The sequence below is a fragment of the Methylobacterium ajmalii genome (assembly GCF_016613415.1).
Classification (GTDB): Bacteria; Pseudomonadota; Alphaproteobacteria; order Rhizobiales; family Beijerinckiaceae; genus Methylobacterium; species Methylobacterium ajmalii.
In genome coordinates, this window is the sequence record NZ_JACWCT010000124.1 from 1 (window position 1) to 55,581 (window position 55,581).

Sequence of the window (55,581 nt, forward strand, 5' to 3'; positions counted from 1 at the left end):
CCCGGTGCCGATGGCGTTCCACTCGTTCGGCGGCTGGAAGGCGTCGCTGTTTGGCGACCATCACATGCACGGGCCGGAGGGGGTGCGGTTCTACACCCGGTTGAAGACCATCACGACCCGCTGGCCCACCGGCATCCGCGCCGGCGCCGAGTTCGTGATGCCGACGATGAAGTGACCGCGGCGGCGAAGGAGGCGGGGCCGAGCCGAGCTTCCTTCGCCTTATCCCGGCCAAGCAGATTTTGCCTAAGTGGTCGCCGATTCGGTGCCGGAAGTCTGCGACGAAACAAGAACCTGAGCGGGCGAAGCGTTGGCCTGCCCACGGTACACGACAGGGGCGTGAAGCCTCTCTGCGTCAAGGCTTTCCCATACACCACCTCATCCTGAGGTGTTGGCGATCAAAGATCGCACGTGATCGACGATCGCTGAGCCTCGAAGGACGCCTCCAGAAATCGCAGCGACATCCGGAGGCCTCCTTCGAGGTCAGTCGATCTTCGATCGACTAACGCCTCAGGATGAGGTCGCGGGTGGGAGAGGTAATCATCGCGGATTCACGTCGCTGCCGTGTGCCGTGAGGCCTGCCAACGCAAGTCTGCTTAAGCGCTTCGGGCGCTTGGGGACACACCGACGATGAGAGATCCCGTGACGAGCGATCCGGCCGCGGCCCGGCCTCTGCGCATCGCGATCAATCTCGCCAACGCGGCGCTCGTGCGGATCGGGGAGCACGACGGCGAGCCGCACGGGATCGCCGTCGACCTGGGCCGCGCGCTCGGCGAGTGGCTCGATCGCCCGGTCCGCCTCGTGACCTTCCCGTCGGCCGGCGCCCTCATGGCGTCCGTCGGCGACGCCGGATGGGACGTCGCGTTCATCGCCGTCGATCCGGCGCGCGCCGACCGCGTGGCGTATAGCCGCCCTTATACGCGCATCGAGGCCGTTTTCGCCGTCCGGGAGACGAGTCCGCTCCGGAACGGCGACGACGTCGACCGGCCGCAGGTCCGGGTCGCATCGGCGGCCGGGGCCGCCTACCACGGCCATCTCGCCCGGTCCCTCCGGCACGCCGAGCTGTCGATGGTGCCGACGCCGGGCGACGCTCTGCGGCTCCTCTGCGAGGGCGGATGCGACGTCGCGGCGGGCGTCAGGCAGGCCGTCGAGGCGTTCGCGGCGCAGCGCACGGATCTCCGCCTCCTGCCGGGCCGGTTCATGGCGATCGAGCAGGCGCTCGCCGTGCCGCGGCAAGGGACGCTCGGCGCCAGCGTGCTTGATGAGTTTCTCGCGCACGCAGCAGCGAAGGGCATGATCGATGACGGTGCGATCTAACGCTCTATTTCAAATATAACTGCAGAATATAACTTATTTATACAATATATTTATCGGATCTGTCTCGATCGAACTTGAAAATCCTGGCTCATCGCTTGCTGGATGCAGTACCGGCGCCGTCGCCCGCCCGCGGCGACGGGCCTGCCGGGCAGGACGACGGCCCCGGAAGAAGCCGTCGATGGGGATCGCGGCGGCCCGCTCGCCTTCTCGTCGCGAGCGCTGGCCGACGAAAAGGCGGTTTCAGGCGGCCCGCACGGTGGCGAGGAATCGGGCGACCTCGGCGCCGAGATGCTCGGATTGCCGCGACAGCTCGGAAGCTGCGGACAGGACCTGTCCGGCCGCCGCCCCCGTCTCCTCCGATGCCTGCGCCACCCCGGCGATGTTGCCCGTCACCTCGGTCGTCCCCACCGAGGCCTGGGCGACGTTGCGCACGATCTCCTGCGTGGCCGCGCCCTGCTGCTCCACCGCCGCCGCGATCGACGTCGCCACGCTGTCGATCTCCCGGATGCGGCTTGTGATCGCGCCGATCGCCGTCACCGCCTGCGCGGTCACCCCCTGCACCTCGCCGATCTGGCGCGCGATCTCCTCGGTCGCCTTGGCGGTCTGCTCGGCCAGCGCCTTCACCTCCGTGGCCACCACCGCGAAGCCGCGCCCCGCCGCGCCGGCGCGCGCCGCCTCGATCGTGGCGTTGAGCGCCAGCAGGTTGGTCTGGCCGGCGATGCCCGAGATCATCCCGACCATGTCGCCGATCCGGCCGGCGTTCTGGCTGAGCGCCTGGACGAGCTGCGCGGTCTGGCTCGCCTCGCCCACCGCCGCCTGGGCGAGATGGGCCGAGCCGGTCACCTGGCGGCCGATCTCCTGCACCGAGGCGCCGAGCTCCTCGGCCGCCACCGCGACCGTGTTGACGTTGGTGGCGGCTTCTTCCGCGGCGGCGGCCACGGTGGTCGACTGGGACGCGGTCTCCTGGGCGGTGTCGGTCATCTGCTGGGCGGTAGCTTGGAGCTCGGTGGCCGAGGACGAGACCATGCCGACGATGCCGCCGACGGCGCGCTCGAAGCCGTCTGCGAGCTCGATCATGGTGCGCTTGCGCTCGGCGGCCGCCGCCGCGTCGGCGCGGCGCTTGATCTCGGCCTCCTCGGCGGCCTTGCGGGCGACCATCGCCTTGATGCCCTCGACCGCCTTGCCGACGGCGCCGATCTCGTCGCCGCGGCCGGCCTCCCGGATCTCGGCGTCGATCTCGCCGCGGGCCATGCGCTGCAGCACCCCGACGAGGCCGGCGAGCGGACGGGTGATGCCGAAGACCACGATGAGGACCGAAAGCGCGATCGCTCCGATCAGCCCGGCCGCCGCCGCGGCGGTCAGCATCCACACGGCCTTCGAGACGGATTGCTCCGCCTCGTCCCGGGCCTGGCGCAGCTCGGCGTTCAGGCGATCGACGCGCTCCTCGACGAAGGTCCGCATCTTCTCGCGGGCGGCGCCGGCGTCGACCAGCAGGGCTTTGACCGCCGCCTCGTTGTCGTTCCTGAGGCCGAGGGCGGCCGCCCTGTCGGTGGCGGCGAAAAAGGCCTGCAGCAGGCTTTGAAGCGTCTGGTTAATGGCCTGGCGCTGCGGCGTATCGGCCATTGCGATCAGGGTGTTCGCGGCGTCGAGCGAGGCCCTCACGGCGGCGTCGTAGCGGAGCTTGTACCCCGCCAACTCCCGCTCGCGGGTCTCGAGGATGAGGTTGCGGGCCGCGATGGCAACCTCGTTGGTGTTGATCCTGATGCTCAGGATCCGCTCGAGCCGGACGGTTTGCTGGTCGACGATGCCGCGCATCTGCTTGGCAAGGCCATCGAGGCTGCCGACGGCATAGACGACCAGCCCGCAGGACACGGCCGCCATGAGCAGCAGCGGCACGACCGATTTCAGCATGATTTTGGTATTGCGAAGCATGACAGATTCCCCCGTCCGGTAATTTTTATGCAAACAGCATCTCCCAAATATAATTTACAATCTACTAATGTACGCAATTTTGAAATCGTTTTCACGAATAAAAACTCCAGAATATATCTTATGAAAATCATCGAAAATCGATAGAATTTTTATGTGCTCTAGGTCATAACAAGAATATATCATTTTTTCCCTACAGGCTACAGGGAGGTAGAATGGGTTCCGTTAGGGCGGAACGACCGGACTGTCATCTGCTGAACATTCGATGCCGATCAAATCGCCCTGCAATCCAATCGCGCACGTCAGGGCGGCCGGGCGATGTGCCGCCGACGGCCTCGATCCCTGCCGCCGCTCCGCCCGCATCGACCGACGCCCCGTGCCCGTGCCCGCACCGCGCGGACGATCCGGTCGGATATCGGCCCGCTCGGGGTGGTCTCGTCCCGGGCGCGGCCATGCTCGCCCGGTCCGGCATGACGCTCCAAGTTGGAGTGCCAAGCTTGACGGTTGCATGGGTTGTTTCTACCCTGCGGCGTGATCCGTGATGATGTCGATCGTATAAGTATCTCTCACAAAACTCCCGATCACCGCCTCGGCTCGCTGTGGTGGCGACATCGCGGCGGGAGTTTTGTGAGGTGCACTAAGACGGGGTCGGGTGAATGGGTGCCGCTTCGTCACGGTACGATGTGCAAGAGCATGCCGGATCGAACTACAGGGAAGTCCTGGCGAAGATCCACGCGACGCTGCAGCCGCGCAATTACTTCGAGATCGGCACCCGGGAAGGCGGCACGCTCGCTTTGGCGAAGTGCGACGCGATCGCCGTCGATCCCACCTTCGTCATCGCCGATCCCGCCATCTTTTCGACGCGTCGGATGTCGCTGCTGTACCAGATGACGTCCGACGACTTCTTCGCACGGTTCGACCCCAGGGACCTGTTCGGCGAGCCCGTCCAGTTCGCCTTCCTGGACGGCATGCACCGGTGCGAGTTCCTGCTCAGGGATTTCTACAACACGGAGGCGGTGTCCGCCCCGAACTCGGTGATCGCCCTGCACGATTGCCTGCCGCCGGAACTGCCGATGACGGCGCGCACCGAGGCGGGCATCGTCCCGGTCAAGCCGTCGCGCACCGGGTGGTGGACCGGCGACGTCTGGCGCACGGCGCTCCTCCTCAGGCAGGTCCGGCCCGACCTGGAGATCCTGGCGCTCGATTCCTTCCCGACCGGGCTCGTGCTGGTCACCAACCTCGATCCCGGGTCGTCGTACCTGAAGGACAACTACAACACCCTCCTCAAGAGGATGATGTCGTACGACCTGGCGACGATCGGCATCGAGCGCTTCTTCGAGGAGATCCGGGTCGTCAGCACGTCCGAGATCGACAGCGACGAGAAGCTGACGGCGCGGTTCTGGCTCTGAGGGTCCGTCGCGGCACGGTCGCCGCGCCCCGTCCCGGGCACGCTCGCTGCAACACGCGAGGGGGCCTTCAGCCCTCCGCGGCCCGCAGCGAGCGGGCGCAGGCCGAGAGGATCGCCCGCGCGGTCTCCGGGTAGTCGCCGTCCAGGACGGCCTCGAGGGTGCCGACGGTCTCGGCCAGCAGCGCCTCGCCGTCGGCGACGCCCTGCTTGTGCAGCGCGACCGCGAGCGCGGTCGTCAGGGTGGCGAAGGCGACACCCACATCCTGGTCGGTCATGAGAGGATTCCGTTCCGTCGCGGAGCCGGCTGCCGGGCGATCCTGCCGGGCTGCGAGCCTCTCCGGGGGGAAGGACCGGGGTACGATGGTGGGCGCGACAGGGATCGAACCTGTGACCCCTACGATGTCAACGTAGTGCTCTCCCGCTGAGCTACGCGCCCATCGCCCCGTGCAAGCCGTAGCTCGCCGTGCGGTCCGTCTTCGGGCGGTCCCGTCGCCGGGGCGCCCTGGTCTGGTACAAGCGACCGAGCGGTCTCGGTCTCGTCGCGCTCCGGGGGGATGACCCCTGACATCCGAAGTGCGATGGTGGGCGCGACAGGGATCGAACCTGTGACCCCTACGATGTCAACGTAGTGCTCTCCCGCTGAGCTACGCGCCCTCGAGGCCGTGTGGGCGGCCCCGGTGTGAGAGGGCGTATAGAGGCAGTCGCGGCGGGTGACAAGACGGTTCCGCGGGCCGGCACGGTTTTCCGTCGCCGGCTCCAGATGGCGGCTCGGGCCGGGCGCCGGCCGGGCGGTCCCGCCCGCCGGGCGCCGCGGCCGTACGAGCCTCGATCGCGCCTGTCCCGGGCTCTGGCCGGGCCTTGCCAGCCGCTCCCGCCGCCTGCTACACGGTCGGCCGCCTGACTTGGCGTAACCAATTGATTTCGTTGAGAATGACGAGGCCCGGCTCCGCTCGCCGGCCCCGCGGCGGCGATAGAGGCGCGAGCACAGGTGACGGCCCAGACCCCTTCCGCGTCCCTCCCCGCCTCCCGGCCCGCCGCCCTGCAGGCGTCGCTCCGCCTCGGGCGCGGCCGCGTCGTCCGGCGCGATTTCGCCCGCCTCGCGCTCGAGTTCGGGGCCGAGGGGCTGAGTCTCGACGTGGCGGATCTCGGGCTCGGGGCGCGCTGGGTCTCGATCGCCTTCAAGGACGAGAACCACGGCGCCTTCAGCCGGGTCGAGCTCACCGCCATCGTGGACGGGCCGGAGGGGCCGCAGGGCACCAGCCTCGACGAGCGCGCCTTCGGCCACGGGCGCTTCACCTGGCTCGGGCGGCTGCCCGCCGGCACCACGTCCCTGCGGCTGACCCCGACGCTCGGCGAGCCGGCGCTGGCCATCGCCGAGTTCACCGTCACGGTGCGCAGCCGCCTCGCCCTCGTCGGCCGGGCGGCCCTGCGCCGGCCGGTCCTCACCGCCCAGGCCCTCTTCTGGCGCTCCGTCGGCAAGCGGGTGCGCTCGCAGCACCGTCTCGCCCGCGCCCTCGTGCCGCCGGGGCTCACCGGCTACGACACCTGGGTCCGTCACTTCGACACCCTGAGCGAGGCCGACCGCGGCCGCATCACCGCCGAGGTGGCGCAGTGGCGCGAGCCGCCGCTGATCTCGGTGGTGATGCCGGTCTACGACCCGGGTTCCAAGGTCCTGGAGGAGGCCCTGCGCTCGGTGCGCGGGCAGCTCTACCCGCATTGGGAGCTCTGCATCGCCGACGACGCCTCGACCGACCCGGCGGTGCCGCGGCTGCTCGCCCGGGCGGCGGCCGAGGATCCGCGCATCCGCGTCGAGCGCCGGCCCGAGAACGGCCACATCGCGGCGGCCACCAACACCGCGCTGGCGCTCGCCCGCGGCGCCTACGTCGCCTTCATGGACCACGACGACGTGCTGCCGGCCCACGCCCTCTATGAAGTGGCGAAGGCGATCCGGCGCGAGCCCGACCTCGACCTGATCTACAGCGACGAGGACAAGATCGACGCCGACGGCCGGCGCTTCGAGCCGCACTTCAAGGGCGACTGGAACCCCGAGCTCCTCTACGGCCAGAACTACCTCAACCACCTGACGGTAGTGCGCCGCAGCCTCGTCGCGGCGGTGGGGGGGCTGCGCCCGGGCTTCGAGGGCAGCCAGGACCACGACCTGCTCCTGCGCCTGAGCGACCGGCTCGACCCGGCCCGGGTGCGCCACCTGCCGGCGATCCTGTACCACTGGCGCACCGCGATCGGCTCCGGCACCTTCTCGGACGCGTTCCTGGCGCGGGCCGAGGCGGCGCGCCTCCAGGCCCTGGAGGAGCTGGTGGCGCGGCGCGGCTGGCCGCACCGGGTCGAGCGGGGCCCGCTCGGCTTCAACCGGCTGGTGCGCGCCCTGCCCCACCCGGCCCCGCTCGTCTCGGTGGTGATTCCGACAAAGGACCGGGCCGAGCTGCTGCGCGTCGTCCTCGACGGGCTCCTGACCGGGACCGACTATCCGGCGATCGAGGTCGTGGTGGTCGACAACGGCAGCACCGAGCCCGCGGCCCTGGCGCTCCTGGAGCAGGCCGCCGCCGATCCGCGGGTGCGGGTGCTGTCGCGCCCCGGCCCGTTCAACTTCTCGGGGCTCTCGAACGACGGTGCTGCGGCCGCGCGCGGGCCGCTGCTCCTGTTCCTCAACAACGACATCGAGGTGGTCGCGCCGGGCTGGCTCACGGAACTGGCCTCGATCGCGGTCGAGGACGGGGTCGGTGCCGTCGGCGCCAAGCTGTCCTATCCGGACGGCACGCTCCAGCACGGCGGCGTGGTGCTGGGGGTCGGCGGCGTCGCCGGCCACAGCCACCCGGATATCGGGCCCGACGACCCGGGCTATTTCGGCCGCATGGTGATCTCGCAGGAGGTCTCGGCGGTTACCGGCGCCTGCCTGATGATGCGGCGCGCGGTGTTCGAGGAGGTCGGCCGGTTCGACGCCGCGCATCTGGCGGTCGCCTTCAACGACATCGACCTGTGCCTGCGGGTGCGCAAGGCCGGCTACCGGGTGATCTGGACGCCGCACGCCGCCCTGACGCACCACGAATCGAAGAGCCGCGGCAAGGAGGACACCCCCGAGAAGCGCGCCCGCTTCGAGGCCGAGGTCGCCACCATGACCGAGCGCTGGGGGCCGGAGCTGCGCAACGACCCCTACTACAACCCGAACCTCGCCCGGGCGAAGGCGCTGTTCCGCCTCTGGTGACGGGGCGGACGTTGCCCGTTTTGCACTGCAACGCTACAGCGGTGCCCGCGGGCGCCGCGCCGCGCCGCTGCCGGGAGGACGTGAGATGCGCGTTGCGATGGTGGGGGCGGGGTATGTCGGCCTGGTCTCCGGAGCCTGCTTCGCCGATTTCGGCCACACCGTCACCTGCGTCGACACGGCGCCGGAGAAGATTACCGCCCTCAAGGAGGGCCGCATCCCGATCTACGAGCCCGGCCTCGACGCGCTGGTGGCCGAGAACGTGCGCCAGGAGCGCCTGACCTTCACCACGAACCTCGCCCAGGCGGTCGCCGGGGCCGACGCGGTGTTCATCGCGGTCGGCACGCCCTCGCGTCGGGGCGACGGCTTCGCCGACCTCTCCTACGTCTACCAGGCAGCGCGCGACATCGCCGCCGCCGTCACCGGGCCCACCGTCGTCGTCACCAAGTCCACGGTGCCGGTCGGCACCGGCGACGAGGTCGAGCGGATCGTCCGCGAGGCGCGGCCGGACATCGCCATCGCGGTCGCCTCGAACCCCGAATTCCTGCGCGAGGGCGCGGCGATCTCCGACTTCAAGCGGCCCGACCGCATCGTCGTCGGTGCCGACGATCCCGCCGCGGCCGCCGTGGTGAGCGAGCTCTACCGCCCGCTCTACCTCAACCACGCGCCGATCCTGGTGACGAGCCGGCGCACCGCCGAGCTGACCAAGTACGCGGCCAACGCCTTCCTGGCCACCAAGATCACCTTCATCAACGAGATCGCCGACCTGTGCGAGCAGGTCGGCGCCGACGTGCAGGAGGTCGCCCGCGGCATCGGCCTCGACAACCGCATCGGGCGCAAGTTCCTGCATGCCGGGCCGGGTTACGGCGGCTCGTGCTTTCCCAAGGACACGCTGGCGCTGGTCAAGACCGCCCAGGATGCGGGCTCGCCGGTGCGCCTCGTCGAGACGGTGGTGGCGGTCAACGACAGCCGCAAGCGCGCCATGGCCCGCAAGGTGATCGCCGCCTGCGGCGGGTCGGTCCGCGGCAAGCGGATCGCCGTGCTGGGGCTGACCTTCAAGCCCAACACCGACGACATGCGCGACGCGCCCTCGCTGTCGATCATCACCGGGCTGCAGGATGCCGGCGCCGCGGTGACGGCCTACGACCCGGAGGGCATCGAGCAGGCCCGCCCGCTCCTGCCCGACGTGGCCTATGCCACCGATGCCTATGCCTGCGCGGAGGGCGCGCACGCTCTCGTGATCGTGACCGAGTGGGACGCCTTCCGGGCGCTCGACCTCAAGCGCCTGCGCGAGGCGATGGCCGAGCCGGTTCTCGTCGACCTGCGCAACGTCTACCGGCCCGAGGATGCCCGCAAGCACGGCTTCGCCTATGCCAGCGTCGGGCGGCCCTGACCGATCCGCCGGATCCCGATCGTCGATCGGGATCCGTTCCCTGTCATGAATCCAGACGATCGCCGGGAGCGAGCCGATGCAGACCTTCTTCGTCGAGATCAAGTGCCGCCTGGGAAAGACCTACACCGTGGCGAGTGCTCTGGCCGATCGGGAGATCGCCTCCGAGATCTACTCGACGGCCGGCCACTACGATGTCCTGGCGAAGTTTCACGTCGATGACGGGGTGGATATCGGACATTTCGTGGCCGAGCACGTCCAAACCATCGCGGATATCCAGGATACCCGCACCATCATCACCTTCAAGGCGTTCTGAGCGCGATCGGCCCGCCTCGCCGCTCCGCCCCATTGCCACCCGATTCGTCGGGTCTAAGGCGGGGCGGGCGCGACCGGCCCGGCTCGGGGTGCCTTCGAGCTTGGCAGCATTACCTGTGAGTTCTGGTATTTCTACCGGATGACAGTGTTGTGGCGCCTATGCGGGCCTTGTGCCTCGCTATGCCGCAGGACTTCGACTGATGAAGGCATGTCACAGGTGGGCCAAGTCTTGCCCTATCGGTGCGGATGGCTCCGTTCCGGGGTTGGCGCGGTGCCGGCCTCATACTATGGGTTAGGGTGAATGCCCGGGTGCGGCGCCGCCGCGTCCCGTCCTCCGTAAATGAGCGTGTGCGAAGCGAACGTGATACAGCGTCCTGACATCGCGATCATCGGTCGGTCCTGCCGGCTGCCGGGCGCCTCTGGCGTCGACAGCCTGTGGCAGATGCTCGTCGAGGGACGGTGCGCCGTCTCGCGCATCCCGGAGGACCGGTGGTCCCTGGAGCGCATGGGCCACCCCCGGGCGCAGGAGCGCGGCAAGAGCTACACCTGGGCGGCCGGCGTCATCGACGATCCGTGGTCGTTCGATCCGTCGGTCTTCGGCATCTCGCCCCGCGAGGCCGAGCAGATGGACCCGCAGCAGCGCCTGCTGCTGGAGCTGACCTGGGAGGCCCTGGAGAATGCGGGCCTGCGGCCGTCGGCGGTCGCCGGCAGCCCGATCGGCGTGTTCGTGGGCGCCTCCTCGCTCGATTACGGCAACCTGCGGGTGCTCGACACCGCCTCGGGCGACGCCTACGCGGCGACCGGCAACACCCTGTCGATCCTCTCGAACCGCATCTCCTACATCTTCGACCTGAAGGGGCCGAGCTTCACCCTCGACACCGCCTGCTCGTCGTCCCTCGTCGCGCTGGACGCCGCGGTCTCGGCGATCGCCTCGGGGCGGATCGACACGGCGGTGGTGGCGGGCGTCAACCTGCTGGTCAGCCCGTTCAACTTCGTGTCGTTCTCGAACGCCTCGATGCTGTCGCGCACCGGCCTGTGCCAGGCCTTCTCGGCCAGCGCCGACGGCTACGTGCGGGCCGAGGGCGGCGTCGTCCTGGTGCTGCAATCGGCCGAGGCCGCCGCCCGCAACGGCGCGACCGTGCGCGGCGTGATCGCCGCCTCGAAGGTCAACTCGGACGGGCGCACCACCGGCATCTCCCTGCCGTCGGGCTACGCGCAGGGCGCGCTGCTGGAAGAGATCTACCGCGAGGCCGGGGTCGCCCTCGACGCGATCGCCTTCATGGAGGCCCACGGCACCGGCACCCCGGTCGGCGACCCGATCGAGGCCGGCGCCATCGGCGGCAAGCTCGGCCGCGGCCGCTCGACCCCGCTGCCGATCGGCTCGATCAAGACCAATATCGGCCATACCGAGCCGGTCTCCGGCCTCGCCGGCCTGCTCAAGGCGAGCCTGGCGCTGGAGCACGACCTGCTGCCGCCCTCGCTGCACAGCGCCGAGCTCAACCCGGCGATCCCGTTCGACGAGCTGAACCTCGCGGTCAACCGCACCCTGCGCCCCCTGCCCCGCACCGGCGCGGAGCGCTTCGCGGGCGTCAACTCGTTCGGCTTCGGCGGCACCAACGCCCACGTCATCCTGACCGACCCGGCTCCCGTCGCGCCGTCGGCGTCCGCGTCGGACCCCGCCCCCGAGGTGCTGCTGGTCTCGGCCCAGACCAAGGCGGCGCTCGCCGATCTCGCCCAGGACTACGCCGCCCGCCTCGACGGGGCTGACGCGGCCGAGGTGTCGCGCGTCGCCGCCGCCGCCGCGCATCGCCGCGAGCGCCTGCCGGTGCGCGCCGCGATCCCGCTGCGCGACCTCGACGCCGAGGCCGTGACCGAGGCGCTGCGGGCCATCGCCGAGGGCGAGGAGACGCCCGCGGCCTCTCTCGCCACCGCGGTCGAGCGTGCCGGCGGCGTCGCCTTCGTGTATTCGGGCAACGGCAGCCAGTGGGCCGGGATGGGCCGGGACGCCTACGCCCTCAACCCGGTCTTCCGCGCCCGCTTCGACGAGACCGACGCCCTGTTCCGGCCGCTCGCCGGCTGGTCGCTCAAGGAGGCGCTGTTCGCCGACGACCTGGAGGCGCGACTCGCGCTCACCAGCGTGTCGCAGCCGCTGATCTTCGCCATCGAGGCCGCCTCCACGGCCGCCCTGAAGGCCGTCGGCCTCACCCCGACGGCGATCGTCGGCCATTCGGTCGGCGAGATCGGCGCCGCGGAGGCCGCCGGCATCCTGACGCTCGAGCAGGCGGTGAAGGTCATCTTCTACCGCTCGAAGCACCAGGAGGCGACCCGCGGGCTCGGCACCATGGCGGTGCTGCTCGCCCCCGTGGAGGAGGTCGAGGCCTTCCTCGTCGACTATCCCGCGCTCGACATCGCCGCCCTCAACAGCCCGAAGGCCGTGACGGTGGCGGGCCCCGTCGCGATGATCGACGCCGCCATGAAGGCGCTGGCGCGCAAGCGCCGCCGCGGCCGCAAGCTCGACCTCGACTACGCCTTCCACGGCCGCCTGATGGACCCGATCGAGGCGCCGCTGCGCCGCGACCTCGCCGGCCTCGCGCCCTCCCCCGGCACCGTGCCGCTGGCCTCGACGGTGACCGGCGACGTGCTCGACGGCACCGCTTTCGACGCCGGCTACTGGTGGCGCAACATCCGCGAGCCGGTGCGCTTCAGCGCGGCGGTCCAGGCCGCGGCGCAGGCCGGCGCCCGGATCTTCGTCGAGGTCGGCCCGCGCCCGACCCTGCTGCCGCATATCGGCGACTGCCTCGAGCCCCTCGGCCTCGACGGCGCCACCGTCGGCGTGCTGCCGAAGAAGACGCTCGCCGCCGACCCGTTCCGGCGCGCGCTGGCCGCGGCGCTCGCCGCGGGCGCGGCGGTCGACGAGGCCGTGGCCTTCGGGGCCGACCCGGCCGGGGCCGTGGCGCTGCCGCACTACCCCTGGCAGCGCAAGGTCTTCCGCCTGCCGGAGACCACCGAGGCGGTGAACCCCGCGAGCGCCCGGCCCTACCATCCGCTGATCGGCGCCCGCCAGGGCGCGGACGGCCTGGAATGGCTGGCCCATCTCGACGTCGCGACGGTGCCCGAGCTCGACGACCACCGCATCGACGGCCAGGCGATCCTGCCCGGCGCGGGCTTCGCCGAGATGGCGCTGGCGGTCGGCCGCGAGGTCGTGCGCTCCGAGGGCGTGACGCTCGCCGACCTCGAGATCCAGCAGCCGATGGTCTTCGCCGAGGAGGGCGTGCGCGAGGTGCTGTCCCGGTTCTCCCCGGGCGCCAACCTGGTGCAGATCCTCTCCCGGCCGCGCCTGAGCCAGGCGCCCTGGCAGCTCCACGCCGTCGCCAAGCTGGTCGAGGGCGAGACCCCGGCCCCGGCGCGCCTCGCGGTCGCGGCCCTGCCCTCCGAGACCACGGTCGAGGGCGAGGCGCTCTATGCCCGCGCCCGGGCGTCGGGCCTCGGCTTCGGCCCGTCCTTCCGCCAGGTCGCCCGCTCGGCCCGGCTCGACGAGGCCACCATCGTCTCCGAGCTGCAGCCGGCTCACGCCGAGGCCCGCTACGGCCTGGCGCCGGCGCGGCTCGATTCGTGCTTCCACGGCCTGATCCTGCTCTTCGCCGACCTCCTCGGCGAGGCGGCGACCCGGGCCTACGTGCCGATCCGCTTCGGCGAGATCCGGCTGGTGCGCCCCGGCGCGGCCATCGCCCGGGCGGTGATCCGCACCCGGCGCTGCAACGAGCGCAGCATCCTGGCCGACTTCACCCTGGTGGACGAGGCCGGCGAGGTCATCGCCACCTTGCGCGAGGGCCGGTTCCAGGCCCTGCGGATGAAGGCCGGGGGCGACCTCGACGCCTTCGCGATCCGCCAGTTCACCGAGCTCGCCACCGAGCCGACCGCGATCGCGCTGGAGCCGCAGCCGGCGGTCGCCGCCCTGGTGCGGCGCCAGGCCGGTGCGGTCACCGCCAAGGGCGATGCCGCGCTCGGCGCCGGCCACATGCTGCTCGAAGGCTGGGCGACCTCCCTCGCCGACCGGCTCGCCCGCGGCCTCGCCGTCGGCGGCATCGTCGACGTCGCGGCCTCGCGCCGGCTGCCGGCAGCCTTGCGTCCCTGGCTCGTCAACCAGCTCATGGCGCTCGAGGTCAGCGGGCTGGCCGAGTCCGCGGGCGACGACCGCTGGCGCCTGCGCGCCGACGTGACGCTGCCGGCGACCGACGAGATCATGCGCTGGATCGCGGCCGACCATCCCGAATTGTCGGCCGAGCTCCTGCTCTGCGCCGATCTCGGCGCCGTAATGTCGCGCATCCTCGCCGGGACCCTCTCCGACGCTCCCTCCCTGCCGCAGGCGGCGCTCGACGCCTTCTGCTTGCGCGGCGCCACCGTGCGGGCCTCGGCCGACGCAGTGATGCGGCTCCTCGACGACAGCGCCGCCGCGCTGCCGCGCGACCGGGCGCTGCGCCTGCTCCAGGTCGGGTTCGGGCCGCTCTCGGCCCAGGTCGCGACCTTCGCCGGCCTGCATGAGGCGCGCCTCACGGTGTTCGAGGCCGACCGGCGCCTCGCCGAGCGCGCCCGCCTCGCCCTGCCGTCGGGCGTCACGATCGTCGAGGATCCGGCGCAGCTCGGTCTCGCCGCCTTCGACGCCGTGTTGGCGAGCGACGTGCTCCACCGCGCCTCCCGCGACCTCCTCACCCCGCTCGCGGCGTCGCTGGCGGCCGGCGGATTGTTCGCGGCGGTCGAGCCCGGCGCCTCGCTGTTCCGCGACATGGTGTTCGGCCTTGATGCCGGCTGGTTCGAGGTCGCCGGCAACCTGCCGGTCGGGCGCCTCGACGACGTGGCGGGCTGGCAGCGCTCGTTGAGCGCCGTCGGCCTCGTCAAGGTCGCGGCCGACCGGGCGGTCACCCGCAACGGCAACGACCTGCTGCTGCTCGCCGAGGCCCCGCCCCGGCCGAAGGCCGCCGCCGGCCAGACCTTCGCCTTCGTCATCGGCTCCGAGGACGAGTTCGCGGCCGAGACCGCCTCCTCGCTGGCCACCCTCCTGGTCGCGGGCGGGGTCCACGTCTCGATCATCCTCGATTCCGAGGCGTCGCTGCGCGAATTGGAGCGCGAGACCCCCGACACGGTCGTCTACCTCGCCGGCGCCTTCAACCGCGGCGGCGAGGCGGCCGAGCGGCTGCGCGAGCGCTGCCTCGGGCTCAAGCGCTGCGTCGAGCATCTCGGCACCCGCCAGACCCGGCTCTGGGTCGTCTGCCCCGGCGCCACCCGCGACCGCGGCGGGCCGGCCTGCAGCGTCGAGGCCGGGGTGTGGGCCTTCACCCGCACGCTGGCCAACGAGGTCGCCTCCCTCGACGTGCGCCGCATCGACCTCTCGCCGTCGATCTCCTCGAAGCGCGCCGCCGAGCGCCTGCGCGACCTGATCCTGTCGGGCACGCACGAGACCGAGATCGTGGTCGACGACGCCGCCACCCGGGTGGTGCGCTTCGCGCAAGGGGCGCGGCCCGTCCGCCGCTCCGGCGCCGCAGCTCCCGCCGCGCGCCTCGAGCGCAGCACCACCGGCGGCCTCAACGAGATGCACTGGGGGCCGGCCGAGCGGGCCGCCCCGGGTGCCGGCCAGATCGAGATCGCGGTCGAGGCCACCGGCCTCAACTTCCGCGACGTGCTCTGGGCCCTGTCGATGCTGCCCGAGGAGATCCTGGAGGACGGCTTCGCCGGCCCGCGGCTCGGCCTCGAATGCGCCGGCCGCGTCGCGGCGGTCGGTGCGGGCGTGACCGCGTTCAAGCCCGGGGACCGGGTGGTGGCCTTCGCCCAGTCGGGCTTTGCCACCCACATCGTGGTGCCCGAGATGGTCGTGGCGGCCGCCCCCGAGGGGCTGTCGTCCGAGGCGGCCGCCACCACGCCGGTCGCCTTCCTCACGGCCTTCTACGGCCTGGTGACGCTCGCCCGCCTCAAGGCCGGCGAGTGGGTGCTGGTCCATGGCGGCGCCGGCGGCGTCGGCCTCGCGGCGCTCCAGATCGCCCGGATGCGCGGCGCCCGGGTCATCGCCACCGCGGGCTCGAACGAGAAGCGGGCGCTGGTCAAGGCGCTGGGCGCCGAGCACGTGCTCGATTCCCGCTCGCTCGCCTTCGTCGACGACATCCGCCGCATCACCGGCGACGGCGTCGACGTGGTGCTCAACAGCCTGTTCGGCGAGGCGATGGAGCGCAGCCTCAACTCGCTCAAGCCCTTCGGGCGCTTCGTCGAGCTGGGCAAGCGCGACTACGTCGCCAACACCCATATCGGCCTGCGGCCGTTCCGCCGGAACCTGTCCTACTTCGGCGTCGACCTCGACCAGCTGCTCCAGTTCCAGCCCGACGAGGGCAAGCGGCTGTTCCGCGAGGTGATGGCGCTCTTCACCGACGGCAGCCTGAAGGCGCTGCCCTACCAGCCCTTCGCGGCGGAAGAGGTCTCGGACGCCTTCCGGCTGATGCAGCAATCGGGTCACGTCGGTAAGATCGTGATCGCGCCGCCGAAGGCCGGCACGATCCCGGCCGAAACGGGCAAGCCCTTCGTGGTCGCCACCGACCGCGTCCACCTCGTCACCGGGGGGCTCGGGGGCTTCGGCATCGAGGCGGCACGCTGGCTCGCCGACCGGGGGGCGCGCCACATCGCGCTCGTCGGCCGCAAGGCGCCGTCCGGCGAGCCCGCGCTCTCGACGATCGCCGAGCTGAAGGCCCGCGGCGTGTCGGTTCAGGTCGAGTCCTGCGACATCGCCGACCGTGCCTCGGTCCAGCGCCTGCTGGATCGCGTCGAGGCCAAGGGGGTGAAGCTCGCCGGCATCATCCACGGCGCGATGGTGCTGCAGGACGGCCTGATCGCCAACCTCGATCCGGCCGCCCTCGAAGCGGTGATCGCCCCGAAGGTGATCGGCGCCGGTCACCTCGACGCGCTCACCCGCGACCGGGCGCTCGACTACTTCGTGCTGTTCTCCTCGGCCACGACCTTCATCGGCAATCCGGGCCAGGGCTCCTACGTCGCCGCCAACGGCTTCATGGAGGGGCTGGCCCGCCAGCGCCGCCGCCTCGGCCTTCCGGCCCTGGCGGTGGCCTGGGGCGCCATCGGCGACGTCGGCGTGCTCGCCCGCAACAAGGCGGTGATGGAGACGCTGGCCGGCCGCGTCGGCGTGACCCCGGTCGATGCCCGCAAGTCCCTCGACCTGATGGCCGAGGCGCTGGGCGTGCAGGGCGGCGCTTCCGACGACGGGGTGATCGCCATCGCGTCGATGCACTGGGGCAAGGCGCGCGAGCGCCTCGCCACCCTGCGCTCCCCGAGCTATGCCAGCCTCGGTTCCGAGCAGCAGGCGGAGGCCGGCGGCGCGGTCGCGATCAGCATCCCGGGCCTGTTGCGCGCCCACGACCTCGACGACGTCCGCAAAACGGTGGCGGACGCCATCGTGGAGGACATCGCCCGGATCCTGCGCCTGCCCAAGGACGACATCAGCCGGGTGCGCCAGCTCTCCGAGATCGGCCTCGACTCGCTGATGGGCGTCGAGCTCGGCGCGAGCCTGCAGGAGCGCTTCGGCCTCGACGCGCCGCCGTCGGGCGTGTCGAGCGGCCAGACCGTGACCGAACTCGCCGACACCCTGATCCAGTCGGTGGCGGCCCCGGTCGACGAGAGCGCGGCGGCGGTGGTCAGCCTGTCGCAGCGCCACGGCGGGGTCGAGTCGGCCGATGCCGAGGCGCTGCAATCCCTCCAGGCGCTGGTCGAGAAGAACAGCCAGGACATCAAGGTCATCACCCAATGAGCAGCGGATCCTCCCATGGCGCGGGCGGGCGCGAGGCCCTGGCGGGCTTCGTCGCCGCCCGCCTCGGCAAGGCTCCCGTCCGCCCCGCCCCGGCCCGGCCGGAGCCCAAGCCCGCGCTCGCGCAGGCCCAGAGCTTCGACAGCCTGCCGGCCTACAAGGAGCTGAAGCTCCAACGCTCCGCCGCCGACCTGATCGGCCTCGGCAATCCGTTCTTCCGCGTCCACGACGCCAAGGCCGGCGCGACGACGCAGATCGACGGGCGGACCTTCACCAACTTCTCGTCCTACGACTATCTCGGGCTCAACGGCCATCCGGAGGTGAACGCGGCGGCGCAGGCCGCGCTGTCGACCTACGGCACCTCGGCCTCGGCGAGCCGGATCGTCGCCGGCGAGCGCCCGGGCCACCTCGTCCTCGAGAAGGCGCTGGCCGCCCATTACGGCACCGAGGCCTGCGTGGTCATGGTGAGCGGGCACGCCACCAACGTCGCCACCATCGCGGCGCTGCTCGAGCCCGGCGACGTGATCTACCACGACACCCTGATCCACAATTCGGTGGTCACCGGCGCGCAGCTGTCGGGCGCCCAGCGCCGCAGCTTCGCCCATAACGACCTCCAGGCCCTCGAGTCGCTCCTGCACGCGACGCGCCACGAGCACCGCCGGGCGCTGATCGTGATCGAGGGCCTCTACAGCATGGACGGGGACGCCCCCGACCTCGCCGGCTTCGTCGCCCTCAAGGAGCGCTACGGCGCCTGGCTGATGGTCGACGACGCCCACGGCCTCGGCGTGCTCGGTAAGGACGGCCACGGCCTGCACGAGCATTGCGACGTGCCCCCCGGCAGCGTCGACATCTGGATGGGTACGCTGTCGAAGACGCTCTCGTCCTGCGGCGGCTACGTCGCGGGAGCCGGCGCGCTCATCGAGCTCCTGAAGTGCACCGCGGGCGGCTTCGTCTACTCGGTCGGCCTCTCGCCGCCGCTCGCCGCCGCCGCCACCGCCTCGCTGGCGCTGATGCGGCGCGAGCCGGAGCGGGTCGCGCGGCTGCGCCGCAACGGTTCCCTGTTCCTCGCCTGTGCCCGCGAGCGCGGCCTCGATGTCGGCACCAGCCTCGGCCTCGCCGTGGTGCCGGTGATCCTCGGCGACTCGCTCAAGGCCGTGACCCTGTCCGACCGGCTGTTCCAGCGCGGCATCAACGTGCAGCCGATCATCCACCCGGCGGTGCCGGAGCGCTCGTCGCGCCTGCGCTTCTTCATCACCTCCGAGCACACGCCCGAGCAGATCCGCGAGACCGTGACGGTGCTCGCCGACGAGCTCGACGAGCTGAACCAGGGCGGCTCGCTGGTCGAGCGGCTGATGGCGCGGCGGGCCTGACGGCCCCATCCCGGGTCCCGTCGCGGGGCCCGGGCGCTTCCCGGACGAGGCGACCGGCATTCGGCCACGGTCCGCACCATCCGCGGCTCTGGATCCCGGGCTCCGCCTCGGCGGCCCGGGACGCCCCGGGCCGTGTCGTGACCGGACGGCCCCGTCAGCCGCGCAGCTCGTCCACCAGGAACTCCCGCACCGCCCCGGCCTCGATGCCGGGGGCGATGAAGCTCTTGCCGATGCCGCGGGCCAGGATGAAGGTCAGGGCGCCGTCGCGGACCTTCTTATCCTGGCGCATCGCGTCGAGGAGCTGGTCGGCATCGCCGCTTCCGCCCGGAACCTGATCGAGCCGCGTCGGCAGGCCGGCGAGCGCCAGGTGGTTGGCGACGCGGCCGGCATCCTGGCCCGGGCACAGGCCGAGCCGGGCGGAGAACCGGAAGGCGAGGCACAGGCCGATCGCCACCGCCTCGCCGTGGACGAGGCGCGCCGCCTGGTAGCCGGTCAGGCGCTCGAGGGCGTGCGCGAAGGTGTGGCCGAGGTTGAGCAGCGCCCGCTCGCCGTCCTCGCGTTCGTCGCGCACTACCACACCGGCCTTGGCCCGGCAGCAGGAGGCCACCGCCGTCTCGCGCGCAGGCCCCCCGGCATAGATCTCGGCGAGGTTCGCCTCGCACCAGGCGAAGAACTCGGGGTCGTCGATCAGCCCGTACTTCGCCACCTCGGCGTAGCCGGCGCGCAGCTCGCGCAGCGGCAGGGTGTCGAGGGTCGCGGTGTCGGCGATGACGAGGCTCGGCTGGTGGAAGGCGCCGACGAGGTTCTTGCCATGGGGCGAGTTGATGCCGGTCTTGCCGCCGACCGAGGAATCGACCTGGGCGAGCAGGCTGGTCGGTGCCTGCACGAAGCGCACGCCCCGGCGCAGCGAGGCCGCCGCGAAGCCCGCGAGGTCGCCGACGACGCCGCCGCCGAGCGCCAGCACGAGGTCGCCGCGCTCGATCCGGTGGCCGATCAGCCCGTCGCAGACCTGGGCGAAGCCCGCGTAGCTCTTCGAGCCCTCGCCGGGCGTCACCGCGATGAGCGCCGTGCGCAAGCCCGCCTCGGCGAGCGCGTCGGTGACGGTCGCGCCGTACTCCGCCGCCACGGTCTCGTCGCTCACCACCGCGACGGCCCGGGCCTTGAGCGCGGCGACGCGGGCGCCGATCCCCGCGAGCAGGCCGCGTCCGACCAGGATGTCGTAGGCCCGGCCCCCGTCGAGGGGGACGTGAACGGTCTCAATCTGCGCGGTCACGGCGTCGTCCGTCGTCGAGCGGTTCAATGGGCGGCGAAGCTGTGCCCGGCGGTCTCGGGCTCCCCGCCGGTCTCGGGCGGCGAGCCCGTGGGATCGCCCGCCGCGCCGCCGGCATAGCCGTCCGCCGGGTCGCCCAGCATGTGGGCGTCGAGGGCTTCCAGCACGTCCTGCACCACCCGGTCGTGCGAGACCTCGCGGGAGACCACCATCACGTCGGCCCCGCCATAGACGGGATGGCGCAGGTCCATCAGCCGCCGCATCGTGCCCTCGGGGTCCTCGTTCTGGAGCAGCGGCCGGCCCGGCCGCTTGCGCACCCGGCGCATCAGCACGTCGAGCTCGGCCTTGAGCCAGACCGAGACCCCGGACTCGCCGATGCGCTGGCGGGTCTCGGGCCGCATGAAGGCGCCGCCGCCGGTGGCGAGCACCATCGGCCCCTCGCGCAGCAGGCGGGCGATCACCCGCTCCTCTCCGTCGCGGAAGCTCGGCTCGCCGTAGATGGCGAAGATGTCCGGGATGGTCAGGCCGGCCGCGGCCTCGATCTCGTGGTCGGCGTCCTTGAAGATCAGGCCGAGGCGGCCCGCCAAGCGCTTGCCGACGGTGCTCTTGCCCGCGCCCATGAGGCCGACCAGCACGATCGAGCGCAGGCCGAGGCCTCGGCGCACGCGCGACTCGATCGATGGCTCATGAGGGGGGCGCTGGCTCATGCGGCGTTCTTTAGCCTGTTTTTCGCGCAGGGCGAAACGGCGGATATCGGGGAAAAACCACGCGCTTCGCCGGTGCCTCTGCGCTGCCTCTGCGTCCGCTTCGGCACCCGCGCAACAGCCGCCGGCATTCCGCGCTGCAGCACGGGGCCCGGCCTTGCCTCGCGGGGCGGCGCGTGGTCGAACCGACGGCCAAGGTGGCGGCTGGCTCCGGTCCGCGCCGCTCGTTGCCACGCGTATCCCGGGGCCCGTCCGACGTGCCGACCCTCTTCCGCTTCCTCGTCGTGGTGGCCGTCCTGGCCGGGATCGCCTTCGCGGCGATGTTCGCCCTCGCCACCTTCGTCGAGCCGACCCCGCGCGAGATCTCCGTCACGATCCCCAACGCCAAGCTGCAGCCGAAATGAGCGGCGGGATATGAGCACCCTGGGCCCCCAGGGCCTGATGCACGCCTATCTCGACATGCTGGCCGCCGAGCGGGGGGCCGCCGCCAACACGCTCGCGGCCTACCGGCGCGATCTCGACGACTATCTCGGCCACCTGGCGGGCCTGCGCCTCGATCCCGGCGCCGTCGAGCCCGCGGGCATCCGGGCCTATCTCGCCGAGCTGGAGGCGCGCGGCCTCAAGAGCACCTCGGCGGCGCGCCGGCTGTCCTGCGTGCGCGGCTTCCACCGCTTCCTCTATGCGGAGGGCCTGACCGAGGGCGATCCCACCGCCCCGGTCTCGGGGCCCAAGCGCGGCCGCGGCCTGCCCAAGGTGCTCTCGGTGGCCGAGGTCGACCGGCTGCTCGCCGTCGCCAAGGAGGCCGCCGCCAAGGCGCCGAACCCCGCCGAGGCGGCCCGGGCCGGGCGGATGCACTGCCTGATCGAGCTTCTCTACGCCACGGGCCTGCGCGTCTCCGAGCTGGTCGCCCTGCCCCGCGCCGCGGGATCCACCAAGGAGCGGTTCCTGGTGGTGCGCGGCAAGGGCGGGCGCGAGCGCCTGGTGCCGCTGACCGAGGTGGCGCGCTCCGCCATGGCGGCCCACCTCGGCACCCTGACGGCCCCCGGCCCCTGGCTGTTTCCCGCCGACAGCGAGACCGGCCACATCACCCGCCAGGCCTTCGCCCGCGACCTGAAGGCGGTAGCCGCCGCCGCCGGCCTGCGCACCGACAAGATCAGCCCGCACGTCCTGCGCCACGCCTTCGCCAGCCACCTCCTGCAGAACGGCGCCGACCTCCGGGTGGTGCAGGAGCTGCTGGGCCACGCCGACATCTCGACGACGCAGATCTACACCCACGTCCTCGACGAGCGCCTGAAGCAGATGGTGCGCGACCTCCACCCGCTGGCGAGCGCCTGATCCTTGTCGCGCCCCCGGGTGACGCCGGAGCGGACGCGACCTATCTCGTCCCCCGGTGCGGCGGAAAACGCCGCGGGGGGGAAACGCACGCGTGCCGGTCTCGACCCTGTCCCTCGTCGCGCAGATCCTGGCGGCGCTCCTCGTCGCCGCGACGCTGCTGCCGTTCTGGCGCAGCCGCGCCGGGCTTGTGCGCACCTTCGACTTCCCGCGCTTCCAGATCGCGAGCGCGATCCTGCCGGTCCTGGTCCTGCTGATGGCGGCCGGGCACGATGCCGTCTCGCTCGCCCTCGGGGCCGGGCTCTTGGCCGCGCTCGGCCTGCAGCTGCGCCACATCCTGCCCTTCACGCGCCTGGCGCGGCCGACCGCCAAGGCCGCCCCGGCGGACGCCGCCCGGGAGCGCCGCGTCGCCATCCTGATCGTCAACGTGCTGCAGTCGAACCGGGCCTACGACCGGCTCCTGCGGGTGGTGGAGCGCCACGACCCCGACATGGTCCTGGCGCTCGAGACCGATGCCGGCTGGCGCGACGCGCTCTCGCCGCTCCGGGCGCGCTACCCACACGGGGTCGACCAGGCGCAGGACAACACCTACGGGCTGATGCTCTACTCGCGCCTGCCCCTCGACGACCTCCGGGTGCGGTTCCTGATCGAGGACGACGTGCCCTCGGTGCGCGCCGGGGTCACCCTGCCGTCGGGCGAGCGCTTCACCTTCCACGGCGTGCATCCGCGCCCGCCCCATCCGGGCAACAGCAGCGCGACCCGGGACGGCGAACTGGTGCTGGTCGCCCGCGAGGTCGCGCGCGAGGGCGGCGCCACGGTGGTGGCGGGCGACCTCAACGACGTCGCCTGGTCGCGCACCACGGGGCTGTTCCAGGCCATTGGCGGCCTCCTCGACCCGCGGGTCGGGCGCGGCGCCTATCCGACCTTTCACGCCGGCTGGCCGATCCTGCGCTGGCCCCTCGACCACGTCTTCTTCTCCGAGCACTTCCTGCTCGCCCGGCTGGAGCGGCTGGAGCATGTCGGCTCCGACCACTTCCCGATCCTGATCGAGCTGTGCCGCGACGCACGCGCCGAAGCGGTGCAGGAACCCCCGGCGGCCGATGCCGACGACCGGCGGGAGGCCGCCGAGGCGGTGTCGGAGGCGCGCGAGGCCGCCGGGTCGTGACCGTCGACGGAACGAAAAGTCAAACAGTATGACTTTTCAGCCGGTCGACCCCGTGCTGTAACGGGCCGGCCGGCGCCGCGGGGGCGCCGCCTCGCACGAGCCCGGCCACGGATGCGCGCACCCTTCGTCCTGTCCGGCGCCAACAAGCCCGGCGGCGTCCCCTCCGGTGCGGCGGGCGGGCTGGTGGTGATCCCGGCCGGGCGCGCCCGGTCGAACCACGCCGAGGTGGCGCGCCGCCTGGGCACCGCGATCATCGCCGGCCGCTACCCGGCGGGGGCCCGGCTGCCCGGGGACGGCGAGCTGCTCGCCGCCTTCGGGGTGTCGCGCCCGGTCCTGCGCGAGAGCGTCAAGACGCTCGCCGCCAAGGGGCTTTTGACCACCAAGGCCCGGGTCGGCACGGTGGTGCGCGAGCGCGCGGCCTGGAACATGTTCGACGCCGACGTGCTGGCCTGGCACCTGGAGGCCGGCATCGACCGGCGCTTCCTGCGCGATCTCGCGGAGATCCGCCTCGCCGTCGAGCCGGCGGCGGCGGCTTTGGCCGCCGAGCGCCGGGGCCCGACCGACCTCGCCGCCCTGGAGGCGGGCCTGGCGCGGATGCGCGACGAGGCCTCCGATTCCGCCGGCTTCGCCGAGGGCGACCTCGCGCTGCACGTCGCGATCGCGGTCGCCTCCGGCAACCCGTTCATGCGCTCGATCGGCGGGGTGATCGAGGTGGCGTTGCGCGCCTCGTTCCAGCTCAGCGCCCCCGTCGAGGCAGCGGAGCGCGAGGCCACGCTTACCGCCCACGCCGCCATCGTGGCGGCCATCGCCGACCGCGATCCCGCGGGCGCGGCCGAGGCCGTCCGCCGCGTCATCCACAACGGCCTGCGCCGCCACGGCGCCGCAGCCTGACCGAGCCCCGGAGGAAACGCCATGTCCACACGAGAAGCGACGTCCACCCGAGAGACGACCCCCGCACCGCGCCCCTATCGCGGCGTCTTCCCCGTCGCCCCGACGATCTTCCACGAGGACGGCACCCTCGACCTCGACGGCCAGCGCCGGGCGATCGACTTCATGATCGAGGCCGGCGCGCACGGCCTGTGCATCCTCGCCAACTTCTCCGAGCAGTTCGTCCTCACCGATGCCGAGCGCGACGCGGTGATGACGGCGGTGCTCGCGCACGTCGCCGGCCGGGTGCCGGTGATCGTCACGACGACCCATTTCGCGACCCATATCTGCGCCGAGCGCTCGCGCCGGGCGCAGGATCTGGGCGCCGCCATGGTAATGATCATGCCGCCCTATCACGGGGCGACGATCCGGGTGACCGAGGCGGGAATCGAGCGGTTCTTCCAGGCGGTCTCCGACGCGATCTCGATCCCGATCATGATCCAGGACGCGCCGGTCTCCGGCACCACGCTGTCCGCCGCCTTCCTGGCGCGGCTCGCCCGCGAGGTCGCCAACGTCTCGTACTTCAAGATCGAGACGGCGCAGGCCGCGGCCAAGCTGCGGACCCTGCTCGAACTCGGCGGCGACGCGATCGAGGGACCCTGGGACGGCGAGGAGGCGATCACGCTGCTGGCCGACCTCGATGCCGGCGCGACGGGTGCGATGACCGGCGGCGGCTACCCGGACGGCATCCGCCGGATCCTCGATCCCTACCTCGCCGGGCGGCGCGACGAGGCGGTGCAGGCCTACGGCCGCTGGCTGCCGCTCATCAACTACGAGAACCGCCAGACCGGGCTCGCCGCAGCCAAGATCCTGATGAAGGAGGGCGGCATCATCCGCTCGGACGCCGTGCGCGCTCCCCTGGAGCTGCCCCACCCGGCGACCCGGGCCGGGCTGATCGAGATCGCCCGCAGCCTCGACGCGGCGGTCCTGCGCTGGGGGCGCTGACGGCCCGTATCCCGGGGCCGCGCCCCGCGCGGGGCGGCGTCGCCCCCGCACGCGGACGCGCCGGCCCCTCCCGGGGCCGGCGCCTGGATGTCGGCCCCGAGGGGCCTTGGCCGTTCTGGAACTTTAGCCGTTCTTGGACGCGGACAGCCCGATCGCCACGAAGCGGGTGCCCTTGTCGTTCTTGATCCGCATCAGCACCGCCTTGCGGCCGTCGGTCTCCGCGGCGCGGATGCGGGAGGCGACGTCGGACAGGCTCGAGACCGGCTGGCCGCCGACGTCGAGGATGACGTCGCCCTCCTGGATGCCCTTGGCCGCCGCCGGGCCGTCGGGATCGACGCTCACCACCGCGACGCCCTCGCTGCCGGCGCCGACCTGGCCCGCCGGGGCGAGCTCGAGGCCGAGCCGCGGCTGGCTGTCGCCGCGGCGCCCGCCGCGGTCGTCGGCGCTCGCCACCTTGGTGTCGTTCGGCAGCGTGCCGAGGGTCACCTGGGCGGTCTCGGCCTTGCCGTTGCGGACATAGGCGAGATCCACCTTGGTGCCGGGCTTCAGCGAGGCGATCCTGCGGGACAGCTCGCGGGCGTCGCTCACCGGCTCGCCGTTGACCGACTGGACCACGTCGCCGGACTTCAGGCCCGCCTTGGCGGCGGGCGTGCCGTCCTGGGCGCTGTTGACCAGGGCGCCCTTGGCCTTGTCGAGGCCGAGGCTGTCGGCGATGTCCTTCGTCACCGGCTGGATCTGAAGGCCGAGATAGCCGCGGGCGACCTTGCCGTCGGCGCGCAGCTGGTCGACCACCGCCTGCACCGTCTCGGACGGGATCGCGAAGGCGAGGCCCACATTGCCGCCGGACGGCGAGGCGATCGCGGTGTTCACGCCCACGACCTCACCCTTGACGTCGAAGGTCGGCCCGCCGGAATTGCCCTTGTTGATCGGTGCGTCGATCTGCAGGAAGTCGTCGTAGGGGCCGGCGCCGATGTCGCGGCCGCGGGCCGAGACGATGCCGGCGGTGACGGTGCCGCCCAAGCCGAACGGGTTGCCGATCGCCACGACCCAGTCGCCGACCTGCGGCGCGCCGTGGGCGAGCTTCACGTAGGGGAAGGGAGCCCCGTCGGTGACCTTGAGGAGCGCCAGGTCGGTCTTCGGATCGGTGCCGATGATCTTGGCCGGCAGGGTGCGGCCGTCGTCGAGCGTGACCTCGACCGACTTGGCGTTGTTCACGACGTGGTTGTTGGTGACCACGTAGCCGTCGGCCGAGATGAAGAAGCCCGACCCCTGCGCCGCGCCGCCGCCGTGACGCTGCGGGCGCTGCATGCCGCCGCCCAAGCCGCCGCCCATGCCGCCGGGGCCGCCCTCGCCGAAGCGGCGGAAGAACTCGCGCAGCTGCGGCGGCACGTTCTGGAGGTTCTGCTGGCCGCCGCCCTCCTCGTCGTCCGAGGCGTCGTCCTTCAGCTTCACCTTCACCGAGACCACGCCCGGCTTCACCCGGTTGACGATCGGCGCGAAGCTGCCCGGCGGGTGCTCGGCGGTGGTGATCGGGGTCTGCGGCAGGGCCTGGGCATAGGCCGGGCTGCTCGGGGGCAGGAACGCGGTGCCGAGCGCCCCGGTGGCCACCAGGGTGACGGCCGCCACGGAGGCGAGGGCCTTGCGGTGGAAGCGGGAGGTCGGGGCGGTCTCGGGGGTGTTGGACATCGGGGTCTTGGACATCGGGGTCTCTGGCTCCGTGTGGCGAAGGCCGCGCTCGCGGCCGGTCGATGGAGCCATTATGGTCGGCGGGCCTGTCGGGCCGGTGGATCGAAGATTACGGATCGGTCAGGCACCGGACGCTGCGCCGGACCGGTCCCGCGCCGGAACGGCGGGCCGGCCTCCGGCTTGACGCAGGACCGCCCCGCCCCGCCCCGCCCCGACGCCGCGCTTCGAGCCCGCACCCTGCCGTGAGGAACCCCATGGACATCGCCGTCTCGGTCATCTCCCTGTTGCTGGTGCTCGTGCTGATCGCCCGGGGCGTGCCGGGCCGCAACCTGCTGGTCGCCCTCGCGATGGCTCTCGCCGTGGTGGTGCTGGTGGTCGGCATCGAGCGGGCCGGGCTGTGGCCGGCCTCGTTCCACACCCGCTGAGCGGACGTGCTGGGCGGACTGGCGTGGGCCAAGCCCACGCCTCGTCCGCTCGAGTTCTTACCTGGCTGCAGATTTTCGCCGCAAACCGGCGTCCACACTCGCGAAATCCGCTCAAGGCCTCCCGATGCCCGTCCGCCCCCTGGTGCTCCATCCCGATCCGCGCCTGCGCCTCACCGCGCCTCCGGTCGCGGCCTTCGACGCCGCGTTGCGGACGATCGCCGACGACCTCCTCGACACCCTGCGGGCGGTTTCGGCGCTCGGCCTCACCGGCCCGCATATCGGGGTGCCCGTGAGGCTGACGGTGATCCGGGCCGGGCTCGAGCTGACGCCGCGCACCTACGTCAACCCGGAGCTGGTCTGGGCCTCGCCCGAGACCGCACGCCACCGCGAGGGCAGCGTCTCGATGCCCGGCGTCGACGAGGAGATCGAGCGCCCGGCCCGGGTGCGGGTGCGCTGGCGCGACCTCGACGGCACGGCGCACGAGGCCGAGGAGGAGGGATTCGCCGCCGCCTGCCTGCAGCACGAGATCGACCAGCTCGACGGCCTGTTCTGGATCGAGCGCCTGTCGCGCCTCAAGCGCGAGCGGGTGCTCAAGCGCTACGCCAAGCTGCACCGGGGCTGAGAGCACCGCCGCCGGGAGGCCTCGCCAGGAAGCCTTAACCGGAGCGGCCGCAGGGTCGGGACCCCTGCCGTGCCGGAACGGCAGGGCCAGCCTGGCCGTTGTCCCGGCAACCCGGCCGCTCCCGGCGGCCGCCACGCCCTTCGGAAAGGACGCCGATGCGCCACCTCCGCTCCCTCCTGATCCCGGCCGCCCTGGTGGCGACCACCCTGGCAGCGTCCGCCCAGCCGGCCCCCTACCGCTACGGCCCGCGCGACATCGACGCCACCGGCACCGTCGGCGGCCGCGCGCCCTGGTCCGCCCCCTGGGTCTACGACACCGGCGGCGACAACGACCGCCGCCCCGAGCTGCCCGCCTACCAGCAGGGCGGCGGCCAGCAGACCGGCGGTCCCGCCCGCAACCTGCTGCCGGACGACGGGCTGCACATCGTTCCGCGCTGAGGGCGCTCCCGCACGCGGCGTCTACCCCTCTCCCGGACCGGAGAGGGGATCCCCCGACAGGACGAGGTCGAGGGCAGCCGGACCGAACGGCTCGTCCGGCGCGCCCCCCGCCCGCCGGACGCTCGCCCGCTCCCCGGCCTCGGCGGCGCACTTGTCGGCGTGGATCGCCCGGTTGACCACCTGGAGGTTCGGCACGCCCCAATAGGCCAGGAGCCCGGGCCAGGGCCGCGCCCGCTCCTCGCGCCAGATCCGGTAGAGCGGCACCCGGTGGTCGATTTCGGCGGTGCGCAGCAGGCGCTTGCCGGACTGGGCGCAGCGATGGCCTTGGCGGCGCTTCAGTTCCTTCACGTGGTCGGCCGGCGCGATCCAGAACTTCCAGGCGGCGACGCAGGCGGCGTGCCAGGCGGCGTTGCGGTTGGGCGCGCCCGTGCCCCACAGGTCGCGGTGCCAGCCGAAGCGGTAGACCGGCTGGCCGCAGACGCAGCAATGCCCCTTGCCAAGGGCGTGCGGCCCCTCGCGGAACGGTGCCGGCGGCATCCGGAAGCTGAACGGCAGCCCCTTATCGGACAGGTCCTCGCCGGCCGTGCCGGATCCGCGGCCGCCCTTGCGCGGGCTCGCGGCCTCGGGGCTCGCGGTGCCGAGCCGCCAGGTCCAGCCCTCGGGCTGGCCCGAGCGCGCCGCGAGCGCCCGCGCCAGCCGGTCGGCCCGCAGGATGTGGTGGCGCCAGTAGCTCTCGACCGCGAGGCGCGGCGTCGGCGGCACCAGCGGCCGGGCGAGGGCGTGGCGCAGCACCGGGACCGGGAAGACCGCCGGCAGCGACTTCTCCAGCCGCGCCCGGGCGGCGGCGTTGCGCCCCTCCCGCCACGGGACGGCCGCCGGAGCGGCGTCGGGTGCGCCCTCCCCGCCCGGGCCCGCGGGCGTCCCGTGATCCGGCCCCTCTCGATCCGGCGTCTCCCGCCCGGGCTTCTCCCTCTTCGCCGCCCGCCGCGCCATGTCCCCTCGTCCGAATCGCCGTCGTCGCGCCGCGAAGGCATAGCCGCGCCGCGGCGTTCCGCCAAACCGGTCTCGCCCCCGCCGCGGCGCACCCGCGACAGACATGGCGTGCCCCGGCCGGCCCCGGCCGGCCGTTTGAATTGTATTCGCTCATTCGCAATTAACCATGCCGCAACGAATAACCGTCAAGAGTCGCCGTCGGATCAGGAGATGTCGCTCGTGAAGACGGGTATTCGCACGCGCCTCTACGGCGGCTTTGGAATTCTGGTGGCGCTGTCGGCGGGCCTGGGCGTCTACGCCCTGAGCAGCAGCAGCGGCACCGGCGCGCGCTACGAGGAGCGGGCCAAGCTGGAGCACGTCGCGCTCCGGGTCTTCTCGGTCAACAGCCTCACCAACCAGCTCGCGAGCCAGGCCCAGAAGTACCGGTTCACCCAGGCCCCCGAGAGCCTGAAGTCGATGGAGGCGGCGCTCTCCCGGATCGACGAGACCAGCGCCGATCTCGAGCGCACCGCGATCTCGCCCGAGCGCAAGGTCCTCTACGGCACCATCCTGGCGAATGCCCGGGGTCTCGCCGGCGACGTGACCCAGCTTGGGCGGCTCGGAACGCTCATCCAGGACAGCAAGGCCAAGCTCTTCACCGGCGGCGACGCGCTGACGAAGGCCTCCGGCGCCCTCGTCGCCGAGGTGCGGGCGAACGGCACCGGTGCCGAGGTGCTGCGCGCCGCCGCGGTCGAATCGGCGATGCTGCTGGTGCGCGTCGCCAACTGGCGCTTCCTCGCGGTGCAGGACGCGGCCGGTCCGACGACCTTCGCGACCAACACCCGCAACGCCGAGGCCGCCCTCAAGGCGCTCGCCGACCAGGACGTGCTCAACGCCTACGCCAAGCCGATCGCGGCGGTGCGCCAGGCGCTGGCCTTCTACAAGGAGCATTTCGAGGCGACCGCGACCGCGCTCACCGGCAGCGCCGCCCTCTACGAGCAGGGCTTCCAGCCGAAATTCGCCGCGATCGAGAAGGCCGGCGAATCCGCCCGGAGCTCGATCGAGGCCGCCGTCGACGTGATCGCCGCCTCGACCACCAGCGCCGCCGCCACCGCGCAGGCGCTGCTGATCGGGCTGATCGGCGCCGCGGTCGCCCTCGGCTTCGGCCTAGCGCTGCTCATCGCCCGCGGCATCATCGGGCCGATCCGCGGCATGACCGGGGCGATGACCCGGCTGGCGCAGGGCGACCTCGCGGTCGACGTACCCTCCCGCGACGCCGTCGACGAGATGGGCGACATGGCCAAGGCGGTCGACGTGTTCCGCGCCAACGCGGTGGCACGCCAGGAGATGGAGGCCCGCGCGCTCGCCGACCAGTCCGACCGCGACCGGCGCGTCGCCGCCGTCGACCGCCTGGTGCGCGGCTTCGAGGCCGACATCGTCGCATCCCTGGACGTCGTCGCCGCCGCCGCCACCCAGCTCGACGCCACCGCCCACGCGATGACGGGCGTGGCGGAGGGCACCAACCAGCGCGCCGTCGCGGTGAGCGCGGCCTCCGAGGAGACCGCCACCAACGTCCAGACCGTGGCGGTCGCCGCCGAGGAACTGGTCGCCTCGCTCCAGGAGATCGAGCGCCAGGTGCTGCGCTCGAACGAGGTGGCGGGCCTCGCCCGGCGGGAGGCCGACTCGACCGGCACCGCGATGGGCGACCTCGCCCGCGCCGCCGACGAGATCGGCACCGCCGTCACCATGATCTCGGCCATCGCCTCCCAGACCAACCTGCTCGCGCTCAACGCGACGATCGAGGCGGCGCGGGCCGGCGAGGCGGGCCGCGGCTTCGCGGTCGTCGCGGCCGAGGTCAAGGAACTCGCCGGCCAGACCACCAGGGCCACCGACGCGATCGCGAGCCAGATCGCCCGGATCCAGGGCGCGGCCGGCCACGCCGCCGGGGCGATCCGCCAGATCGGCGAGACCATCGTGTCGGTCAACGAGATCTCCGGCGTCATCGCCGCCACGGTGACCGAGCAGACCGCCACCACCAACGAGATCTCCCGCACCATCGGCGAGGCCGCCCGCGGCACCCAGGAGGTCTCGAGCAACATCGGCCAGGTCACGGCCTCGGCGAGCGAGACCGGCCACGCCGCCGGCCAGGTCCTCGACGCCGCCCGCAGCCTCTCGGACCAGTCGATGGCGGTGAAGGGCCAGGTCGACCGCTTCCTGCAGGCGATCCGGGCGGCCTGACGCCCCGATCCCGGTCCCGACGGACTCCACGGCCCCGGCGCCCGCGCCGGGGCCGTTTCGCGTTCCGGGGGGCGCTGGATTGCGGCGGGGCGCCGCCTATCTGCGACACGGCAACGCTCGCGGCGCCGTCGAGGCGCCGCCCCGGACCCGGAGCCCCGCCGCCGCCATGACCGCCTCCCTCCTCGGCCGCCTGCGCCTCGTCGTCGTGGCGCTCGCCCTCGCCACCTCCCTGTCGGCCTGCGATGCGATCAACCGGGTTCCGACCCTGGAGGAAGCCGCCAAGTCGCGCTGGGGCGAGGTGCAGAACCAGTACCAGCGCCGGGCCGACCTGATCCCCAACCTCGTCGAGACCGTGAAGGGCTACGCCCAGCAGGAGAAGGACGTGCTGGTGCAGGTCACCGAGGCCCGCGCCAAGGCGAGTTCGGTCAAGGTCGATGCCGCGACGGTGAGCGACCCGCAGAAGTTCCGCGAGTTCCAGGACGCCCAGAACCAGCTCTCCGGGGCGCTCGGCCGTCTCCTCGTCACCGTCGAGCGCTATCCCGACCTGAAGTCGAACGCCAACTTCCTCGCCCTGCAATCGCAGCTCGAGGGCACGGAGAACCGCATCGCGGTGGCGCGGCGCGACTACATCCAGGCGGTGCAGGCCTACAACACCGAGATCCGCACCGTCCCGGGCCGCTGGATCGCCTCCACCCTCTACCCGGACGCGAAACCGATGGAGGCCTTCACCGCCACGCCGGATGCCAGCCGCCCGCCGAACGTGAAGTTCTAGGGCGATGCGCCGAGTCCCGGGCGCCGGCCCCCTCGCCATCCTGCTGGTCCTGTGGGTGGGGCTCCTCTGGGCGGGGGCGGCGTCGGCCCTCGACCTGCCGCCGCTCACCGGCCGGGTCGTCGACGGGGCCGGCCTGCTGCGGCCGGAGGAGCGGGAGGCGCTCGCCGCGACGCTCAAGGCGCACGAGGACAAGACCACCGACCAGGTCGTGGTCGCCACCGTGCCCTCGCTTCAGGGCACCTCGGTCGAGGACTTTTCCAACCGCCTGTTTCGCGCCTGGGGCCTCGGCACCAGGGCGCGCAACAACGGCGTCCTGTTCCTCGTCGCCCCCTCCGAGCGCAAGGTGCGGATCGAGGTCGGCTACGGCCTCGAGGGCGCGCTGACGGACGCCCTGTCGAAGGTGATCATCGCCAGCGCCGTGGCACCGAAGTTCAAGGCCGGGGATTTTCCCGGCGGCATCCGGGCGGGCGTCGACGGGATCCTGGGCATCCTCTCGGGCGACGCCGCCGAGTGGCAGCGCCGGGCCGAGGTGCGCGAAGATTCCGGCGGCGGCCTCGATCCGGTGCTGGTCGTGATCCTGCTCGTGCTGGTCGGGTTCGTGCTCGTCCGGCTCCTCGCCGGGGGACGCGGCGGCCCCGGCCGGCCGCATCGCCGCACCGGCGGCGGCTGGATCGTCGTGCCGGGCCAGGGCGGGTTCGGCGGCGGGGCCGGGGGTGGCTTCGGCGGCGGCTTCGGTGACGGCGGCTTCTCGGGCGGGGGCGGCTCGTCGGGCGGCGGCGGCGCCTCGGGAGATTGGTGATGGCGGGCATCCTGAACGAGGCGGAGCGCGCCCGCATCGCCGCCGCGGTGGCACAGGCCGAGCGCGGCACGGCGGGCGAGATCGTCGTGATGGTGGCGGCCCGCTCCGGGGCCTACCGCAGCCTGCCTCCGGCGCTGGCGCTGGCGGGCGCGCTCATCGTGCCCTGGCCGCTGATCGGGCTCACCGGCCTCTCCGCCACCCGGATCTTCCTGGTCCAGCTCGTCGCGGCCCTGGCGCTCCTCGTGAGCCTCGCGGCGGGCCCGGTCCGGGCGCGCCTGCCCCGTGCCCTGCCCCGGCCGCTGCGCCGCGCCCGCGCCCGCGCCGCCGCCCGGCACGAGTTCGAGGCCCGGGGGCTGGCCGGCACGAGCGGCCGCACCGGCGTGCTGATCTACGTGGCGCTGGCCGAGCGCTACGCCGACGTGGTGACGGATGTCGGGATCGGCCCCGCCCCGGAGGCCTGGCAGGCGGTCCTCGCCGACCTCGTGGCGGCCCTGCGCCGCGACGCCCTGGCGGACGGCCTGGTGCGGGCGGTGGAGGCCACCGGCGTCATCCTGGCCGCAGCCGCCCCGCCGCGACCCGGCGACACCGACGAGCTGCCCAACCGGGTGATCGTGACCGAGTAGCGCGACGACCCGACGGGCCGTCCGGCGATGACCTGCCTGCGATGACTTGGCTGCGGACCTGCCGGGTCCTCCGATGATGACCCGGCAGGTCATCGACGTGCCCCCCGGCCCGCGTCCATTCTCGTCCGGCACCCACCCGGAAGGACGCTCCGATGACCGATCCCGCCGCCCTCGCCGCCCGCTACCTCGAGACCTGGAACGAGACCGACCCGGCCCGCCGCCGCGCGCTCCTCGCCGCGACCTTCACCGAGGATGCCCGCTACCGCGACCCCCTCATGGCCGGCGAGGGCCATGAGGGCCTCGACGCCCTGATCGGCGCCGTGCAGGCGCGCTTTCCCGGCCTGCGCTTCCGCCTCGCCGGCCGGCCCGACGGCTACGGCGACCGCCTCCGCTTCTCCTGGGCCCTGGCGCCCGAGGGAGGCGAGGGCGTGGTCGAGGGCACGGACTTCGCCATCCTCGACGACGGCCGCCTCGCCGAGGTGACCGGCTTCCTCGACCGGGTGCCGGCCTGAGGGCCGAAGCCCTGAGGGCCGCACCCGCCGGTCCGCCGGGCGACATCCTGCGGATCTGGCGCCGGCGCCGGCACCTGAGCCAGCTCGACCTGGCGCTGGAGGCCGAGATCTCCCAGCGTCACCTGAGCTGCCTCGAGAGCGGCCGCGCCCGGCCGAGCCGGGCGATGCTGCTGCGCCTCGCCGAGCGCCTCGGCATCCCCCTGCGCGAGCGCAACGCCCTGCTCGTCGCCGCCGGCTACGCCCCGGTCTTCGCCGCGTGCTCCCTCGACGACCCGGCCCTCGCCCCGGCCCGCCGGGCGGTGGCGCGGATCCTCGACGGCCACGCCCCCTACCCGGCGCTGGCGATCGACCGCCACTGGACCCTGATCGCCGCCAACGCCGCCGTGGCGCCCCTCCTCGACGGCGTCGACCCCGCCCTCCTCGCCGGGCCGGTGAACGTGCTGCGCCTGAGCCTGCATCCCGGCGGGCTGGCGCCGCGCATCCTCAACCTCCGCGAATGGCGCGCCCACCTCCTCGATCGTCTGCGCCAGCAGGTCGCCGCCAGCGGCGATCCGGTCCTCGCCCGGCTCGCCGACGAGCTCGCCGCCTATCCCGCCCCGCCGGACGTCCCTTCGCACGCCGCGTCCTGCGACGGCGGCGGGGTGGCGGTGCCCCTCGTCCTCGCCGTCCCGGCGGGCCGGCTCTCGCTCCTGTCGACCACCACGGTGTTCGGCACGCCCGTCGACATCACCCTGGCGGAGCTCGCCCTCGAGGCCTTCTTCCCCGCCGATCCCGAGACCGCCGCCCTTCTCCACCGGCTCGCCCCGCCGCACGGCCCGGCGCGGACCGCCCCCTCGACGGAGACCGATCCATGAGCGTTCCCGCCTATGCCGTCGCCCACCTGCGCGACGTCGCGCTCGGCCCTGCGATCGCGACCTATCTCGCGGGCATCGACGCCACCCTCGCCCCGTTCGGCGGCCGCTTCCTCATCCACGGCGCCCGCCCCGAGCCGCTCGAAGGCGACTTCGCCGGCGATCTCGTCGTCATCGCCTTCCCGGACCGGGCCGCGGCCCGGGCCTGGTACGAGTCCCCCGCCTACCGGGCCATCCTGCCCCTGCGCACGGCGCATTCCGACGGCGTCGTCGTCCTGATCGACGGCGTTTCCCCCGACCACCGCGCCCCCGGCGCCCTCGCCGGCCGGCCGACCGCGCGGAAGGGGCTTGCGCCGGACCGAGCACGGCGCTAATACCCCGCTCGCCCTCTCGGGGCGTCGGAGCGTAGCGCAGCCCGGTTAGCGCACTAGTCTGGGGGACTAGGGGTCGGAGGTTCGAATCCTCTCGCTCCGACCATTTAAATCAAGCACTTAGGCTTGGTTCTTGAGGGTGCCGGACCCTCGGTTTGCAAAACGGTTTGCAGGTTCGGCGCTCCGATCTGGGTGCTTTTTGTTTTTGGCCTAGCGGTTGCCCAGCTTGTTCCTGCATGCCCGCTCTTCAACGCCGGTTTCTCAAATCGAGCCGGCGAGTCTTGCAAAGAGCTCATAATGGTGTCTTGCGGACTTAGATAGAAGTATAATGGTTCTTGCTTTTGCACCTTTTGATACTAACACACGGAGATTGTAATATGAGTGTTTCTCTTTTGCTTTCTGCTGCGCAGAACAACCCAAAGTCGCGTCTTGCGCAGGTAAGTAGCGGACTGCATTTTGACCTTGATGTCGCCGGTGAGCTGGCAACACGGCCAATTCCTGTTCCCTGCCCGACCGACCCAGATTTTGGCGAACCAGTCAACAAGTTGTTGCGATCGCTTGGCGTTGACCCAGAAGAACCTGCAAACTTCAGCGTTTACTATCTTCGAAAATACCCAGCGGTAACCGTTCAGCTTGGCGGCTATTTTGGGCTGAGTCTCACTCCAACCGGACCGAACTCTTTCGTCCTGAAATAGTCCGCGATGGGTCGGTAGTGGCCTGTCAAACGGTCAGGCTCAACGAGTTCTGACCCTAGCTGAGTGTCGGCGCTCGCCCCGGCTGGTTCCGCCGGTGCTCGTCCAGCTTCGCGATCGCCGACTCGGCCAGCGTCCGCGTGCGTGCCAGGTACCGGTCGAGGATGCGCTGCGCATGGGCCTGCGAGTGGCCGGTGATCGTCGCGATCTCCGGCACGGTACAGCCGGCTTCCGCCAGCATCGTCACCGCCGTGCCGCGCAGGTCGTGGAAGTGCAGTTCGGTGATGCCGGCCGCCGCGGCCGTCTCGGACCACACCTCGTGGAAGCGCCGCTTCGCCCAAGGGGCCCCCTGCGGCGTGACCAGGATCGTGTCCGCCCGGCGCGGGGCCGCCGCGAGGGCGGCGGCGAGCGCCCGGGTCGCCGGCACGTAGACCAGGCGACGGGACTTGCCCTGGCGCAGGGTGAGGGCCTTGCCGTCATAGGCGCTCCACGGCAGGGCCAGCAGGTCCGCCTGGCGCTGGCCGGTGTGCAGGGCAAGCATCAGCGCCAGCCGTAGCTCCGGCGTGCCGGCCTCCTCGAAGGCGGCGACGTGCTCGGGCAGCCAGATCAGGTCCGACCGGTCCGCCGCGTAGGCGCGGGAGAAGGTGGCGATCGGGTTGTGGCTGATGTGGCCCCAATCGAGCCCCCACGCGAAGACCCGCGCGAGCCGGGCGAGCTTGGCGTCGGCCGCCCGCGGGTGCCGGGCCGCGAGGCTCGCGTGCCATTTCAGGAAGGCCGGGCGGCTGCGCGGGTTCTGGACGATCGGGAGCGGGGTCGAGCCCCACTTCTCCTCGCAGGCCTTGAGGTCGAGGGCGCCGATCTCGCGCGTCGAGGCGGCGAGCTTCGCCCAGGCCGGCGAGGCCTTGTACTGGCGGATCAGCCACTCGACCGTGCCGGTGCTGCGCGCCAGGGCGGCGGCCCGCCCGGCCTCCTCGAACGAGGCCAGGAACTCGGCCGTACCCGGCTCGCCCTGGAGCCGGGTCCCGCTCGCCCGGTGATAGTAGTAGGCTTGGATGCTGCCATCTGCGAGGCGCTTGCGGACGGTGTTGATGCCCTTCAGCTTAACTCGCATGCTCGGCCAGCCAGGCGTCGATGTCGGGTTCGCCGCGGGCGATCAGGCCCGAGCGGCGATCGAGGGCGTGATCGATGGCCTTGCGGTCCCACCGGTGCGTGCCGCGGATCGGCCCGGGCACGATGCCCCGGCGCACCCACGAGTCGAAGGCCTCGACGGTCTCGCAGCCGCAATACAGCGCGGCCTGCTCGCGGGTGAGGCCCCGCGGCGTGAGGCCGGGCGGCAGCCGGCTTGTGCGCGGCCGCCTCACGAGCGCTCCCTCCGGATCGTGCCCGTCCGCCGTCTCCGCCGCGCGCGTCATGCCACGTCCTCGAGGCCGCGCTCGGGTGACGGCCGGATCAGGGCGAGCAAGCCCTGCCGGCGCGCCTGCGGCATCGCCGCGAAGAGATCGAGCAGCTCCAGGGCGCCGGGCGTGTCGAGAAGCTGCCCGATCCGGTCCTCGCCCGACCCGTCCTCGCCGCCATAGAGGCGGGTCACCGGCACCTCGAGCCGCGCCGCGATGGTGGCGAGGGCGGTGCCGCTGACGCGGTTGGCCCCCTTCTCGTATTTCTGCACCTGCTGGAAGGTGACGCCGATCGCCCGGCCGAGCTCGGTCTGCGAGATGCGCTTGGCGCGCCGGAAGGCGGCGATGCGGGCGCCGACCTGGGCGTCCTGCGGGGTGACGCGCCGCCCCTTGGGTCCCGGGCGCGTCATGGCCGGCGCCCGGCGAGCGGGACGAGGGCGGCGGTCTCGAAGACCAGGCTGCCGGGATCGACGCAGCAGGGCAGGATCTCGCCCTCGAACCGCACCCGCAGCTGCGCCCCGAGGCCCGGCACCGCCGGGGCGACCCGGCCGAGGCGCCCGGTGGGCGTGTGACGGACGCGGGCGCCGACGACCGCCGGGGCGCCGGGATGGGTCTGCCGGACGAGGTCGTAGGTCACGGCTGCGCCCTCCAGGCGGCCCGCGACGCCATCTCGGTGAGGTGGGCGAGACGTTGCGCGATCGCCGCGCCGTCCGGCCCGAGCTGGCCGGCGGCGATGAGCCCGGCGAGGGTGTCGAGGGCCGCGTGGGCGGCGTCCTGCGTCTCCTCCTGCACGGAGCGATCGCGGCCCGCGCGGAGCGCCAGGAGCGCGAAGGGCGGCTCGCCGTCGGGCCCGCGCAGGGCGGCGACGGCCTTCACCAGAGCGCCGGCGCTGCAGAATGGCAGGGCGATCTGCGCAAGGACCGGCGCGGAAGGCGCATCGATGATCAGATCTGCGGAGTACCCGAGAAAGACACTTGACCGTGTGTTGAGGCTTGATGGCTGGATCGTTTCCCGGGGCTCGCCCCGGTCGGACCCACCAGTCCCTGATGTCGATTGCATGACCGCACCCCCGGATCGGGTACGCCAAATTCCCCCATAATGGGGATAACCGTCAACCCCAATTCGGGGGAGATGGTGTCCGCGAGAGAGTCCGAGGCACGCTAAAGCGGGCGCCGGCGCCGGGAGAGAAGGCTGGATGCAGCTTTCCAGGCATCATCGGCCGCCGCTGTCGCAGACGCATAGGCTTCACCGGCCGCCGCGCCGGCCTTGGCGGCGGCATCGGCCGCCAGAGACTTCGTGCTCGACAGCGCCGACGCGGCGGCAGCCAGACGAGTCGACCCTTCTTCTGCCGGACCCGCCACTTGATCGCCGCTCGAACTCTGTTCGGTTGGGGGCTCCTTCGACGGGGTATGCGTCGGCGACGCAAGTTGCGGCAACGCCTCGCTCCTCTCGAGAGCCGTCGGCACAATCGGCCCCATGCTCCACTTCGGCGGGATCAGGATGGCCTCAGCCGCGCGGCGTTCCGCAGCCGCCTGGCGCGCCATCCGTGCGTCAGCCTGGATCTGACCAGCGACTCCCTGGTCGCAGACGCAGATGAAGCCACGCCCGTCATCGAAGACGACCTGCATGAGAACCCGCTTGTCGCCGGCTCCCAATGCTCCGAGCGCCGCCCCGATCGCAGCGGCCGTGACACCGATCGCGCCCACCATCGCCAGGGGCGCGACGAAGAGGCCGACCACCATGGCCGCCGGGGCGTACTTGATGCCACCCCCGATCATGCCGCGCAGCGACGCGCCGATATTGCGCTGGATGAAGCTGGCGTTTTCCTCGGCGGAAGCGACCTGATCGACAGGCAGAACGAGCCTATCCGCCAACCGAAACTGTCCTGGAACGTAGCGTGCGCGGCCGGTCCCGAAATGCCCGCCCACCAACTCCATCTCGGCCATCGCGCATCCCCCGGGGCATTGCCCCTCCGTGCCGCCTCTTTCAGCGCGGCTTGATCCAAGTCACTTTGGCCGTCGACACGACGCGGACGTTCCGGATCGGCTCATGGCCGTTGCCGAACAGATCATAGAGGCCGGGCTCGCGTCCGTGGAAGATGCGCCGCATGCGGGTTTCGCCATCCGCAACGCGAACGAGGCACAGGGCGCCGATCCATTCGTCAGGAACCCCGGGACGCTCCTCGTCGTGATAGATAAGCCAATCTTCTTCAGCCACGCCCGGCAACGCATCACCATCCGAAACGATCAGACACATCGTAGATGACGTTGCGTCCTCGGGGCGAGGTGCCGTTTGAAAATCTTCGGGGCTACCTGAAAAGTAGGTAACCAAACCGCCGCGCTCGACCTGGCCCACGATGCGGATCGCGAACCGGCTGCCGATCACCTCGACCTCGGGCACCTGATAGATCTCGGCGGCACGCGTGATCCGATCCGCGGTCAGGCGGCGCTCGCCCCGCTCGATCTTCTCGTAGCCTTTGGTGGACAGGCCCATCGCATGGGCGGCGAGTTCCATCGTCCACCCACGCCGCTGTCGCAGCTGCTTCAGATTGTTCCCCATTGTGGAGGGACCATGCGGCAGCCCCCTCACGACGTCGCCCCCCATTTCGCAGTTAACGCCCCTTGACCAACTCCCCCGAAATGGGGGAGTTTAGGCCATGGTGGTGACTCATGAAGCTCGATCATTGGATGAGGCTGAACGCCTGCACCCCGCGACAGCTCGCGGCCGAAGTGCTGGCGCATCTTCCTGAAGGCGAAGGCTGCTCTCCCAAGGCCGTCGAGAAATGGCGCTACGGCCAGAGGACGCCGCGCCGGACGAAGATGCGAGCATTGACGCTCGCGACCGCCGGCGCCGTCACCGCGAACGACTTCGCGGATGCGGGAAGGGACTATGGCCCCACCTCTTCCTTTCCTGCGCATCAGGGAAGGCGCTGATGACCGCCCCCCTCACCTGCCTCGAGCTGCATGCCGCCATCCTGGGGGTCGCGGCCTGCCAGAAGGTCCGCCGGGTCGCGGCGGCTGCGGTCGGCGGCGCGGTCGCCCGCGCCACCGGAGTTCCGGCCGGGATCGTGGATTGCCTGCCCGATCTCCCGGCCTTCCTCGCCTCTCTCTCCCAGCATGGCGCCTCCCCGCCTGCCGGACCCACCCCGGATGCGGCCTCGACGCAGACAGCGTCGGAGATCGCCATGGGACATTCTTCCGAAAGCCGGGGCCAAACCTGGCCGCAAAGCTGGTCGCTGTGGGAGCGCCAGATCGATGCCGCCGGCATGGTGCGCTGGCTCAAGGCCCGTTACCCAGCCAAGACGGCGGCCTGCGTCGCCGCCGACCTGAACGTGCCGCTCGACACCGTGACCAAGTGGCTGGCGCGGGAGAATTTGCCGAACGGGCGCACGCTCGTCCTGATGATCTGCGTCTACGGCCCGGAATTCCTGGCGGCGCTGCTGCGCGATCCGCCGGACTGGCTGGACCTGGCGGCCAACGAGGCGGATCAGGCGCGGCTGGCGGCGCAGCTCGCGGCCCTGCGGGCCGAGCTCGACCGGCGCGAGGCGGAGGCGCCGCGCCGCGGCTGGTGGTTCGGCCGGGCGGCGGAGGGCGCGCCGTGACCCGGCCCGCGCATGACGGCTGGCGCCGGGCCGGCTTCGCGCTGCTGGGCGCCTGGCTGGTGAAGGCCGGCACCCTCGCGGCCGCGGCGGCCAAGGCCTGCAACCAGGCGGCCCGCCGGCCACCGGAGGGCCGCCGCTGATGGCCCCGCGCCGGCCCACCTCCCCGTCGATCCTCGTGATCTGCCTGTGCGGCGCCATGGCGACCGTGCGGAGCGAGGCCGGGCGCTGGTTCTGCGCCGAGCACGTGCCGCAGCGCGACACGCCCCCGCCGGAGCCGCGCCCGCGGCCGGCGCGCCGCGAGCCGGCGCAACGCGACCTGTTTCGGCCATGACGGCGCGGTGCGGCCTCCCCCGCGCGGCTCGCACCCGGACTCCGACTCCCCTCTCCCCTTGCCGGTCCTCCATGCGCCCGCCTGATCGCCCAGGTGGCGGCCGAGCCCGCGCGCTCCGCCTGCCGCCCATCCGCGGCCCGCCCCTGCCCGGCCCTCCCCGCTCTTCCTGACCGTGCCCGTGCCGCGCCTCCCCTCGGGGAGCGCGCGGGCGTGCGCCCCCGTCCCGCCGCGGCGCGAGCCGTTTTTGGCGCAGGGCGGAGCCTTGCCGGAAGAGCCCTCCCGTCGATTCGCCGCCCGTCCGCTGCGCGCCCCTGCTCGCGCGGCGTCGGGCCTTCGCGCGCCCGGATCCGGACAGGATTCGCGGCGCACCGCTCCCCCTTTGCCGGTGTCTCGCCATGAGCGTGCAGGCCATCGCCTACGTCATTTCCCAGCGCATCGAGGATGCCGGCGCCAAGCTGGTGGCAATGGTGCTCGCCAACTACGTCGACGCCCGCACCGGCCTCGCCTTCCCGACGATCCGGTCGCTCGCCGAGGATGCGAGCCAGAGCGAGCGCACGGTGCAGCGCAAGCTCAAGGAGCTGTCCGACCTCGGGCTGATCACGATCCGCAAGGGGATGTGCCCGCGCACCGGCCGGCAGCGGGCCAACCACTACCTGCTGCACCTGCCGGGCGTGGTGCCGCCGAGGGGTGACACGGGTGCCGCTCCGCCGCCCGAGGCGCCCGCGAGGGGTGACAGCGTGACACCCCAGAATCCGGATGAGGGGTGTCAGCCTGTCACCGGGGAGGGTGACAGCGTTGTCACCCCCGAGGGTGACACTGCTGTCACCCCTCTAAAGGAATCCGTCATAGGAACCGTCAGAAGGGGAACCCCCCAACCCCCCGTGACCGGGGGGCCTGCGGACGGGCCGAATCCGGTTTCAGGGAAGGATCCGCCGCCAGCCGAGGCGGATCGCTTCCCCGCCCTGCTCGCCGCCTACCCGGAGCGCGGCCGGGCCTGGGCAAACCAGGCCGAGGCGCGGCGGCTGTTCGCGGCGTTGAGCCCGGCCGAGCAGGCCCAGGCGATCGCCGCGGCCGGCGCCTATGCGGCGCATTGCCGGGCCCATCCGTCCGGAACCCCGAAATACCTGCATTCCTGGTTGCGTAATGGGGTGTTCCGCAACCATGCCCCGGTTGCGCCCTCCCCGGCCGCGACGGCGCCGCGCTCGGTGTTCGTGCCGGCGGGCTCGCCAGGCTGGGAGGCGTGGAGCCGCCGCCTGCGCCAGCTCGGCCGGCCGGTGCCGGCGCCGGTGCGGTCGGATACGGCGAAGGCGGAGGGGTGGTGGTTTCCGACGGCGGTGCCGCCGGAGGTACGGATGTGATAGGGTAGGCTTTGCGAAAGGACGGGCGCGACCAATAGAAGCCCGAATTTGCAGGGCCTGAACCGCGAGGTCCGCTCGAAGCGAATTTCTTGAATATCTCTCCGCCAGATAAATTTTCAGCGCGAGCGAGTTAACTCCGCCATATGCTGCAGAGCTGACGTGAGATCGCCAACAATCTGCGATGTGAGTTCGTCTAAGTCGTTAGGCCCTAGACTCCTAGAACGAGCACGATCATTTATCCATGAAAGATCAAGGCTAGCTTTATCTCGCCGCAGGAGCTCTGCGACAGAATAGCTTCTCCAACGTCCCGCGGGAGTCTCGGGAGACCAAGTCGCAACGCGCTGCGTGCGGTCTGAAGGTCTGTATGACAAAACGAAATCGTCAAGATCTTCACGTTCGATCCGATTTCCACTCATAGAAAATCGCATGTCTGTACGCAAATCATAAACCCAGAGACGCCGCTCAGGATCCAGATTTTCTAGCGGCACTTTGTCGAAGAAGAGGACGCTCGCATTCACGCTTTGTGCATAAAAGATGCCAGTCGGAAGGCGAAGTAAGGTATGTACGTCAAAACGATCAAGAAGATTTCTTCTCACAATCTCTGAGGGGCCACCACCTGTCAACACGCCTTCCGGAACAACTATCGCTGCACGGCCATAAGGAGCTAACACGCTAGCAACATGTTGGACAAAATTCAATTCTTTGTTGGTTGTCGATACCCAGAAGTCGCCGCGAAAAATGGTGAGTGTATCAGCTGCGCCATCCCGTTCGCGTGTAACCACTGAAACGCTGGAGCGCTTGCCGAAAGGCGGGTTAGTGAGGATAATATCAAAATTATCTTGGCAACTATCTGACAGGCTGTCCGCTATCTTAATCGGCAATGTTGATCCGTCGTTTGAGCCAATTCCATGGAGTAGGAGGTTCATAGCAGCAAGACGTGCTACCTCTGGGACAAGCTCGGTGCCACGGATCGCTTTGTTTTGAAGATAAGCCTGATCTTGTTGCGACAAATCTGGGTTTAGATTGCGCAAATAGTTAACAGCCGCGATAAGAAATCCAGCTGTACCACATGCCGGGTCATGAATTGTTTGACCAATTTGTGGCTGCACGCATTCGATTATAGCGTCGACGACCGGTCGTGGTGTAAAATATTGACCTGCCCCGCTTTTGGTATCTTGAGCATTTCTTTCTAGAAGCCCTTCGTATGCATCGCCTTTTACATCAGTATTGAGCGCACTCCAATTGCGGCGATCTATTAAATCGATGATCAGTAGCTTCAACTTAGCAGGATCACGGATCTTATTTTGCGCTCCGCCAAATATAAGCCCGAGCATTCCACTTGACATTCCAAGACGATGTAATAGATCGCTGTAATGAACGTGAAGTTCTTTACCAGTTTTTGAGACTAAGCTTGGCCAATCATTTTCAGAGGAAACAATAGAAGATTTTTCTGGGTAAGATATTGATTGTTCATGTGCCATCTTAAGAAATAGAAGGTAAGTAAGTTGTTCGACGTAATCAGGATACGACAACCCATCATCTCGCAATATGCTGCAATAACTCCAAAGTTTTTGGACGATTTGACGGGAAGAATTGGACATTCTTGCGCTCCTTAGAGAATGCCATCAATCCATGGATGGCGATCGTCTCGAAATCCACGGACCATATCTCGGGCAGCTGTGGAAAATTCAGCCTGCTCCTGAAGCAAAGCGGTTAACCGACCAACAACGAAGTTGTAGCTTGCCTCAGCTGCGGCGTTGCCTGCTTGCCAGTTGTCAAAACATATTTTGCCAAGTCCAACTAGGCTTTTAATACTATTAAATAAACTTATTCGGTCTTCGACTATTTCTTTGTGGTTAAGGTGGTAAAGTTCGATTGAAGTGTTGGCTCGTAACCAATGAATGGCATGGATTGTTTTACTAATGCGGGATTCGACTCGACCTTCTTCATTGAAGTACAATAAAGTAGTATCTCCAGGTTTGATGGGATCTAAGAGAGTTGGATTTTCGCCATCAATGCCGCTCTCGTCAAAAGCTCGAGCGTCCTCGATCAACAATGGAAAATGATCGTGCTTACCGCCACCTGTGCCATCCTCTACATTAACGCGTCTTGAATTGCAAAATGTGCAGCTATAACGAAAATTTTTCCAATCAAAGGCACGCCACCAGTAGCCAGGATGGGTATCATCTGCCTCGACGGGCTTAGCCTTTGGCCGGAAATGATCGATAGCCTTGTCCGATCGATTTTCCCGCGCTTCACAATACCAACACTTACTATGTGATAGTTGAGAAAGAACTGGTGCTAACTCACGCCATACGGTACGATACTTGTTGATCGCTGCCGACCTTTTGTCTGGTGGCGCAGTCGCTACTTCTGCCAAAGCCGCTGCCGCACGTGTCTCCCAGCCCTCAGGTAGCGCAGCTCCTGCGCGATCCAAGTCGACGTGCCTCACCGAACTACTCTCCCCGGAGCAAGAGCTCGATTACTCGATCTGCAAGACGCTCTCGTTCCTTTATTTGCTCTGGAGTAAGCAATGCAGCCTGCATGCCCATTTCTATTTCCAGCCTCGACATCGCGTTCACAAACGGCTTATAGAGCGGATCACGCACGGTGGTTGTGAAATCCAAAGAACCTAATCGCTCGTTTAAGTCGCCCAGTTGACGCCGCTCATCATCACTAAGGTTGTCCTTCGTCGCCAGCTCTCGCTTGCGGTCGAGAGCAGATAGTGTTTCTGGATCGAGCGAAGATCGCAGGCCGTACAATTCGCTTGTAAGCAGCGCAGCAACGCCCATTCCCTTGGGGTCCTCCTCTGGGTGGGATGCCACTACCTGCCCATTATCAGAGCGGTGCATAATTGAAACTTCCGAAGCAGTGAGACTGGCAACTACAAGAGGATCGTGAGTAGTCATGACTATTTGAGAAGTACTTTGATCCTTTATATGATCTTTCAGTAATTTTGTATACTCAATACTCCATGCCGGGTTAAGATGAGTGTCGGGCTCGTCTAGAAATATCAATCCTTCCTCTTCTTCAATAAATTTCAACAATCCAAGCACCATAAGAAGCTGTTGCTCACCTTCACTCAGCTCTCGAAATGTAAGAGAATTGTCTACTCCGACGATATCAACACCGGTTCTAACATCTTCGATCAAATCAGATATATAAAGGCTCTCAAGGGCTTTGAAGAACTCTTGTTGCCCGGGGTAATTCTTTGCAAGTTCCATTAAATCGGCTTTATTTTTCAGGAAGAGATATAGTCGATCTCCATTTCTCGACCGAAGAGGTGCGAGAGATAGGTCATAGAGGCGTGCGAGTAGGTCTCTGACCACGCCCCGCGCTCCCCAAAAGCGAGGGTCGCCGGGGTCGTCTCCAGAGCCGCGTCGATGCTTGTTGAACCAAGCTGGCTTCTTGAGCACGAACAACACAGACTCTAGATCGCGGACGCGCAAAAACCGATCTAATATCCTACGATCTTCTTCTTCTCGACGGAAAAACGACAAAAGAACGAATTGGCTATGCACGAGTCGTGCATATAAAAGCGGCCGCAGCGGACGATCAACGCCTGCCAACAGGTCCGCCGCGAACGCCCGTTGATGAGGAGCAAAGTGCGACTCCATTCTATTGCTTGGGCCCGAATAATAACCAAAAACGAAACTTGGAAGATATTCTCCTCCGGCCCTTCTAGTAAATCGCTTGGCGCTTACTGGCTGCCCATTCACGGTAATATTCATCAGCGTTTTTTTGCGGCTAGGATCTGCGTCTATTTTTACATCAGCTCCGCGGCAAGTATATTCAAGACGGTAGGCGAAAGCGGGCGGAGCGCCAAGATCAAGATCTCGGAATATAATGATCAAGGCCTCAAGTACATTTGATTTTCCAGTGCCATTTGGGCCGACCAAAACATTAGTGAATGCATCTGCGAAATTTATTTCAAATCCGCGAAGGTTCTTGAATGAGTTGAGATGCAAATGTCGTACTCTCAACGAAGTGCCTCCGATAGTGATAAATGCACCAATCCTTGCCCATCTTGGATTTGTAAAATGCGGCCGGCAAGATGTTCACGTTTCAATTCTGAAAAAAAATCTTCTATAAGGTCTTCTCCTACACCTGAGCGCGCCAAGAGCTCCTCTGGCGTCAAAGGGCCTTCTGCAGCGGCCAGCACGTCAAGCAAGGACGTCCGAGGGCCCTTACGTGTCTCTGGTTGCTTTCGCATTGCTGCGCCCTTGATGTATGTAGATAAATTTGAAGCTGCTTTGATTTTCTCGATCTCGTCAATGAGTTCTGCGGCGGTGTCTTCATTGTTTTCAAATCTTTCCACAAGTCTTCCGGTAAACGCGTGCGATAGTGCCATGCTGCGAGCGGCATCTACGCGCTCAAGAATTAGGTTCAATCGTGTGGTCAATAATTGTGCGATGTCGAGACGGCGAGAAGCCTCGGCGACAATCCGTTCCTGCTCAGCTAGCGGCGGTAATGGGAATTCGAGATTGGCAAATCTGCCTGCGCTGAGATGCGCAATGTTAGTCGTCCACCTCGATATTTCGCGAAACTTTCCAAGATGAAGATAAGCACGAAATACTAGCAGAGCGTAGCCGGGACTGACGCCTGGGTAAGCGCGAAATCGAATCAGGGTCATCTGAAAGCATACGCCGGGTACTTCATTCCGGTACATAGCAGCACGCCCTACTAAATCTGGACTTTGACCTTCATTTAGGAGGATATCTCCATATTCAAGCTTATACGTAAGAAACTCACTCGGCGTGAAATTCATTTCTAGTATGCTATTTGTATCTATGCGATCTTCGAAAACATTTGCCACTCGGAGGTATGGTCTCATATGTTCTCCGGTGTGCTGCTTGGGCTCTCGCTTTCGGCCTAGCGTCACCGATCCTACCTGCTCAACACGCGCCCATACCCACCCTTCAGGGAGATCGGAGTTTGAGTTTATATTTAATCCATATTTGTCAGATTTATCTTCGGCTTCGATCGACGGATGAGGGTTCCCCGGGAAATTCGATGACGATGGCAGGTCTGCTAGCTCTTTGAGCAAGGCGTATCCGTCGTCCGCGGCTCGTCCCTCTGCGCGAGCGAGTTCAGCCTCAGTAGGAACTAACTTACCGGTAGCTGCTGATATAACGACTAGTTTCTCATATTCGCGCAACTTACTGCGTGCGCTGTCAACAGCTTTAACAACGCTTTCCAAATGAGCAAATCGGCGCTTTAGTTCGGCGGCAATCAGCACCTGTTCTCCAGCCGGCGCAATGACAAGCGGCACTGTTTCTGTTAGGGTCCGATTGTTTATGCTCGCTTGGCTGACGTGCTGGGTGCTGCGCTGGCGTAAATAGCCCTGCCGCCAGAGATGCTGGAGTTGAAAGGCAATAAAATCAGTGGAGATAGGAGAAATAACGCGTAGGCGAGTTATATGGTTGGAAAATGTCCAGTCTTCGCTCTGATCGAATATTGCTGATTTGCCAACCAGCTCTGCGCTATTCGTGTTGTTAAAAGCAATATCCCCCCTCTGAAAAATTAGATTGTGAGTTTCGTTGACATATTTAATATGGTCGATGGAAATATTTCCATCTTTTGTAATGTTCATAGGACGTAGATGTGGCGTACCGTTCCCAGTAGTGTTATGGTGAGAAGTGCCGAAACCATTCCGTACGTCGCTGATCACTGCTCCAACTGTCGTCACAAGCCAGCGCTTCGGTAAAAGGCTAACGTCAATCGGATAGTCGGTGTCAGGCTCGAAGGGGCGCAGCATCAAGCTCGCTCGAAGGACAGGTAGCTCTCTAGCAGGCGATAGACGCTAGCTCAGTTAATCTCAAGGCGCTTTGCAACCTCCATAGGTTCCGACCGCTCCCCGCCCGGCGGTGGAAAGCGTGTTCATGGGGCAAATTTTCTCGTCGGCTCAGAGGGTAAGGCGTACTATCGAGTCGGGATTGTTCGTAGCAGGTGGTGCCTGCCGGACAGGACGCTGCTCGCATATGACGAGCACGCTACCGTCCGCCCCATGCCAGCTGCACTCGCCACCCGACACATGCCCGCCCCCACTCCCGACACCGTCGGCGCGCTCGACGTCATTCCCCTCACCCGCGAGGAGGTGAGGCTGTGGCTGGTCTACACCGAGCGAGGGGCTGCGACCGATCACCAGGCACGGGTGGCGATCCATAGCACCAACAAGGCGATCCGCTGGCCGGACCTCTACATCAAGGATTACGAGACGAGGCAGTATCTCAAGGCCTGGATCTATTGCGAAGCCCACGCCGAGAGCTTCCGGCAGGTGTGCCAGCAGCGCCGGGGATGGTCGTATCGCACGGGGTTGCGGCGCGTCGGGGAGGCCATCGAGACGATCACGGTGATGCTCAACTTCGAGCGTGCCGCCGCCGGAGGGGCGGCTTTGGTGCGGGATGGCGGGCTGGCGCCCGTCCGGCTGGACCCGCCGCCCTGATCCAGTCTGCGACCGCGTGGCACATTGCCCGTGTCACAGCGGGACCAGACGCAGGTGTTGCCCGTTTGTTTCAAGGGGTGGACACCGATGGACTCCGCCGACCGCCTCATCCTCCGGACGCCGCTCTACGCGGCCCGGGATCGCTACGACGGCGGCCGGGCGGTGACGCCGGGCAGTCTCGCCCGGCCTCGCCCGTCGGAGGGCGTTCGCTCCGCCGTCGCTGCCGTAGTGGATCCCTGGCCGGATCCGGAGCGCGATCCCCTCGCCGAGCCCGAGCGGGTCCACGTCACGGTCAACCGCTGCACCGATCTCCTGGAGCGCGAGGCCAGCCACGGCCGGATCAGCCGGGAAGCCTACCTCGTCGGGCGTGTCATCGCCGAGGTGTTCGAGCGCCGGGCCGGGCCGCGCGGGTCGGGCTCGCCGGAGGGCGGCAACCGGGTCGACCACACCGTGGCGCACGAGCTGGCGATCCTGCTCGCCATCGATGACGGCCGGCTGGTCGAGGGGCTGCTGGACCAGCTGCGCGAGGCGATCGGCACGGTGGGGACGCGGTTCCTGCATCAGGTCCTGGCCGAGGGGCGGGATTTCGCCGGCCTCGCCCGCGGGCTCGGCCGCGGCGACGGGCGGGCGGCGGTGGCCGGGGTGGCGCAGCGGTTCCGCGATCTCCTCGAGGATGTGGCGGCGGATTGGCTGGCGCAGCAATCGGGCCAAGGGCGCGAGACGGGCCGGATCGTCGGCTCAGCCCCGGGGCCGGCCGCTCCGTGCGAGGTCACGGATGCGGCGGGGTGCCTGGTGCCGGCGGGACAGGCTTACGCGGTCGGCGCCGACCCAGACGGGGCGCTGCGCTGGCAGCCGGCCTGGAAGCGGCGGGCGGCGGAGCGGCAAGCGCAGGCGGCGCTCGCTCGAACACGGAGATCGCGTACGTAGAGTTCGGGCTTCGCCAACTCAGTCGGATGCAAGTCGTTTATTATTAAATCACCTTAGCGTTTGATTTCGGAGAAATAATTCGAACAATCTTAGAAAGCGCGCCAACACCAGGATATGTGTCATATTCCGCACCTTCTGTTGCGTATACAAGCACAACAGCGCCGACCACATCATCTTCATGTAGATATAAAGCCACTTGTGTCATTGCGCGCTGGACCATTGTCTTAACATTTGATTTATTAATTACTCGCTTCAACTCGACAATTATTTTTTCCGAACCGCGACGTACCACGATATCCGCTTCGCTGCTTGCAAATTTGCTGTTCTGCTCAACAGAGACGTCAGACAGGATGGACAGCTCTGCTGATAGGAAGCCTGCGAGAGCACCCTCCAACCTATAATAGTCATGTGCATGGGAGTTCGTCGGCCCTGCAATGTCGATGTGAGTGCATGCAAACTCGCGAGCTTTGTTGGTTACAAGCTCGAGAAGAGGGGCTTTCTTTTCTGCGGGCGACAAATCCTGAGAGGGTGGTGCAGAAGCGGCAGCGGTAAAGGCTATTTTCCCGTCTATTTGATCTGTCAGAACTATCGCAAAAACTGTAACTGAAACTATTGCAATCAGCGCCTCATCTTCATCAAAATCAATCGTGTAATCATGCGCGGAGGGATTGCGCCATTCCTGGCGATAGTTAACAAACTGGTCTAGAACCTTCTTTCTAAGCAAGTTGTTTGATGCCAAAAACTGCTCAATATCGTATGGCCTGACTTTTTTTGGATCTTTTCCAGCCAAGACGCGATATGCCTCTTTGATGCTTCCTTCAAAGGCTTGATTGCAACGAAATATGACATCAGTAAAAAGTGTTTCGTCCGGCTCGCTTTGCCCTCTTAGAAAGTGTCGAACCGCGGCATCAATATGCGTCTTAACCGCCCTCAATCCATCTACGTGGGGACCATCGGGGAGTTCGCTGATCTTTTTTTCAAAAATACTTTGTATATCCATTAGCGTTCACCCGCACGGATTCGCCAGAGCATCATGTGGCTGCTGAGCAAGACACACAAGTGCGCTTGGCCGTGATCAATATCATATGCCCGCTTTCCACCTTCTGAGCATGCTTCAGAGTATGCAGCTTCGACTCCGATACAATTAGGGACTATCCGTTCAGGTACCTCCGGCGAGGAGCGGGTGCGCCCTTCCCCTCCAAATTTTGGTGGCTGCACACCGGAGACTTGCACTGCCGCAGTGAACCCGGCATGATTGCCATGTTCGAAGTGTTGCGCCCGCAGGCTGACCGCCTGGCGGGCGTTTCGCGTTTCTGGAGGTGGCCGTGCTTGATCCCCGTGTGGAGGCGCAGCAACTCACTACCTTCGCCGATCGCCTCGCCCGCCTCGCGCCCTGCCACCGCGATCCCGAGCGCTTCCATGCCGAGAAGCACGCCCTGGTCGGCGACCTGCGCTGGGCCGCCCGGGAACTGGACCTGCTGGCCCGCACCCAAGCCGCTCTCGGGGCCTCAGGCGGGCCGGCGCCGCGGGGGAAAATCCGCCTCGGCCTAGTGCGGATGGATGGGCGCGTGGTGCCGGTCGAGGCCCGTCGCCGCCGGCTCGTTCGGCCCCGATAACGCATTCTCAAGAGTATCGGTTTGTGGCGGTGCGCCACAATTCTGATATCCGATAAAACTCAATTAGATCAGAGGCTTGATGGCGTCGGTCGGCTCCCGGCGCGTCGGCCGGCTGCGTGCGCGCACCAAGGCCGCGGCCGCGGCGCAGGCCGAGACCAGCATACGGGCGGTGGCCTATGCCCGGGTCTCGACCGAGGAGCAGGCGACCAGCGGCCACGGCCTCGAGGGGCAGGACAAGGCGGTCCGTGCCTTTGCCCTGTCGCAGGGCTACGAGCTGGTCGCGGTCATCGCCGATCCAGGCGTCTCGGGCGCCACGCGGCCCTCCGAGCGGCCGGGCTTTTCCGAGGTCCTGGCCCTCGCCGAGGCCCGGGCCTTCGCGGTGCTGCTGGTCTACCGCTTCGATCGCCTCGCCCGCGAGATCCGCTACGCGGTCACCACCGTATCGGAGCTGGCCGAGCGCTACGGCGTGGTGATCCGCTCCGTCACCGAGCCGATCGACACCGCGACCCCGATGGGCCGCACCCTCTTCGCGATCCTCGCCGGTATGGCGGAGTCCGAGCGCTACGCCATCCGCGACCGGACCGCCGGCGGGCGCGCTGCCAAGGCCGGCCGGGGCGGCTATGCCGGCGGGCGGGTGCCGTTCGGCTATCGGCGCGACGGCGAGGGCCGGCTGCAGGTCGACCCGGCCCAGGCCCGGATCGTGCGGCGGATCTTCCGCGAGCGGGCCCGCGGGCTGACGCAGGGCGCGATCGCCGCCGGGCTCAACGCCGACGGCGTGCCGGGCCCGCGCGGCGGGCGCTGGCACCAGGCGCGGGTCGGCTACCTGCTCGACAACCCGAAGTACCGGGGCCTGTCGGAATACCTGTTTCGCTGGTCGGGGCAGGAGCAGCACGTGCTCTGCCCCGGCACCCATGCGGCGATCATCACCGAGCGCTCCGACGAAGGGCCTGCCGATCCATGATGCCTGCCCCGCGGGTCCGCTGATGCGCGCCGACGACACCGTCGGCGTGCTGCGCCGGCGCGCCCTGCCCTGCCTGTGCGCCCGCCAGCACGACGCCCTCGACGCGCATGGCCGCCCGATCCCCGGCAGCGGCCAGACCGCCCGGACGGTCGGCGCCTCCCTCACCCGCGGCCGCCTGCGCGAGCGGGTGGCCTGCACCGGCTGCCCTCGCACCTGGACCCGCGTGAATGGCTGAGACCTCCACTGCCGCCCTCGAGGCCCGCCTCGCGCAGCTCGCCGCGCAGCTGGCCGCGCTCGAGTATGCCGACAGCTTCGAGGGCTGGGCCGCACGGGCCCGGGCGCTCGATGACGAGATGGCGCGGGTGCGGGCGGCGCTCGACCGGCAAAAGACCTGCGCGGCGGCTGACGCAGGGGCCGGCTGCCTCGCCAAGGCGCCTTTGAGCGCCTAGACTGATCCTGCTCCGAAAGGAGGCGGGAGCCGGGGTGTCATCACCACCCCGAACCGCGTGGTTGGTGCCCACGCATGACCCTTTGCCGGCCGGACAACCGGTCACCCCGCCACCGCGCGCTGCGGCGGCAGGACCATAGCGCTAGGTCATGCCTCAACACCATTCCAAGGCCGCCACGGCGCGGCCAATCCTGCATGCGTCCGCTCCCGACGCACACCGGCTCCCCGCATCGGCCCTCCCCGGCCGGTGCGGGGATGCGCTCTCCGGTTTTCGCGAGGTGGTGCGGATCGGATCGGCGACGCTGATCCGGGCCGATGCCCTCGACGTGCTGGCGGCCCTGGCCGAGGCCGCGCCCGGGACCCTCGGCGCGGTGTTGTGCGACCCGCCCTACTCGAGCGGCGGCACCACCGCCGGCGAGCGGGCGCGGCCGCCGAGCCAGAAGTACCAGCAGAGCGAGCACCGCCACCTGCATCGCGACTTCGCCGGGGACACGCGCGACCAGCGCAGCTTCCTCGCCTGGTCGGCCCTGTGGATGGCGCGGGCCCGCGCGGCGGTGGTGCCGGGTGGGCTGATCGGCGCCTTCTGCGACTGGCGCCAGCTGCCGGTCACCACCGATGCCGTCCAGGTGGCGGGCTGGGTCTGGCGGGGCATCGTGCCCTGGGACAAGACCCAGGCGGTGCGGCCGGTCCTCGGCCGCTACCGGGCCCAGGCCGAGTACGTCGTCTGGGACTCGAACGGGCCGCGGCCGATGGCGGGCACCACCGCGCCGGGCTGCTTCTCGGTGCCGGTGCCGCGGGCGAAGCTACACATGGCGGCCAAGCCCGTCGCCCTGATGGAGGGGCTCCTCGCCATCATGGACGGGCCGATCCTCGATCCGTTCATGGGCTCGGGCACGATCGGCGCGGCCTGTCACACCCTCGGGGTGCCGTATCTCGGGGTCGAGCTCGATCCCGGCCACTTCGACGTCGCCTGCCGGCGGCTGGAGGCGCTGATCCATGCCGATGCGTCCGCCCCAGCATCGCCCTCGCGGCAGCCGCCCGGTCGAGGAGGCCCGCCGGGAGAGCCGCCGGGCCTATGACGCGCAGCGCCGCCGCACGAGCCCCTGGCGGGCCTGGTACGGCCTCGCCGCCTGGACGGCCGCCCGCGAGGCCCAGCTCGTCCGCGAGCCGCTCTGCGAGCGCCACAAGGCCCGCGGCGAGGTCGTCCCGGCCACGGTGGTCAACCACCGTCGGCCCCACCGGGGCGACTGGGCGCTGTTCATCGATCCGGCCAACCACGAGAGCGTCTGCAAGTCTTGCCACGATCGCGTCATCCAGCGCGAGGAGCGCGCGGCGGTCCCATGAGCAACCCCACCCCCCGGGTCCAAAGTCCCAAGGCCCCCACCGCCCGGACCGGTTGTTTAATCAGGAAAATGTGCGTGCGGTTTGGAGGGGATTTCTGGGGAGGGTGGAGTGGCGGGGCGTAAGCGGAAGCCGGATGCCCTGAAGCAGCTCGCCGGCACCGCGCAGCCGTGCCGGATGAACCCGGAGGCGCCGGTGGCATCCGAGGGGGAGAGCGAAGCGCCGGAGTGGCTGAGCGAGCGGGCGGCCGAGATCTTCGGCCAGCTCGCGGCGATCACCGACCGGATGCGGATCGCCTCGCCGGACGACGTGGCGATGCTGGCGCTCCTCGCCTCGCGGCTCGAGGAGATCGAGGTCTGCACCGCGGTCATCGAGGACCTGGGGCGGGTCTACCAGACGGTGAGCACCACCGGCGCCACCATGCATCGGGCTCGGCCCGAGGTCGGGATGCGCAACGAGGCGATGCGCCATGCCCAGGTGCTGCTGGCCGAGTTCGGGCTCTCGCCGGCGGCGCGGTCCAAGGTCTCGGCCACCACCCCGCCGGACGGAAACCCGTTCGCCGACCTGTGAGGAGCGATGGCGCACCCGTTCGTGGACCAGGCGAACGGCTACGCCCGGGATGTCGTCGCCGGCCGGATCCTCGCCTGCAAATGGATCCGCTTGGCCTGCCAGCGCCACCTGGACGACCTCGCCCGCCAGGACGAGCCGGGCTTCCCCTACCGGTTCGAGCCGGGGAAGGCCGAGAAGGTGTGCCGGTTCGTGCAGCTCCTGCCCCACACCAAGGGCAAGTGGGCGCGCAAGGCCGAGCGCCTGCGCCTCGAGCCCTGGCAGCTGTTCATGACCGCGGTGCCCTTCGGCTGGCTGCGCAAGGCCGATGGCCTGAGGCGCTACCGCAAGCTGTTCCTGCTGATCCCGCGCAAGAACGCCAAGAGCACCTGGGCGGCGGGCATCGCGCTCTACCTGTTCGCCGCCGACGGCGAGTACGGGTCGGAGGTCTATTCCGGCGCCACCTCGGAGAAACAGGCCTGGGAGGTCTTTCGGCCGGCCAAGCTCATGGCGCAGAAGACCCCGGCCCTGC

The 55,581-nt window shown here is 69.3% G+C and carries 56 protein-coding genes, 3 tRNA genes and 1 pseudogene (1 of these 60 only partly in view); 40 read left to right on the top strand and 20 right to left on the bottom strand.

All coding sequences use genetic code 11. The features are described from left to right. Positions 1–175, top strand: a pseudogene (locus HPY23_RS33250) (methylmalonate-semialdehyde dehydrogenase (CoA acylating)); the annotation flags it as partial. Between the two features lie 464 nt (positions 176–639). After that, positions 640–1,314 carry a transporter substrate-binding domain-containing protein gene (locus HPY23_RS22930; protein WP_334318820.1) on the top strand — a complete coding sequence of 225 codons (675 nt, stop codon included), beginning with the start codon at positions 640–642 and terminating at the stop codon, positions 1,312–1,314. Between the two features lie 240 nt (positions 1,315–1,554). Here the strand turns inward: HPY23_RS22930 and HPY23_RS22935 are convergent, their stop codons facing one another. Further along, a complete protein-coding gene (locus HPY23_RS22935) occupies positions 1,555–3,246 on the bottom strand; it encodes a methyl-accepting chemotaxis protein (RefSeq protein WP_200601840.1) in 1,692 nt (563 codons plus the stop codon). A gap of 680 nt (positions 3,247–3,926) precedes the next feature. Between HPY23_RS22935 and HPY23_RS22940 the strand changes: the two genes are divergently transcribed. Continuing rightward, entirely contained in the window at positions 3,927–4,652 is a 726-nt protein-coding gene (locus tag HPY23_RS22940; RefSeq protein ID WP_091889648.1) for a class I SAM-dependent methyltransferase, read from the top strand. A 67-nt stretch (positions 4,653–4,719) separates the two neighbouring features. On the opposite strand, the gene HPY23_RS22945 is transcribed toward HPY23_RS22940, so the two are convergent. The 3 genes from HPY23_RS22945 to HPY23_RS22955 form a co-directional block, all read right to left on the bottom strand. Further along, the gene (locus tag HPY23_RS22945; RefSeq protein WP_060846025.1) at positions 4,720–4,926 is read right to left on the bottom strand and encodes a hypothetical protein; all 207 of its coding nucleotides are present in this window, start codon (positions 4,924–4,926) and stop codon (positions 4,720–4,722) included. A gap of 86 nt (positions 4,927–5,012) precedes the next feature. Further along, positions 5,013–5,087 (bottom strand) — tRNA-Val (locus HPY23_RS22950). A 143-nt stretch (positions 5,088–5,230) separates the two neighbouring features. Then, positions 5,231–5,305, bottom strand: a tRNA-Val gene (locus tag HPY23_RS22955). A 469-nt stretch (positions 5,306–5,774) separates the two neighbouring features. On the opposite strand from HPY23_RS22955, the gene HPY23_RS22960 reads away from it, so the two are divergent. The 5 genes from HPY23_RS22960 to HPY23_RS22980 all read left to right on the top strand — a co-directional run bounded on the left by HPY23_RS22960 (position 5,775) and on the right by HPY23_RS22980 (position 18,738). Continuing rightward, entirely contained in the window at positions 5,775–7,871 is a 2,097-nt protein-coding gene (locus HPY23_RS22960; protein ID WP_236012755.1) for a glycosyltransferase family 2 protein, read from the top strand. A gap of 85 nt (positions 7,872–7,956) precedes the next feature. Then, positions 7,957–9,261: a UDP-glucose dehydrogenase family protein gene (locus HPY23_RS22965; protein WP_060846024.1), complete on the top strand. Its 1,305-nt coding sequence runs from the start codon at positions 7,957–7,959 to the stop codon at positions 9,259–9,261. 76 nt (positions 9,262–9,337) lie between these two features. Beyond that, positions 9,338–9,574 carry an Lrp/AsnC ligand binding domain-containing protein gene (locus HPY23_RS22970; protein WP_048426071.1) on the top strand — a complete coding sequence of 79 codons (237 nt, stop codon included), beginning with the start codon at positions 9,338–9,340 and terminating at the stop codon, positions 9,572–9,574. A 339-nt stretch (positions 9,575–9,913) separates the two neighbouring features. Then, complete coding sequence (locus HPY23_RS22975; protein ID WP_210344509.1) at positions 9,914–17,371, top strand: type I polyketide synthase; 7,458 nt, start codon at positions 9,914–9,916, stop codon at positions 17,369–17,371. Continuing rightward, positions 17,368–18,738, top strand: a complete 1,371-nt coding sequence (locus HPY23_RS22980) for an aminotransferase class I/II-fold pyridoxal phosphate-dependent enzyme (protein ID WP_091889652.1) — start codon at positions 17,368–17,370, stop codon at positions 18,736–18,738. The genes HPY23_RS22975 and HPY23_RS22980 overlap by 4 nt, the downstream gene beginning before the upstream one ends. Before the next feature lie 154 nt (positions 18,739–18,892). On the opposite strand, the gene aroB is transcribed toward HPY23_RS22980, so the two are convergent. Together aroB and HPY23_RS22990 are read right to left on the bottom strand one after the other, a co-directional pair. After that, positions 18,893–20,011, bottom strand: coding sequence for a 3-dehydroquinate synthase (gene aroB / locus HPY23_RS22985; protein ID WP_060849216.1), 1,119 nt, complete (start codon positions 20,009–20,011; stop codon positions 18,893–18,895). Positions 20,012–20,034: 23 nt separating this feature from the next. Then, on the bottom strand, positions 20,035–20,715 hold the full coding sequence (locus tag HPY23_RS22990) for a shikimate kinase (protein ID WP_236012750.1): 681 nt from the start codon (positions 20,713–20,715) through the stop codon (positions 20,035–20,037). 254 nt (positions 20,716–20,969) lie between these two features. On the opposite strand from HPY23_RS22990, the gene HPY23_RS22995 reads away from it, so the two are divergent. The 5 genes from HPY23_RS22995 (at position 20,970) to HPY23_RS23015 (ending at position 25,081) form a co-directional block, all read left to right on the top strand. Beyond that, positions 20,970–21,116 carry a hypothetical protein gene (locus tag HPY23_RS22995; RefSeq protein ID WP_048426069.1) on the top strand — a complete coding sequence of 49 codons (147 nt, stop codon included), beginning with the start codon at positions 20,970–20,972 and terminating at the stop codon, positions 21,114–21,116. 10 nt (positions 21,117–21,126) lie between these two features. After that, the gene (locus HPY23_RS23000; protein WP_091889654.1) at positions 21,127–22,047 is read left to right on the top strand and encodes a site-specific tyrosine recombinase XerD; all 921 of its coding nucleotides are present in this window, start codon (positions 21,127–21,129) and stop codon (positions 22,045–22,047) included. A gap of 91 nt (positions 22,048–22,138) precedes the next feature. Then, positions 22,139–23,209: an endonuclease/exonuclease/phosphatase family protein gene (locus HPY23_RS23005; RefSeq protein ID WP_091889656.1), complete on the top strand. Its 1,071-nt coding sequence runs from the start codon at positions 22,139–22,141 to the stop codon at positions 23,207–23,209. 111 nt (positions 23,210–23,320) lie between these two features. After that, positions 23,321–24,100 (top strand): FadR/GntR family transcriptional regulator, encoded by a 780-nt coding sequence (locus HPY23_RS23010; protein ID WP_091889658.1) that lies wholly within the window; start codon positions 23,321–23,323, stop codon positions 24,098–24,100. Between the two features lie 21 nt (positions 24,101–24,121). Then, positions 24,122–25,081 carry a dihydrodipicolinate synthase family protein gene (locus HPY23_RS23015; RefSeq protein ID WP_091889660.1) on the top strand — a complete coding sequence of 320 codons (960 nt, stop codon included), beginning with the start codon at positions 24,122–24,124 and terminating at the stop codon, positions 25,079–25,081. 123 nt (positions 25,082–25,204) lie between these two features. Here HPY23_RS23015 and HPY23_RS23020 read toward each other — a convergent pair whose 3' ends face one another. Continuing rightward, a complete protein-coding gene (locus HPY23_RS23020; RefSeq protein ID WP_236012751.1) occupies positions 25,205–26,782 on the bottom strand; it encodes a Do family serine endopeptidase in 1,578 nt (525 codons plus the stop codon). Between the two features lie 239 nt (positions 26,783–27,021). Between HPY23_RS23020 and HPY23_RS23025 the strand changes: the two genes are divergently transcribed. The 3 genes from HPY23_RS23025 (at position 27,022) to HPY23_RS23035 (ending at position 28,251) form a co-directional block, all read left to right on the top strand. After that, complete coding sequence (locus HPY23_RS23025) at positions 27,022–27,192, top strand: hypothetical protein (RefSeq protein WP_167349665.1); 171 nt, start codon at positions 27,022–27,024, stop codon at positions 27,190–27,192. A gap of 124 nt (positions 27,193–27,316) precedes the next feature. Further along, positions 27,317–27,814: a peptide deformylase gene (locus tag HPY23_RS23030; protein WP_091889662.1), complete on the top strand. Its 498-nt coding sequence runs from the start codon at positions 27,317–27,319 to the stop codon at positions 27,812–27,814. A 155-nt stretch (positions 27,815–27,969) separates the two neighbouring features. Next, the gene (locus tag HPY23_RS23035) at positions 27,970–28,251 is read left to right on the top strand and encodes a hypothetical protein (protein ID WP_060846015.1); all 282 of its coding nucleotides are present in this window, start codon (positions 27,970–27,972) and stop codon (positions 28,249–28,251) included. 21 nt (positions 28,252–28,272) lie between these two features. On the opposite strand, the gene HPY23_RS23040 is transcribed toward HPY23_RS23035, so the two are convergent. Further along, positions 28,273–29,244 carry a hypothetical protein gene (locus tag HPY23_RS23040; protein WP_236012752.1) on the bottom strand — a complete coding sequence of 324 codons (972 nt, stop codon included), beginning with the start codon at positions 29,242–29,244 and terminating at the stop codon, positions 28,273–28,275. A 210-nt stretch (positions 29,245–29,454) separates the two neighbouring features. Here HPY23_RS23040 and HPY23_RS23045 point away from each other — a divergent pair, with 210 nt between their 5' ends. From HPY23_RS23045 to HPY23_RS23085, 9 genes are all read left to right on the top strand, one after another. Then, the gene (locus HPY23_RS23045; RefSeq protein ID WP_091889664.1) at positions 29,455–31,461 is read left to right on the top strand and encodes a methyl-accepting chemotaxis protein; all 2,007 of its coding nucleotides are present in this window, start codon (positions 29,455–29,457) and stop codon (positions 31,459–31,461) included. Between the two features lie 166 nt (positions 31,462–31,627). Further along, complete coding sequence (locus HPY23_RS23050) at positions 31,628–32,233, top strand: LemA family protein (protein WP_060846014.1); 606 nt, start codon at positions 31,628–31,630, stop codon at positions 32,231–32,233. 4 nt (positions 32,234–32,237) lie between these two features. Then, entirely contained in the window at positions 32,238–33,032 is a 795-nt protein-coding gene (locus tag HPY23_RS23055; RefSeq protein WP_091889666.1) for a TPM domain-containing protein, read from the top strand. Next, positions 33,032–33,655: a TPM domain-containing protein gene (locus tag HPY23_RS23060; RefSeq protein ID WP_200601841.1), complete on the top strand. Its 624-nt coding sequence runs from the start codon at positions 33,032–33,034 to the stop codon at positions 33,653–33,655. The genes HPY23_RS23055 and HPY23_RS23060 overlap by 1 nt, the downstream gene beginning before the upstream one ends. A gap of 152 nt (positions 33,656–33,807) precedes the next feature. Continuing rightward, positions 33,808–34,167 (top strand): nuclear transport factor 2 family protein, encoded by a 360-nt coding sequence (locus tag HPY23_RS23065; RefSeq protein WP_091889671.1) that lies wholly within the window; start codon positions 33,808–33,810, stop codon positions 34,165–34,167. An 11-nt stretch (positions 34,168–34,178) separates the two neighbouring features. After that, positions 34,179–35,021: a helix-turn-helix domain-containing protein gene (locus HPY23_RS23070; protein WP_091889673.1), complete on the top strand. Its 843-nt coding sequence runs from the start codon at positions 34,179–34,181 to the stop codon at positions 35,019–35,021. Beyond that, on the top strand, positions 35,018–35,392 hold the full coding sequence (locus HPY23_RS23075) for a DUF1330 domain-containing protein (protein WP_091889675.1): 375 nt from the start codon (positions 35,018–35,020) through the stop codon (positions 35,390–35,392). The genes HPY23_RS23070 and HPY23_RS23075 overlap by 4 nt, the downstream gene beginning before the upstream one ends. Positions 35,393–35,417: 25 nt before the next feature. Beyond that, positions 35,418–35,495 (top strand) — tRNA-Pro (locus HPY23_RS23080). Between the two features lie 271 nt (positions 35,496–35,766). Next, entirely contained in the window at positions 35,767–36,084 is a 318-nt protein-coding gene (locus HPY23_RS23085; RefSeq protein ID WP_139235024.1) for a hypothetical protein, read from the top strand. Between the two features lie 55 nt (positions 36,085–36,139). On the opposite strand, the gene HPY23_RS23090 is transcribed toward HPY23_RS23085, so the two are convergent. From HPY23_RS23090 to HPY23_RS23120, 7 genes are all read right to left on the bottom strand, one after another. Beyond that, the gene (locus HPY23_RS23090; RefSeq protein ID WP_091889677.1) at positions 36,140–37,192 is read right to left on the bottom strand and encodes a tyrosine-type recombinase/integrase; all 1,053 of its coding nucleotides are present in this window, start codon (positions 37,190–37,192) and stop codon (positions 36,140–36,142) included. Further along, positions 37,182–37,493 (bottom strand): hypothetical protein, encoded by a 312-nt coding sequence (locus HPY23_RS23095; RefSeq protein ID WP_236012753.1) that lies wholly within the window; start codon positions 37,491–37,493, stop codon positions 37,182–37,184. Before HPY23_RS23095 ends, HPY23_RS23090 begins: the two co-directional genes overlap by 11 nt. Continuing rightward, the gene (locus HPY23_RS23100) at positions 37,490–37,885 is read right to left on the bottom strand and encodes a helix-turn-helix domain-containing protein (protein ID WP_091889680.1); all 396 of its coding nucleotides are present in this window, start codon (positions 37,883–37,885) and stop codon (positions 37,490–37,492) included. Before HPY23_RS23100 ends, HPY23_RS23095 begins: the two co-directional genes overlap by 4 nt. After that, complete coding sequence (locus tag HPY23_RS23105) at positions 37,882–38,112, bottom strand: hypothetical protein (RefSeq protein ID WP_091889682.1); 231 nt, start codon at positions 38,110–38,112, stop codon at positions 37,882–37,884. The genes HPY23_RS23100 and HPY23_RS23105 overlap by 4 nt, the downstream gene beginning before the upstream one ends. Beyond that, entirely contained in the window at positions 38,109–38,351 is a 243-nt protein-coding gene (locus HPY23_RS23110; protein ID WP_091889684.1) for a hypothetical protein, read from the bottom strand. The genes HPY23_RS23105 and HPY23_RS23110 overlap by 4 nt, the downstream gene beginning before the upstream one ends. 284 nt (positions 38,352–38,635) lie before the next feature. After that, positions 38,636–39,421 carry a hypothetical protein gene (locus HPY23_RS23115; RefSeq protein ID WP_091889686.1) on the bottom strand — a complete coding sequence of 262 codons (786 nt, stop codon included), beginning with the start codon at positions 39,419–39,421 and terminating at the stop codon, positions 38,636–38,638. 40 nt (positions 39,422–39,461) lie between these two features. Further along, positions 39,462–40,079 (bottom strand): helix-turn-helix domain-containing protein, encoded by a 618-nt coding sequence (locus HPY23_RS23120; RefSeq protein WP_091889688.1) that lies wholly within the window; start codon positions 40,077–40,079, stop codon positions 39,462–39,464. Between the two features lie 65 nt (positions 40,080–40,144). Between HPY23_RS23120 and HPY23_RS23125 the strand changes: the two genes are divergently transcribed. From HPY23_RS23125 to HPY23_RS23145, 5 genes are all read left to right on the top strand, one after another. Then, on the top strand, positions 40,145–40,408 hold the full coding sequence (locus HPY23_RS23125) for a helix-turn-helix domain-containing protein (RefSeq protein ID WP_139235025.1): 264 nt from the start codon (positions 40,145–40,147) through the stop codon (positions 40,406–40,408). Beyond that, the gene (locus HPY23_RS23130) at positions 40,408–41,076 is read left to right on the top strand and encodes a hypothetical protein (protein WP_091889690.1); all 669 of its coding nucleotides are present in this window, start codon (positions 40,408–40,410) and stop codon (positions 41,074–41,076) included. The genes HPY23_RS23125 and HPY23_RS23130 overlap by 1 nt, the downstream gene beginning before the upstream one ends. After that, positions 41,073–41,216 carry a hypothetical protein gene (locus HPY23_RS23135; protein WP_165602063.1) on the top strand — a complete coding sequence of 48 codons (144 nt, stop codon included), beginning with the start codon at positions 41,073–41,075 and terminating at the stop codon, positions 41,214–41,216. The genes HPY23_RS23130 and HPY23_RS23135 overlap by 4 nt, the downstream gene beginning before the upstream one ends. Then, positions 41,216–41,407, top strand: a complete 192-nt coding sequence (locus tag HPY23_RS23140; RefSeq protein ID WP_091889692.1) for a hypothetical protein — start codon at positions 41,216–41,218, stop codon at positions 41,405–41,407. Before HPY23_RS23135 ends, HPY23_RS23140 begins: the two co-directional genes overlap by 1 nt. 395 nt (positions 41,408–41,802) lie before the next feature. After that, a complete protein-coding gene (locus HPY23_RS23145) occupies positions 41,803–42,765 on the top strand; it encodes a helix-turn-helix domain-containing protein (protein WP_091889694.1) in 963 nt (320 codons plus the stop codon). A 116-nt stretch (positions 42,766–42,881) separates the two neighbouring features. On the opposite strand, the gene HPY23_RS23150 is transcribed toward HPY23_RS23145, so the two are convergent. The 4 genes from HPY23_RS23150 to HPY23_RS23165 are packed head-to-tail and all read right to left on the bottom strand — an operon-like array spanning position 42,882 to position 48,523. Beyond that, a complete protein-coding gene (locus HPY23_RS23150) occupies positions 42,882–44,366 on the bottom strand; it encodes a class I SAM-dependent DNA methyltransferase (RefSeq protein ID WP_091889743.1) in 1,485 nt (494 codons plus the stop codon). A gap of 11 nt (positions 44,367–44,377) precedes the next feature. Continuing rightward, entirely contained in the window at positions 44,378–45,217 is an 840-nt protein-coding gene (locus tag HPY23_RS23155) for an HNH endonuclease family protein (protein WP_139235026.1), read from the bottom strand. A 4-nt stretch (positions 45,218–45,221) separates the two neighbouring features. Then, complete coding sequence (locus HPY23_RS23160) at positions 45,222–46,748, bottom strand: AAA family ATPase (RefSeq protein WP_139235027.1); 1,527 nt, start codon at positions 46,746–46,748, stop codon at positions 45,222–45,224. Further along, the gene (locus HPY23_RS23165) at positions 46,745–48,523 is read right to left on the bottom strand and encodes a restriction endonuclease subunit S (protein WP_200602174.1); all 1,779 of its coding nucleotides are present in this window, start codon (positions 48,521–48,523) and stop codon (positions 46,745–46,747) included. The genes HPY23_RS23160 and HPY23_RS23165 overlap by 4 nt, the downstream gene beginning before the upstream one ends. A 276-nt stretch (positions 48,524–48,799) precedes the next feature. Here HPY23_RS23165 and HPY23_RS23170 point away from each other — a divergent pair, with 276 nt between their 5' ends. Further along, the gene (locus HPY23_RS23170; protein ID WP_091889698.1) at positions 48,800–49,210 is read left to right on the top strand and encodes a hypothetical protein; all 411 of its coding nucleotides are present in this window, start codon (positions 48,800–48,802) and stop codon (positions 49,208–49,210) included. Between the two features lie 87 nt (positions 49,211–49,297). Next, the gene (locus HPY23_RS23175; RefSeq protein WP_091889700.1) at positions 49,298–50,137 is read left to right on the top strand and encodes a hypothetical protein; all 840 of its coding nucleotides are present in this window, start codon (positions 49,298–49,300) and stop codon (positions 50,135–50,137) included. Between the two features lie 43 nt (positions 50,138–50,180). Here HPY23_RS23175 and HPY23_RS23180 read toward each other — a convergent pair whose 3' ends face one another. Further along, entirely contained in the window at positions 50,181–51,137 is a 957-nt protein-coding gene (locus tag HPY23_RS23180) for a hypothetical protein (protein ID WP_139235029.1), read from the bottom strand. A 325-nt stretch (positions 51,138–51,462) separates the two neighbouring features. Here HPY23_RS23180 and HPY23_RS23185 point away from each other — a divergent pair, with 325 nt between their 5' ends. From HPY23_RS23185 to HPY23_RS23220, 8 genes are all read left to right on the top strand, one after another. Further along, on the top strand, positions 51,463–51,753 hold the full coding sequence (locus HPY23_RS23185) for a hypothetical protein (RefSeq protein ID WP_139235030.1): 291 nt from the start codon (positions 51,463–51,465) through the stop codon (positions 51,751–51,753). Positions 51,754–51,832: 79 nt separating this feature from the next. Beyond that, positions 51,833–52,714, top strand: coding sequence for a recombinase family protein (locus HPY23_RS23190; protein WP_091889704.1), 882 nt, complete (start codon positions 51,833–51,835; stop codon positions 52,712–52,714). A 22-nt stretch (positions 52,715–52,736) separates the two neighbouring features. Next, on the top strand, positions 52,737–52,949 hold the full coding sequence (locus HPY23_RS23195) for a hypothetical protein (protein WP_091889706.1): 213 nt from the start codon (positions 52,737–52,739) through the stop codon (positions 52,947–52,949). Then, complete coding sequence (locus HPY23_RS23200) at positions 52,942–53,163, top strand: hypothetical protein (protein WP_091889708.1); 222 nt, start codon at positions 52,942–52,944, stop codon at positions 53,161–53,163. Before HPY23_RS23195 ends, HPY23_RS23200 begins: the two co-directional genes overlap by 8 nt. Before the next feature lie 280 nt (positions 53,164–53,443). Next, positions 53,444–54,241 carry a DNA-methyltransferase gene (locus HPY23_RS23205; protein ID WP_244537670.1) on the top strand — a complete coding sequence of 266 codons (798 nt, stop codon included), beginning with the start codon at positions 53,444–53,446 and terminating at the stop codon, positions 54,239–54,241. Next, positions 54,159–54,506, top strand: a complete 348-nt coding sequence (locus HPY23_RS23210) for an HNH endonuclease (RefSeq protein ID WP_175540051.1) — start codon at positions 54,159–54,161, stop codon at positions 54,504–54,506. Before HPY23_RS23205 ends, HPY23_RS23210 begins: the two co-directional genes overlap by 83 nt. Positions 54,507–54,614: 108 nt before the next feature. Next, positions 54,615–55,073, top strand: a complete 459-nt coding sequence (locus HPY23_RS33255; RefSeq protein ID WP_091889712.1) for a P27 family phage terminase small subunit — start codon at positions 54,615–54,617, stop codon at positions 55,071–55,073. Between the two features lie 6 nt (positions 55,074–55,079). Further along, on the top strand, positions 55,080–55,581 hold the start of the coding sequence (locus HPY23_RS23220; protein WP_091889714.1) for a terminase large subunit. Its footprint extends 1,244 nt past the window's final position; only the first 502 of its 1,746 coding nucleotides appear in the window; the start codon lies at positions 55,080–55,082; its stop codon lies beyond the right edge, outside the window.

Coding starts and splice junctions, on each gene's coding strand:
- HPY23_RS23145 (WP_091889694.1), top strand. CDS start 41,803: ATGAGCGTGCAGGCCATCGCCTACGTCATTTCCCAGCGCATCGAGGAT.
- HPY23_RS23040 (WP_236012752.1), bottom strand. CDS start 29,244: ATGGCGCGGCGGGCGGCGAAGAGGGAGAAGCCCGGGCGGGAGACGCCG.
- HPY23_RS23060 (WP_200601841.1), top strand. CDS start 33,032: ATGGCGGGCATCCTGAACGAGGCGGAGCGCGCCCGCATCGCCGCCGCG.
- HPY23_RS23210 (WP_175540051.1), top strand. CDS start 54,159: ATGCCGATGCGTCCGCCCCAGCATCGCCCTCGCGGCAGCCGCCCGGTC.
- HPY23_RS23140 (WP_091889692.1), top strand. CDS start 41,216: ATGGCCCCGCGCCGGCCCACCTCCCCGTCGATCCTCGTGATCTGCCTG.
- HPY23_RS23170 (WP_091889698.1), top strand. CDS start 48,800: ATGCCCGCCCCCACTCCCGACACCGTCGGCGCGCTCGACGTCATTCCC.
- HPY23_RS23125 (WP_139235025.1), top strand. CDS start 40,145: ATGAAGCTCGATCATTGGATGAGGCTGAACGCCTGCACCCCGCGACAG.
- HPY23_RS23165 (WP_200602174.1), bottom strand. CDS start 48,523: ATGCTGCGCCCCTTCGAGCCTGACACCGACTATCCGATTGACGTTAGC.
- HPY23_RS23190 (WP_091889704.1), top strand. CDS start 51,833: ATGGCGTCGGTCGGCTCCCGGCGCGTCGGCCGGCTGCGTGCGCGCACC.
- HPY23_RS23030 (WP_091889662.1), top strand. CDS start 27,317: ATGCCCGTCCGCCCCCTGGTGCTCCATCCCGATCCGCGCCTGCGCCTC.
- HPY23_RS23120 (WP_091889688.1), bottom strand. CDS start 40,079: ATGGGGGGCGACGTCGTGAGGGGGCTGCCGCATGGTCCCTCCACAATG.
- HPY23_RS23130 (WP_091889690.1), top strand. CDS start 40,408: ATGACCGCCCCCCTCACCTGCCTCGAGCTGCATGCCGCCATCCTGGGG.
- HPY23_RS23175 (WP_091889700.1), top strand. CDS start 49,298: ATGGACTCCGCCGACCGCCTCATCCTCCGGACGCCGCTCTACGCGGCC.
- HPY23_RS23150 (WP_091889743.1), bottom strand. CDS start 44,366: ATGTCCAATTCTTCCCGTCAAATCGTCCAAAAACTTTGGAGTTATTGC.
- HPY23_RS23090 (WP_091889677.1), bottom strand. CDS start 37,192: ATGCGAGTTAAGCTGAAGGGCATCAACACCGTCCGCAAGCGCCTCGCA.
- HPY23_RS23035 (WP_060846015.1), top strand. CDS start 27,970: ATGCGCCACCTCCGCTCCCTCCTGATCCCGGCCGCCCTGGTGGCGACC.
- HPY23_RS23095 (WP_236012753.1), bottom strand. CDS start 37,493: ATGACGCGCGCGGCGGAGACGGCGGACGGGCACGATCCGGAGGGAGCG.
- HPY23_RS23195 (WP_091889706.1), top strand. CDS start 52,737: ATGCGCGCCGACGACACCGTCGGCGTGCTGCGCCGGCGCGCCCTGCCC.
- HPY23_RS23055 (WP_091889666.1), top strand. CDS start 32,238: ATGCGCCGAGTCCCGGGCGCCGGCCCCCTCGCCATCCTGCTGGTCCTG.
- HPY23_RS22975 (WP_210344509.1), top strand. CDS start 9,914: ATGAGCGTGTGCGAAGCGAACGTGATACAGCGTCCTGACATCGCGATC.
- HPY23_RS23085 (WP_139235024.1), top strand. CDS start 35,767: ATGAGTGTTTCTCTTTTGCTTTCTGCTGCGCAGAACAACCCAAAGTCG.
- HPY23_RS23045 (WP_091889664.1), top strand. CDS start 29,455: ATGTCGCTCGTGAAGACGGGTATTCGCACGCGCCTCTACGGCGGCTTT.
- HPY23_RS22935 (WP_200601840.1), bottom strand. CDS start 3,246: ATGCTTCGCAATACCAAAATCATGCTGAAATCGGTCGTGCCGCTGCTG.
- HPY23_RS23100 (WP_091889680.1), bottom strand. CDS start 37,885: ATGACGCGCCCGGGACCCAAGGGGCGGCGCGTCACCCCGCAGGACGCC.
- HPY23_RS23075 (WP_091889675.1), top strand. CDS start 35,018: ATGAGCGTTCCCGCCTATGCCGTCGCCCACCTGCGCGACGTCGCGCTC.
- HPY23_RS23000 (WP_091889654.1), top strand. CDS start 21,127: ATGAGCACCCTGGGCCCCCAGGGCCTGATGCACGCCTATCTCGACATG.
- HPY23_RS22945 (WP_060846025.1), bottom strand. CDS start 4,926: ATGACCGACCAGGATGTGGGTGTCGCCTTCGCCACCCTGACGACCGCG.
- HPY23_RS23010 (WP_091889658.1), top strand. CDS start 23,321: ATGCGCGCACCCTTCGTCCTGTCCGGCGCCAACAAGCCCGGCGGCGTC.
- HPY23_RS23065 (WP_091889671.1), top strand. CDS start 33,808: ATGACCGATCCCGCCGCCCTCGCCGCCCGCTACCTCGAGACCTGGAAC.
- HPY23_RS22965 (WP_060846024.1), top strand. CDS start 7,957: ATGCGCGTTGCGATGGTGGGGGCGGGGTATGTCGGCCTGGTCTCCGGA.
- HPY23_RS23180 (WP_139235029.1), bottom strand. CDS start 51,137: ATGGATATACAAAGTATTTTTGAAAAAAAGATCAGCGAACTCCCCGAT.
- HPY23_RS23015 (WP_091889660.1), top strand. CDS start 24,122: ATGTCCACACGAGAAGCGACGTCCACCCGAGAGACGACCCCCGCACCG.
- HPY23_RS23050 (WP_060846014.1), top strand. CDS start 31,628: ATGACCGCCTCCCTCCTCGGCCGCCTGCGCCTCGTCGTCGTGGCGCTC.
- HPY23_RS22980 (WP_091889652.1), top strand. CDS start 17,368: ATGAGCAGCGGATCCTCCCATGGCGCGGGCGGGCGCGAGGCCCTGGCG.
- HPY23_RS23115 (WP_091889686.1), bottom strand. CDS start 39,421: ATGGCCGAGATGGAGTTGGTGGGCGGGCATTTCGGGACCGGCCGCGCA.
- HPY23_RS22970 (WP_048426071.1), top strand. CDS start 9,338: ATGCAGACCTTCTTCGTCGAGATCAAGTGCCGCCTGGGAAAGACCTAC.
- HPY23_RS23020 (WP_236012751.1), bottom strand. CDS start 26,782: ATGTCCAAGACCCCGATGTCCAACACCCCCGAGACCGCCCCGACCTCC.
- HPY23_RS22990 (WP_236012750.1), bottom strand. CDS start 20,715: ATGAGCCAGCGCCCCCCTCATGAGCCATCGATCGAGTCGCGCGTGCGC.
- HPY23_RS23025 (WP_167349665.1), top strand. CDS start 27,022: ATGGACATCGCCGTCTCGGTCATCTCCCTGTTGCTGGTGCTCGTGCTG.
- HPY23_RS23200 (WP_091889708.1), top strand. CDS start 52,942: ATGGCTGAGACCTCCACTGCCGCCCTCGAGGCCCGCCTCGCGCAGCTC.